We start from the raw sequence: 57671 nt of genomic DNA on the forward strand, positions 1-57671 counted from the left end.
ATTATTAGAAAAACATAAAATGGAAAACAGAGATAATTCACGCACACCCATGCAATGGGATGATAGTTCATTCGCTGGATTTTCTAAGCATGAACCATGGTTTCCAGTTAACCCAAACTATAGAAAGATAAATGTAGCAGCACAACAACAAAATCCAAATTCAATTTTAAATTTTTATAAATCCATGATACAAGTCAAAAAAACGCATGATATCTTAACGTATGGTTCTTTTACACTTGTCGATGAAGAAAATGAGCGCGTCTTTGCTTACTTAAGAGAATTCAATGATGAACGCATGTTAATAGTAGGTAATTTAACAGACCAAACAGCAACTCTCAACTTACCGGAAACATTCATTTTTTCATCAAACTGCGTATTGCTTCATAATTATAACGATAGAATTATTCATGTAAATGAACTAAGGCCGTTTGAAGCCTTTATAGTGACTTTGTAATCAAATTTTTACATAAACATCCCTCTAACATATATAGTTCTAAGCACATTACCATTTGTTAGAGGGATGTTTTATTCATCATAATAATCATATTGTTCCTGATCGACAGGCATCCATAATTGAACTTTAGTAAAACTGTGGTCAAAAGATAAATTAAAGGGATAAACTTCTACATATAAACTGTCACGTTCATAAGGAAGCGTCATTTGTAAGCTTGTTTCAATGTAATACCAAGCTTCATTAATGACATAATCTATATCACCTTGTAAATTAAACTTAGCGTATTGTCTTTCAGGAAGAATTCGATTTTCCAAATGATCTGGGTATCTTTCGCTTGGAACGCCTACAAATACTTCCATGCCCTGATCCAAAGGACAATTCACAACAAATAATTCATGAGGACTCACATCATTATAGTGTTGTAACTCCTCTATCTTACCTTCAACTAATAAATCTTCTAGTATATCAGGTACTTTAAATGGGTTTTCTAACTCGTTCGCATCGATAAATTGCGCGTAACCAACAAGCGAAAGGTTTGGTGTATCTTCCAAACGATAGGGGTATGGTGGTTTTTCTGTAGTTGTTAGTTTGATATAGAGTCTAGGTAACATGTGAAGATCTTCGCGTTTTGTATTCACTTGAATAGGCGAAACGCCATGAAAATCACTAAAATCATTAGCAAATTCGTTCGCATCACTATAATGATATTTTTTAGCTATATCAATCAAACGACTTGAGCCACTAATAATCTCCTTAGCAGCTACGGTCATACGACGTGCTCTTGCATATTCACTTGGAGATTGTCCTACAATCATCTTAAAAGATTGATCGAGGTGATAAGGTGAAAGACCAACGTAATCACTGAGTTTTTGCAAATGAAAAGGCTCTAGCAAATGATCCTCAATATAAACAATTGCCTGTTGTATTTGCTTGATAACGTCCAAAACTTTCACTCCTAATTTTACAATTACTGTTATAACTATCTTTTAACTTTATATCTTTAATCTAAGAATTACTTAAGTAATTATATTTTACATTATTATTGTGTTGCTTACATCTAATAAAGTTAAATGGGGTAAAATGTAAATACAAATCCCTTTATATGTAGCGTAGATACTGAATAGATTAAATCATAACACAAAATTAGCATAAGAAAAAAGCAACAACACAAATGTATTTTTACACATGCGTTATTGCTTTGATGACATTCACTAAAATAGTAGTTTAATGAATGTCATCCCACCAATGGAAGCCATCTCTACTCAAGAGTAAATCACTTTCAAGTGGTCCATTTGAACCGGATTGATAGTTCGGGAATTCAGGTTCATTTTGATTCCATTCTTCTTGTATTGCGTCTACAAATTTCCATGTAGATTTCAATTCTTCCCAATGTGTAAAGTTTGTTGCATCACCATTTAAGCAATCAAATAATAAGTTTTCGTATGCATCAACAGTATTCATCTTATCTTGAGCACTCATAGCATAAGATAATTGAACGGGTTCTGTTTCGATGCCTTGAACATTTTTCTTCGCATTTAAATGTAATGAAACACCTTCATTTGGCTGGATATTGATTACAAGTAAGTTAGAGTCTAATTTTTTCTCAGTTTCATAGTATAAATTCATAGGAACTTCTTTAAATTCAACTACAACTTGTATTGTCTTACTCTTCATTCGTTTACCAGTTCTGATATAGAAAGGTACGCCGGCCCATCTGAAGTTATCAATTGTTAATTTACCTGCAACAAAAGTAGGTGTCGTTGAATCTTCTGAAACACGATCCTCATCTCTATAACGTTTAACTGTTTCACCTTTAATCGTGCCTTCATCATATTGACCACGAACAAAGTTTTGTCTAACTTCTTCAGCTTCTAACTTACGTAATGATTTTAATGCTTTTACTTTTTCAGCTCTAATATCTGCACTATTTAAACTAATAGGTGCTTCCATTGCCAAAAGCGCAACCATTTGTAGCATATGATTTTGTACCATATCTTTTAAAGCACCACTAGATTCATAATAGCCACCTCTATCTTCAACACCTAAGACCTCTGAAGATGTTACTTGGATATTAGAAATGTATTTATTATTCCATAGTGGTTCAAACATTGCATTAGCAAAGCGAAGTACTTCTATATTTTGCACCATATCTTTACCTAAATAATGATCAATACGGTAAATTTCTTCTTCTTTAAATGAACGGCGTAATTGTTCATTTAGTTGTTCTGCTGATTCAAGGTCACTACCAAATGGTTTTTCAATAACTAAACGTTTAAATCCATCTGTATTTGTTAATCCAGAAGATTTCAAGTAATCAGAAATTTCACCAAAGAATTTCGGTGCCATCGCTAAGTAAAACATTCTGTTACCTTGTAATTGGAATTCTGTGTCTAATTTATTACTTACTTCTAATAATGACTGATAGCTCGCTTCATCACTCACATCATGTTTATGATAAAAAACATGCTCCATAAACTTATCAAGATGTTTCGTATCTTTCACATGTTCTTGAATTGATGACTTCACTTGACTACGGAAGTCATCATTTGTTAAGTCTCTTCTACCAATTCCAATAATTGCAATTTGTTCATTTAAATTTTCTTGCTGATATAAGTGGAATAATGATGGAAATAATTTTCTATGACTTAGATCACCAGTCGCTCCAAATATTGTTATTAAGCATGGAATATCTTTATTTCTAGTATTCAAGATCAAAACCTCAATTCTTTTTATAAATCTCTGTTTATTATAGAACAATATTCGTTAATGTTCATACCTTTTTGCTTAAAAGTATTCAAATTTAATATATTTTTTTATATTTAATATGATAAAATGTGAACAAGAAGAGGAGGCATATGCATGGAAATCACATTTTTTGGTACGAGTGCAGGTCTACCAACTAAAGAAAGAAACACACAAGCGATTGCATTAAATTTAGAGCCTTATTCAAATAGTATTTGGTTATTTGATGTAGGGGAAGGAACACAGCATCAGATACTACATCACTCTATAAAATTAGGCAAAGTAGATCATATATTTATAACGCATATGCATGGTGATCACATTTTTGGTTTGCCTGGCTTATTAACTAGTCGGTCATTTCAGGGTGGGGAAGGTAAGCCTTTGACAGTTGTGGGACCAAAAGGTATAAAATCCTTTATTGAAACAACATTAAAGTTATCTGAATCTAAATTAAATTATCCAATCACATATATAGAAATAGAAGATCACCTTTCATATCAGCACAATGGATTTAACGTTGAAGCACATATGTTAAATCATGGTATCCCATCTTTTGGTTATAGAATAGAAGCACCTTATACATCAGGTAAAATTGATGTTGAGGCACTGAAGAAAATTGGCCTCGAACCAGGTCCAAAATACCAAGATGTGAAGAATAACGAAACTTTTGAGTATAATGGTCTCATTTATAATTCAAATCAATTTAAAGGTGATGCGATAAAAGGGCCTGTAATTGCAATATTTGGAGACACTATGCCATGTAGAAATGAATTTTTAATCGCTCGTGATGCGACGGTTATGGTTCATGAAAGTACATATATTGACGGTGACAAAATGTTAGCGAATAATTACCATCATAGTCATATAGATGATGTATTTAATTTAATAGAAGAAGCTCATGTAGGGTATACGCTTATTACACATATTAGTAATCGCTATACAGCAACTGAAGTTGAAGCGATTAGTCAATCTTTAAAGGCAAAAGCTTCGACACCACCGTTTATCTTTGTTAAAGATTTTGATGCTTGGTCATTTTAAATAACTGACTTAATATAACAAATAAAAGCTGGTGAACACCATAAACGTGTTCACCAGCTTTTATTTGTTATAAATTTATTTAAAGTGCTTAATCTTCATCTTGACTTGCTAATTCAACACTTCTATTTACTGCAGAACGCAAACAATCTTCAAATATACTTTCTAAATCATATTGCGAAAGTGCATTCAAACCAGCTTGTGTTGTGCCACCTTTAGAAGTAATGTTTTTGCGTAATTGTTCCATACTTAAATCTGAACGTTCAATCATTTTACTCGTTCCAATAATTAAGTTACGGATAGATTCTTCAACTTGTGATTTTTCAAGTCCTAAACGTGTGCCTGCTGTTACGTATTGTTCAAATACGTGATAAAGAAATGCAGGGCCACTTCCAGTAATTGCAGTTACTTGATGTAAATGATCTTCAGAAACTTCAATTGCTGAACCAAAGGCGTTAATTAAATCGTCTACTTCATCTTTGGATTTCGGTCCGAAATTACTTGAAAAACTAATTCCAGTTACAGAATGGCCTACGTGTGCATTTGTATTAGGCATAATACGCGCAATCGGATTATCTGAACCCAGTTGCTCACGAATGTAACTCATTGGTAATCCAGCCATAATAGAGATGAATTTATTTTTCTCGCTTACATAAGGTTGAATACGCTCAGCTAATGCATCAAAATCATAAGGCTTAGTGCCTAAAAATATATAATCAGCATCTTTAAGTAAGGCTTCATCATCATAACTATAATTGACACCCAATTCATCAGCATACGCTTTAAGTGCAACTTCATTAGACCTGTTTGTTAAATAAATATCGTTAGATTCAATAATTTTTGAATTTACGATACCTGTAAATATTGCATGTGCCATATTACCAGCACCATAAAATACTAGTTTCATGTGAACTTTTCACTTCCTCTAAGTTTTTATGTTCCTATCGTAACATAGTTTTGAAATATGGCTAATGTTTTCATTGAAGACATGACAGATTACCGATATTTCACTTATAATATGTATAAATCGATAAAGGGTAGGGATAATAATGATAGGTAAGCATTATGTATTAACTGGAGGTACGAGCGGACTAGGACGCTCGATATTATGTAACTTATTAAATAAAAAAGCTTATGTAACAGTATTAGCACGTAATCCACACAAATTAGATGACCTGAAGGTACAATACGGCACTGATCATTTGAACATCATTCAATGTGATTTACAATCTAAATCACAAATATTAAATCTCAAAAATTATTTTAAAAATCAAAATATCGATGGTTTGATTTATAGTTCTGGTTTAGGTTATTTTAAATCAATAGCTCAACATTCACTCGATGAAATGACTGAAACATATACATTGAATATCATCAATTTCAATATACTTTTAGCTACCATCCAACCTTATTTTAGCGCGTATCCAACGATTGTTGGCATAGGGAGTCAGTCTGCATTTTTAACGCAAGCCTATGCTGCGCATTATGGTGCAAGTAAAGCCGCTTTTAATCAAGTACTCAATGCTCTGAGACTTGAGCATCCCAATTACCATATACTTACTGTAAATACTGGTCCGATAGCAACACCTTTTCATGAAAAAGCAGACCCTTCGTTAATGTATGCGCAAAAATATAAAGCTATTATGTTGGAACCTAATAAATTAGCGCAACAAATCGTAAATGGAATGATATATGGTAAATATGAAATTAATGAACCTAAGTGGATGCATAGAATGTTAAAACTATATCAATTAGCTCCTAGATTACTAGAAAAATACTTTACTTCATTTTTTAAAAACAAAGGCTAGTCACATAGGTAATATGATAAATTAAAAAGCGTTAACGCAATCTATATGGAAATATTATTATCCAGACAGAATTGTGTTAACGCTTTTTAATTAAGTTTATTTAAGGTGTTGCGTATATTCTAAGTTTTTAACGCGTCCACGAGCAGCTTTTAATATCTCGAAGCTTATTTCTTTAGAAGCCTCATAATTGTTGATGTTTTCATCTAGTTGTTCAATACTACTAGCCCCAACAATAATTGAACCGATTGGATCTTTAGAAGTAAGATATTTAAAAGTAAGTCCAGTTAAATTGCTTTCTACCTCTTTAACAGAAGCAATCGTTTCGCCTAATTCTTGATTACTATATTCAAAAACACCATCTCTGAATTTACTATCTAATGCATGATTGCTATTGGCAGTTAACAACCCTTTAAACACTGGTCCTCGCGCTAATACTTTAACATTTTTAGCGTGGATAGCATTCAATAATGCTTCTGGTCTATTATCAATTAAATTTAATTGAGACATCAATGTTTCAATTTCACTATGCTCTAAATAATAATCTATGACATTTGGACGAATAGAAGAGATGCCGTAAGCACGTATCACGCCTTCTTTTTTTAATTCATCAAAGGCACTTATTGTTTCATCTAGTGGATCATCAATTGTGCCACCATGTAATTGATATAAATCTAAATGATTTAGACCTAATCTTTGTAAGGAAGATTTAACGGCAGTTTTGATGTACTTTTTAGAAGGATCCCAAAACGTTGAACCATCATCTGCTAAATGGTTACCAACTTTTGTACCAATGACAATATCATCTCTATTTTGATATTTTTTAAGTGCTTGACCAACAATTTCTTCATTTATTCCTTTATCATATATATCCGCTGTATCAAAATAAGTGATACCGTGTTCGATGGCACGTTCAATGATAGGTTCTGCTTGTGCATAATTTGTACCTAAACTCATACAACCTAAACCTATTTCAGAAATTTCAATACCACTTTTTAATATATTTTTTTGCATGTCTTTTCCCCTTTCGATACACTATTCTATAGGTTAGGAACATAATAAAATTACATAAATTCATTTGAAATAGATTAAATTTCTCATAAAAACTAAGTATTAAAAGCTATTATCAATACGATAACGTATCATAAAGTAATTCCAAGTAAATATTAACCGATAATTAATTTTACTATTCCCATGTTAACCAACATGTTAATCTTAACAATAACTCAAATTAATTAAAAGGAACGTGATTGCAATGAACTTATACGAAAAAACAATACATAAAAATTCTATTTACAACGGTGCCATTATTGACTTAGAAGTTCATGATGTAGTGTTACCCGATGGTCAGACATCTAAACGAGAATTGGTGTATCATAATGGTGCTGTGGCTGTATGTGCGATAACACCGAGCAACGAAGTTATCCTTGTAAAACAATTTCGCAAGCCTGCAGAAAAGGTAATGCTAGAAATTCCAGCTGGCAAATTAGAGCTAAATGAAATTAGAGAAGAGGCAGCCAAACGAGAATTAGAAGAAGAGACTGGGTATATTGCAGAAAATTTAGAGTTAATTACTGAAATGTACGGTTCACCTGGATTTTCAAATGAAAAAATATCTATTTATTTAGCAAAAGATTTAAAAAAAGGCGAAATGAATTTAGATGATGATGAATTCATAGAACTTGAATTTTATCACTTAAAAGATATAAATAAGTTATTACAAAGCCAGGAATTAGAAGATGCTAAGACGATTATTGCCTTACAACATCTATTACTTAATTATAATCATTACAATTAAGGTGCCGAACATACTTGCGTATTTTATCAATTACTGGTATTTTATATATAAATCATTATGTAAATTAAAATGATTATAATTATTAGTAGGGGAGTGAGGCTTCCGTGGAAGAACGATTAAATCGCGTGAAGCAACAATTACAACAATCATCTTATAAATTAACGCCACAGCGTGAGGCGACTTTGAGAGTTCTAATTGAAAATGAAAAAGACCATTTAAGCGCTGAAGACGTCTATTTAAAAGTTAAAGATAAGGCGCCGGAAATCGGACTAGCTACTGTTTATCGTACACTAGAATTGTTAGCAGAATTGAAAGTAGTAGATAAAATTAATTTCGGAGATGGTGTAGCTCGCTTTGATTTACGTAAAGAAGGTGCAAAGCATTTCCATCATCATCTTGTATGTATGGAATGTGGCAAAGTAGATGAAATAGAAGAAGATTTATTGCCTAAGGTCGAAGATAAAGTTGAACATGATTTTAACTTTAGAATATTAGATCATCGTCTTACGTTTCATGGCGTATGTTCAGATTGCCAAGCCAAAGGTAAATAATCACAGAAATTCATACGCTTTTATAAATAGAGGTGGTTAAATGGATACGATTATTGATGAATTTTTAAAATTCATTCAGCTAGAAAAAGGATTAAGTGCTAATACTATCGGGGCTTATAGAAGAGATCTACGCAAATACGAAACATTTTTAGCAGACCAAAAAATAAGTCACATAGATTTTGTTGATAGACAAATGATTCAGCAATGTCTAGGTCATTTGCACGACGAAGGCGCTTCTGCAAAATCTTTAGCACGTTTTATCTCTACAGTTCGAAATTTTCATCAATTTGCTTTACGTGAAAAATACGCTGCTAAAGATCCAACAGTATTAATAGAAACGCCGAAGTATGATAGGAAATTACCTGATGTATTAGAAATAAATGAAGTTATTGATTTATTAGAAACACCTAATCTTTCAAAAAACAATGGTTATAGAGACCGCACAATGCTAGAATTATTATATGCAACAGGTATGCGTGTATCAGAACTGATACAAATTGAGCTAGAGGATGTAAATCTTATCATGGGCTTTGTTAAGGTATTTGGTAAAGGTAATAAAGAACGTATTGTCCCACTTGGTGATGCGGTCATTGAATACTTAACTCTGTACATGGAAAATATACGCCCCCAATTATTGAAACACACTGTAACCAATGTATTATTTTTAAATATGCATGGTAAACCATTATCCAGACAAGCAATCTGGAAAATGATTAAACAGTATGGTATCAAGGCTAATATTAACAAAACTTTAACACCACATACATTAAGGCATTCATTTGCCACGCACTTACTTGAGAATGGTGCTGATTTACGTGCTGTACAAGAAATGCTTGGACATTCTGACATTTCAACTACACAATTATACACGCACGTTTCTAAATCACAAATTCGCAAAATGTATAATGAATTTCATCCACGTGCATAAACACAGACAAGTTTATTCGGCGAATAGCTTGTCTGTGTTTTTGTGTTTTTAAGATGTTCGAGGTAATTGTATGGTTAATAATTACAATGTTAATTGTTGGTAGATATTTATCTTTTTGCGCGTCGATTATTTAATGCTTGTTGGCGGGCCTGATGTACTTCAGTTCGATCCCTTTCTAGATGATGATTGACAATATAACTATCTTCAACTTTGATAGGGACTAATGTAAAGTCAGGATAGCGTTCTAATACAGATTGTTTCATAGTCTTAGTTAAAGGTAATTGAATTGGCAGAAATGGATTTCCCTTTTCAACAGCTGTTATTAGTGTTTGAATTACTTTCTCATAAGCGTCTATTTGGATGCCTAGGTGATGAGTGATGGTACTATGGTTAATCACACGTAACGCTTTATTAAAAGATCTGACTGCACCGACATTATTTTCACGACGATAGTGATAACAACCTGTAGCCAGTAAAATTAAACTGACGACAGCATCATCTTTACTATAATAAGGGTTCTCTTTCCATGCCTCTTCTAAAATATCATGGCATAGAAAGTAGTGTTGCTTGGTATGAAATTGATAATAAAATTCTTGTAATGCATTTTCCATAATAAAAACCGCTCCAAATTTAAATGTTTACTGTAAACATGCTATAATATTTTAGTGAAATACGCACTTAACTTGCAATATGAGGTAGATAAATATGTACGAAGTAAAACTAGATGCTTTTAATGGTCCTTTAGACTTATTATTGCATCTCATACAAAAAATTGAAATTGATATTTATGATATCCCGATGAAATCTTTAACTGAACAATATATGCAATATATTCACGCCATGAATCAATTAGAGATTAATGTTGCCAGTGAATATTTAGTTATGGCCTCAGAATTACTTATGATTAAAAGTAAAATGCTATTACCGCAATCAGATGAAGTGGATGAATTAGATGATGATCCACGTGATGATTTAGTTGGAAGGTTAATCGAATATCAAAACTACAAAGCATACACAGAAATATTGAATGATAAAAAATCCGAACGCGCCAACTATTATTCAAAGCACCCAACGGATTTAACACATTTAGAATCTAATGAAACTTGGAATCCCGACAATACTATTGATTTAACTGAATTAATCATCGCATATCAAAAAGTGAAAAACCGCGTTGACTTTAATACCCCAAAAACTGTGGACATACGTAAAGAAACTTTTACAATACAACAAGCAACCTCACAAGTTAATGACCGTTTACAACAACATGATTCGTTCAATTTTTTTAGTTTGTTCAATTTTACTGAACCTATAGAAATGGTGGTTACGCATTTCTTAGCGATTTTAGAAATGTCTAAATCAGGGGTTGTTAACATTGAACAACTGAAAAGTTTTGATGATATCAATATATTAAGAGGAGTAAACTATGGCATTGAACTATAACGGTATACTAGAAGCATTACTCTATACAGCCGGTGATGAAGGCTTAGAAGAAAAACAATTACTTGAAATACTAGAAATAGATCGATCTACGTTGTCACAAATTGTTGCTGAATATGAAGCGGATGGTTTAGTGATTCAACACTTTGGTCAAACTTATGTGTTAACAACTAAGAAAGAGGCTTCGGACTATATAGAACGTTTAATTGAACAAAAGTCAAAAATGAAATTATCACAAGCAGCAATGGAATCTTTGTCCATTATTGCATATAACCAACCTTTATCGAGAAGTGATATAGAAATGATTAGAGGTATAAATTCTGATGGTGCTGTTAAAACATTAATTGCAAGAGGATTAATCGAAGCGAGAGATGAAGCCGATTCAAGAAGCCAACAACTTTATACTACTGAATTATTTTTAAATGTATTCGGTATTGAACATTTAGATGATTTGCCAACTACTGATGAAGAAGATGAAGAAATAGAAGCATTTTTCAGTAATTTAGTGAATCAAAAAGGAGAAAATAATGAATAAAGATTTAGAGAGATTACAAAAACGAATTGCAAATAGTGGGTATACTTCACGTCGTAAAGCCGAAGCCTTAATTTCAGAAGGTAAGGTAAAAGTAAATGGGTCTGTAGTTACAGAATTAGGTACAAAAGTAAAACCCTCAGATAACATTGATGTTGAAGGCATAAGATTAGAGCAAGAAGATAAGATATATATCTTGTTCTACAAACCTTCCCAAGTTATTACTAGCGTATCAGACGATAAAGGTAGAAAAGTAGTCACTGATTATTTCAAACAAATTAAAACAAGAATTTATCCAGTTGGACGTTTAGACTATGATACATCTGGTTTACTTTTATTAACAAATGATGGTGAATTTACAAACCTTATGACACACCCGCGTTATAAAATTAAGAAAAAATATATTGTTAAGCTAAAAGGGTATTTGATGCGTGAGGAAGTTAAAGCATTAGAACATGGTATCGATTTAGAAGATGGTAAAACACAACCAGCATTAGTTAAAGTGAAAAATCAAGATAAAGATAGAAATACTACACTTGTAGAAATTACTATTACAGAAGGACGTAATCGCCAAGTACGTCGTATGTTTGAACATTTTGGTCATGAAGTAACTAAATTACAGCGCATCGAATTTGGTCCATTAGATTTAAAAGGGCTTAATGCTGGTGAAGGAAGAGTTTTAACACCTCATGAAGTAAAAGTGATACGTCAATTAGCTGAACACGGTAAATAATTGTGAATATTTTCTAACAATTTTTATAGAATGAGAAAAAATTCACAAACTTTTCGTGTATAATCACTTTTCTTGTTTAACATATGCTATAATGTGATTGAATTTGAAAGTTAGCAGTGTGGGAGGTACATATGTATGTCAAATGAAATATTAATCGTAGACGATGAAGATAGAATTAGAAGATTGCTCAAATTATATCTTGAAAGAGAATCTTTTGAAATACACGAAGCAAGAGACGGTAAAGAAGCCTTTAAAATGGCGATGGAACATGATTATTCATGTATATTACTAGATCTGATGCTTCCTGAAATGGATGGTATCGTAGTCGCATCTCGTTTAAGAGAGCATAAAGAAACACCAATAATCATGCTTACTGCTAAAGGTGAAGAAACTAACCGTGTAGAAGGATTTGAATCTGGTGCTGATGATTATATTGTGAAACCTTTTTCTCCTCGTGAGGTCGTATTACGTGTTAAAGCACTCTTGCGACGTACACAAGTTGCTCATACAGAACAGAGTGAACCACATACACGTGATTTAATAGAATTTGATCACCTTGTTATTGATAACGATGCACATAGGGTATTAGCAGATGGAAATCAAGTCAATTTGACACCAAAAGAATATGAACTTTTAATTTTTCTAGCCAAAACGCCAAACAAAGTTTTTGATCGCGAACAACTATTAAAGAAAGTCTGGCATTATGAATTCTATGGTGACTTGCGTACCGTAGATACTCATGTTAAACGTTTAAGAGAGAAGCTTAATCGTGTGTCTGAAGAAGCGGCTTACATGATTCAAACCGTGTGGGGTGTCGGTTACAAATTTGAGGTAAAATCTAACGATGAGCCGACTCAATAATGTAGTTATAAAACTGTGGTTAACTATTATTTTTATAGTAACGACAGTTTTAATTTTACTTAGCGCAACGCTAGTTACGTTTATACAGTCTTATTTTACGCAAGAAACCGAAGACTCTTTACTTAAAGATGCTAAACGGATTAGCCAATTAGTTGCAACATCAGATAACAAAGCCACAGCAGTTGAACATAGTCGGAAACTTATCGAAGGACCAGTCGGTTTGATTATTATGAATGACAAACATATGCCCAATAATAATCAAGATGTGACTAAGAGAAAAATGTTCAAAGAAATCAAATCGAACAAGGATTACAATCGCGTATTTGATGAAGGCAAGCAAATTTCAGAACACGTGCCAGTTAGTGTCAATGGGCAGCAACGTACTTATGTGCTCATTGGTTATCCTTCAAAAAATTTAAATGCAAATAACGAGAAAGGCAACAACTATAGCGGAGTGTTTATATATCAAGATTTAAAAACGCTCGAAGATACAAATAATCTCATTACAATTATTATTTTAGTCATTGCAATTATATCTTTAGCAATAACAACTGTATTTGCCTTTTTCTTATCTTCTAGGATTACTAAGCCTTTACGTAATTTAAGAACACAAGCTTTGAAAGTTTCAAAAGGCGATTATTCACAAATCGTTCCAGTAAATTCTCGGGATGAAATCGGTGAATTATCTCGCGCTTTTAATACAATGAGCTCAGAAATACAACAACATATAGATGCACTATCTTCTTCCAAAAATATTCGAGATAGTTTGATTAATTCAATGGTTGAAGGGGTATTAGGCTTTAATGATAAAAAAGAGATTATCCTTTCTAATGACATGGCTCAAAATATTATTCAAATACTTGATGATTATTCTTTAGATAAATTAGATAGACAAAAAGAGTTAACGTTTAAAGATCAAAAAACACAATTTGAAGAATATGAAATAAATACACGTTACTTTGTAATCATAACGAGTTACATTGAACAAATTCAACCAGATGGCACCAGTGGTATTGTTGCAGTAATACGTGATATGACAAATGAACATAACATGGATCAGATGAAAAAAGATTTCATTGCGAATGTGTCACATGAACTTCGCACGCCTATTTCTTTACTACAAGGATATACAGAATCAATTGTAGATGGCATTGTAACAGAACCCGATGAAATACATGAATCATTGTCTATTGTCTTAGATGAAACGAAACGTCTTAATAGATTGGTAAATGAATTGCTCAATGTTGCTCGTATGGATGCTGAGGGCCTAACAGTCGATAAAAAAGTACAGCCAATTGATAGACTATTGAATAAAATGCAACTCAAATATCAAAAACTAGCCTTAGATTTGGAATTAAGTATTGATTTAAATCCAAATACAGACGGTGAACTTTGGTTTTATGATTCGGATAGAATAGAGCAAGTGTTAACTAATCTAATCGATAACGCTACAAGATATACAGACCCTGGAGATTCGATTACTATTAGTTGTGGTGAAACGGACACCGAAAACATCTTATACATCACTGATACAGGTAGTGGCATTGCACCTGAACATTTACAACAAGTTTTTGATCGCTTTTACAAAGTAGATGCTTCACGTAAAAGAGGTAAACAAGGAACTGGGTTAGGTCTATTCATTTGTCGCATGATTATAGATGGTCACGATGGTAGCATCGATGTTAAAAGTGAACTTAGTAAGGGCACTCAATTTATCATTAAATTGCCTAAAGTCAATACAGATAAATAACAGTTTATACGCTAAACAGCACTAAAGGTATTGGTAAACTCACCCAGACCTTTGGTGCTGTTTTTATTGTGATATCATAATGGACGCTATGCTTTAATTCGTTAGCACTTAGTTGAACGTCATATGTCTCTTTTGTTTTCTATGTTTGATTATATATATTTAGAGCAATTCTATTGTTTTTACCTGAGTATTAAGCTATGATATATTTATAAAATTTATAATATTCGTCTTCGGGGTAGGGTGTAATTCCCAACCGGCAGTAATGAAAGCCTGCGACCCACTTATGTTTCACAAAATGAGTGGCTGATCTAGTGAGAATCTAGAGCCGACAGTATAGTCTGGATGGGAGAAGATGGAGGGTTGTTTGTTATGCGGTTAAATCCTCCTATTCTGTGTAAGATGAATGGAAGGAGATAATTGAATATGCAACAACAAAACAAACGACTTATTACAATAAGCATGTTGAGTGCTGTAGCTTTTATATTGATGTTTATAAAATTCCCAATACCTTTTTTACCACCTTATTTAACATTAGATTTTAGTGATGTGCCAGCGCTATTGGCTACTTTTACTTTAGGACCGGTAGCAGGTATTATAGTGGAATTTATTAAAAACTTATTGAACTTTTTATTTAATGTAGGTGACCCAGTAGGTCCAATAGCTAACTTCTTAGCTGCAACCAGCTTCTTGATTACTGCTTATTTCGTAACTAAACAAAAACATAATTTGAAATCTTTAATAACAGGTTTAACTGTGGCTACGTTAGTAATGACCATCGTATTAAGTATTTTAAACTATTTTGTATTATTACCGTTATATGGCATGATAATGAATTTATCCCATGTCGTTGAAAATATTAAAATAGTAATTGTTTCAGGTGTAATACCATTTAATATCATTAAAGGCGCTATTATTTCGTTCATATTTATTATTTTATATAGACGATTAAAAAATGTATTACCAAAATAAATTAGCATACATCAGCGCTATCAATAACAAAAATAGAAGCAGCACTTTAGCATTTATGTTAAAGTGCTGCTTCTATTTATTTATAAATAAAAATTAGCATGCCCAATGGAATTTGGGCACACTAACTCATATCGTTGCTTTATATCAAATTTAAACTTTATGCTACCATAGAGTTTGTCTTAAAGGTCTTTTAGATATCTTGTAAAATCCCAATAAAATATACGAGAATAATAACTTAAAGGTTATTATTCAAATTTTAGTGCATCTCCATCGAATGATTCTTCTTCAATCTTAATTGAATCAGTTGGACAACCTTCTAATGCATCTTCCATATCTTCGTATAATTCTTCGGGCACTTCTGCTGTACCTTTATTGTCGTCTAGTATTACGTATGCAATACCTTCGTCATCATAGTCATATATATCAGGGGCAGCGGCACCACAAGCACCACATGCAATGCATGTATCCATATCGACAATTGTATATTTAGCCAATTTCTTCGCCTCCTTTGACAAAAATGCTACAATAATAACACAATTATCATTGTAATCACTGTTTTTAGTTTTTTCAAATGTTTTCGTTTAATAGAATGAGGGATGATACATGTATAATATAATTCAATTTACACAAACTCACGCACATAGTTATAAAACAGAAAAAAGTATATTTAATATTATCATAGGAAAAAAATCACATCAAACCTTTTTTGATGCGTGTAGCCAACAATTACTATCATTATATCACAGCATGCCTAACTTAAAATATCCGTCATTCGAGCGATATTTTACTCAAGATAGTGCAGAAAGTAATCCAAACGATAGTATTACAACACATCCTCGACATACCTATGATAGTTTGATGAATACGTTTAAAGCATTACAACTTTTAACACAAACTATTTCCAATACTAAACATAATATATATCAATTTATACCTATTACTCAACATAGTACTGTACACCAGAAAGTTAAAAATGTATATAACGAAATAATTAATAATAACTTACATGAAAATTTTATTAAAGAGCTTCATGCATTATTTGAAGCAATCGTTACTACTAATGGCACAACCTATTTACATTATTATTTACAGGGTTATGAAGAAAGCATGTATACCAGACAGCAAGTCAGTTTAATCGAAGACATTTCACAAGAGCGCTTATTTGAACTCGAAATGATTGATTTGGTTACATTATTATATACTATTGAAAATAAAGAAAAGCACCCAATTTTACATAAACTTATCGTTTTACCAACCATATTAAATAAAACTGAACAAACGTATAAAGGATTACAACAAGGGTTAGATTTTGAGCAACTTGCTGTGCAACAACAAGTAAAAATAAATACAATTGAAGATCATATATTAGAATTATTTATCAAAGGCTATATTAAGGATTATACAAATTACCTTGAAACGACAAACTATATAGAATTTTTGAAATACTATGAAACACACCGTAATCAAAGATTACGCGAATATAAAGCGCTGTTTCCAAATCTTAGCTACTTTAACATTAAATTAGTGATTGTTGGCATAGAAAGGGGAGAATTAAATGTTACAACATGAGCTGAAAAAATGGTTTGGGTTTGAATCGTTTAAACCTGGCCAACAAGAAATTATAGAAAGTGTAATTGCTGATAAAGATACGCTCGGTATTTTGCCTACAGGAAGTGGTAAAAGTCTTTGTTATCAATTACCTACATATATAAAACAACAACCCACACTCATTATTTCTCCACTCATATCTCTAATGGATGACCAAGTGATGCAACTTAAGTCACATGGAGAACATAAAGTCAGTTGTATTCATTCTGGTATGGATGAAGATGAAAGAAGGTTAAATATCAACGCTTTATCAAACAGCCGCTTTATCTATTTAAGTCCAGAATTTATTTTACAGCCACAAAATTTCAAACTTATTAAAACATTGAATATTGGGATGGTTGTCTTAGATGAAGCGCACTGTTTATCAGAATGGGGATATGATTTCAGACCCCATTATGCACTTATTGGTAAAATTATTAATCAATTTCCTAAAGCGGCAGTGCTCGCTTTAACTGCGACAGCGCCACCACATTTAACATTTGATTTAAATCAAATGTTAAATAAAACATTCCATGTTATTAAAACGAGTATGAATAGAGATAACATTTCATTAACGCATAAAAATTTTCCTGATGACGATGAGAAATTAAAGTGGTTGTTACCAGCATTAGAAACAACAGGACCTACAATTATTTATGTATCATCTAAAAAGACATGTCTAAACTTAGCAAAGGAAATTTATAATTATGGTTTTTTGACTGGAATTTATCATGGTGATTTATCTTATCAAGAGCGACACACGGTGCAACATCAATTTATTAATAACGAAATCCCTATCATAGTTGCCACAAGTGCCTTTGGTATGGGGATCAATAAAAAAGATATACGAACAATTATTCACTATCATTTATCCACAAGCCCCTCTAATTATATGCAAGAAATTGGTAGGGCTGGCAGAGATGGTACGCATAGCCAAGCAATTAGTCTGTTTCAGCCGGATGACAGTTTTTTACTCGAAACTTTATTATTTACGGATATGATTTCCTCTGATGATATCAATGCTTTTGAAATAGGTACTTTTCTACCTCCAGATAAGCAAGATATTCTAGAAATATTAAATAGCTACTATTCTTTTTCTCAGCTAAGAACAATTTTTGAAGCGACATATCAACGTAAACGTAAAGGGTATATAAGAATGCTAGGTTATAAAAATTTAGATCAATGTAGAAGGTCATATATGATGGAGTTTTTTGGTGAGTCTATTGAAGAGAAGCCGAATCAATGCTGCGATAATGATTCTGAATTACATTCAATTCATCATTTAAACCGTAAAAAAGTAAAAAGAAAAATAAATTATACTGAAAAGTTACAAAATTTGTTTGAATAATCGACTATTACTTTACTTCACTTTTTCAAACAAGCTATAATACGAACTATAGGCTTGTATGAAAGTAAATATATTAAATAAATATATACATATTTACTACCTTTTAGGGTAAAACAGTATATACTTAAAATAAAAACAAGGAAGGATGATGAATTTGTCTAACAACAATTTTAAAGATGATTTTGAGAAAAATCGTCAATCCATTGATCCAAAAGAACATCCAGACAATAACAACGATTCAGTTAACAACTCAGTTGACAATGTAAAAGAGGAAGTGTCTGATAAATCAGATGAACAATTTCCTCCTAGAAATGCACAACGTAGACAACGCAGACGTGATACTGCAACGCATCAAAATTCACAAGAACAGCCTGAACAAGACGAACAACATGAGGATGTTCAAGACGAATCAAATCAACATCAAGATGCACATTCATCATCAAACTCACAAAGTGAATATGAAGACAATGATCATTCACGTGATAACAACTTAAATCAAACGTCTAAAAATGAACGTCAAACAAATGATGTGAATGAAGACCATTCTGAAGTTGATACTCATGTACAAAATGATAATGAATCCAGCAAAAAAGGTGCCGCTGTAGCCGGTGGTGCTGCCGCGACTGGCGCTGGTGCATATGCAGCTAGTAAGCACGATGGCAAGCAAGAATCACAAGTTGATGACAATGAGCATAATAAAGGTCAACGAGAATCTAATGACACACAAGACAATCAAGAAGATAATGATTCACGCGTACATGAAGATGAAAATCTAGATACAAATCAAAAGGGCTCTAAGACAAAAGGTGCTGCTGTAGCTGGTGGTGCTGCCGCTGGAGCGGGTACATCTGAAGCTGGCAAACATAAAGATCAAGCGCCGCAAGATAGTAAAGAAAATAGTGAGAATCAATCAAATAATGAACGTCAACAAGACAATCAAGAAGGTAATGATTCGCGCGAATCTGAAGATAAGAATTCGGATGATAGCCGAAAAGGTTCTAAAACAAAAGGTGCCGCTGTAGCTGGTGGTGCTGCCGCTGCAGGCGCTGGTGCATATGCAGCTAGTAAACATAAAGACAAAGATGCAAATAAAGAAGAAAAATCAGAGCAAAATAATAAAGATAAAAGTTCTACTAATAAAAAAGGTGCTACTGCTGGTGCCGCTGCCGCAGGTGCAGGCGCTGCTGGAGCAGGTCATTCAAATGGTAATGGCGGTAACGGCGGAAATAATAGTAACCACAACAATAACGATGATGATAAAAATAAAAAGAAAAAAGGTGGCTTATTAGGTAAGCTATTACCTATATTAGCTGCAATTTTAATATTAGCTGCAATCGGAATTTTCGGTGGCATGGCTTTAACTGGCAACAATGATGATAATAGTAAAAACGATGATCAAAAAACAGCAGATAATAAAGATAAAAAATCAGATTCAGATAAAGACAAAGATAAAGCAAAAGATTCAGATTCTAACAAAGATAATGACAAAGCGAATAATGATGATAAAGACAAAGCCGCATCTTCTTCTGATGACAATACTAGTTCAGATTCTGATAGTGCTTCATCAGAAGGTAATAGTAGCGCTGATAATTCTTCATCTGACCAAGGTAATGCTGATTCGCAAAGTTCAGAAAATAGTGGTTCAACTGAGCAATCAGACTCACAAAGCACGACAACTGGGGGATCAACTGATCAATCAGATTCACAAAGTACACAAAATAATCAAAGTGGACAAAACCAAACAGATCAAAGTCAAAGTAGTCAATCAGACGCTCAAAACAATAGTTCTTCAAGCCAAGCACAAGATAGCCAACAAAGTAGCGATCAATCAAACAGCACTTCTGGTCAAAGAACACATGTTGTAAACGGTCAAAACTTATACAGAATTGCAATTCAATACTATGGTGAAGGTACACCAGAAAATGTTGAAAAAATTAGAGCAGCGAATAACATTCAAGGTAACGACATTCATAATGGACAACGCTTAGTTATTCCACAATAAAATTTCTATAAAAACTGCCAACTTTTAATGATTAAAGTTGGCAGTTTTTATATTATTGTAAACATGATTTATAACTATGGATAAGAGCGCTATATATATAATTAAATGTGCATTGCTCAGAAGTATAGAGTTATAAAATTTCAACTTCTTTCATTTGGTTTTTCTAAAACTACTGGTATAATGTATTGGTGGTTAAAGGAGGACAATCAATTATGCAAACAGTTGAAAGTATAATCATTGGTGGCGGTCCTTGTGGATTAAGTGCTGCTATTGAACAAAAGAAAAAAGGTATAGACACATTAGTGATTGAAAAAGGAAATGTTGTAGACGCAATATACAATTATCCTACACATCAAACATTCTTTTCATCCAGTGATAAGCTTAGTATTGGGGATATTCCATTTATAGTAGAAGATAGCAAACCACACCGAAATCAGGCTCTAGTATATTACAGAGCTGTGGTTAAGTATCATCAATTGCGTATCAATGCTTTTGAAGAAGTCCTCACAGTGAAAAAAATTAATAACCGATTTACAATTACAACAACAGAAGATGTCTATCAATGTAGATTCCTTACTGTTGCCACTGGTTATTATGGTCATCATAATTCACTTGAAGTTGAAGGTGCTGAATTACCTAAAGTTAAACATTACTTCAAAGAAGCGCACCCGTATTTTGATCAAAACGTCGTTGTTATTGGTGGTAAGAACTCGGCAGTTGATGCAGCTTTAGAATTAGAAAAAGCAGGTGCCAATGTCACTGTGATTTATCGTGGTTCAGACTATCCTAAAGCGATAAAACCGTGGATATTACCAAATTTTGAGTCACTAGTACGTCATGAAAAAATAGAGATGGCATTCAATTCAAATGTGACAAAAATCACTGAAGATAGTGTGGTTTATGAACAAGATAATCAAAGCATTGAGATTCCGAATGATTACGTTTTTGCAATGATTGGCTATCATCCTGATTATGAATTCTTGGAATCTATAGGTATTGATATTAATACAAATGCATTTGGCACTGCACCCGTTTACAATAAAGAAACTTATGAAACAAATGTTGAAAATTGTTATATAGCAGGTGTCATAGCAGCTGGTAATGATGCAAACACTATTTTTATTGAAAATGGTAAATACCATGGTGGTATAATTACACAAAGTATTTTATCCAAAAAGCAAACACCTTTAGAATCATAAAAATATTTAGAATAAGGTACTTCGTATCATTCAGAATATTTTAAAGCAAAAGCGCCAACCTTTTATTTGTTAAAAGGTTGGCGCTTTTGTTATATGCTTTATAATTGAGATTCAAAATATTGCTTTAATTGTTCCATACTCAATGCATTACTTAAACCGACTAAAAGTTTTAATCTTGCTTTAGGACCGTTTAATCCATTCGAAAAAATTACGCCTTTGTTTGCTAATGTAACGCCACCACCTTCATAAGCATAAATCGGACCGACGATACCATTAAATGATCTAGATACAAGAATGATAGGGATGTCTTTTTCTAAGCACTTATCTAAACCATCGATACATGTTGGTGGCAAATTACCTTGACCTAAAGCTTCGATGATAATACCATCAACTTTCTGCTCACTGTGAAATGTGAGAACATCACTATTCATCCCCATATAAGCTTTAACTAAAGGTATATTTAAATTATGATTTATATCATTTAGAATCAAATGTTCGTATGGTTTATGATGAAATTGTACGCTGTTTTTAGTAACTACACCTAGAGGGCCATGATTAGGGCTTTGGAAAGTGTTAGTATTTGAGGTGTGTGTTTTAGTTACATTTCTAGCAGTATGAATTTCATCATTAAATACAACCATTACGCCCATATCTAATGACTCCTCACTCGTTGCAACTCTAATTGCTGAAATAAAGTTGTATAATCCATCAGAACCAATCTCGTTAGAGGAACGCATCGCACCTGTTATTGCTATAGGTTTAGAAATATTTATAGTCAAATCTAGCAAATATGCTGTTTCTTCTAAAGTATCCGTACCGTGTGTGATTACAAAACCATCATATTCACTGTTTATTGATGCATCCTCAATAATGTCTTTCAATTTTTCAACATACTGAATATTCATATGTGGCGATGGGACATTAAATGGTGTTATTTCGGTTACATCAGCATATTGCTTAATGACATCTTGATGATTGGATATTGGATTATCTTCATTTGTCACAACTTTATTTGATTCATCTTGTGACATGCTTATGGTACCACCTGTATGTATGACCAGAAGTTTTTTCATGCGGGCATTCCTCCTATTAATATAATACATATTTATGATAAAATATTATTCATCAAACAACAAGGAAGGTTTACTGAAATGAAACTAATTAATATTGCATTAGATGGACCTGCAGCTGCAGGAAAAAGTACAATAGCAAAGCTCGTTGCTGCTAAATTATCTATGATTTACGTAGATACAGGTGCAATGTACCGCGCTTTAACGTATAAATATTTACAGCAAAATAAAACTGAAGACTTTGATCAACTTATAAACACTTCTGAATTAGCGTTAACTTATGAAGAAGGTAAAGGCCAAAGGGTTATATTAGATCATAAGGATGTCACAGATTACTTGAGAGAAAATGATGTCACAAACAACGTTTCTTACGTAGCTTCTAAAGAACCAGTAAGAACTTTTGCGGTCAAGAAACAACAAGAACTTGCTGCGAAAAAAGGTATAGTAATGGATGGTAGAGATATAGGTACGGTCGTTTTACCAGATGCAGATTTAAAAGTTTATATGATTGCTTCTGTGGAAGAGCGTGCAATACGTAGACAAAAAGATAATGAACTCAGAGGTATCGAATCCACAGTAGAACAACTTGAACAAGAAATAGCTGAGCGAGATCATTATGATATGAATCGTGAAATTTCACCATTGAAAAAAGCGGATGATGCAATTACGCTTGATACAACTGGAAAAGACATAGACACAGTTACAAATGAAATTTTAAAAATGGTTGATGCAATCTGAGGATTTAAAGCGTATTTCTTCCAGTAATATCTCACTTCTATAATAAATTGTGTATTTTTGTTATATTATATTTTTAATGGGTATATAAATAAGGTACATTATTTCAAAGAATTTAGAACTACATTTATAAATAAATGTAAATATTGGGTAAAAATCATTAACTTTTAGTAATTGAAAAAACCGTATATTACAACTTTTTAACAAGTAGAATTGTCAATCTTTAAATAGAGGGGAATTTCTTGACAATTCTGTCAAATTATAAGATGTTATAATTATGTAGTGTAATAAGGAGGCAGACAAGATGACTGAAGAATTTAACGAATCAATGATTAATGATATTAAAGAAGGGGACAAAGTTACTGGCGAGGTTCTTGAAATTGAAGAAAAGCAAGTAATTGTGCACGTTAATGGTAGTAAATTTAACGGAATCATCCCTATAAGTCAACTTTCTACGCATCATATCGACAATCCAAGTGATGCAGTTAAAGTTGGGGACGAAATTGGTGCATATGTTACTAAAGTAGAGTATGACGAAGAAAATGAGACAGGTGCATATATACTTTCTAAACGTCAACTTGAAACAGAAAAATCATATGAATTTTTACAAGAACAATTAGATAATAATGAAACAATTGAAGCTAAAGTTACAGAAGTCGTAAAAGGCGGATTAGTTGTAGATGTAGGCCAAAGAGGCTTTGTACCAGCTTCATTAATTTCAACTGACTTCATTGAGGATTTTTCTGATTTTGAAGGACAAATTTTAAAATTAAAAGTTGAAGAATTAGATCCTGCAAATAATCGTGTCATACTTAGTCGTAAAGCAGTAGAAGCTTTAGAAAACGCAGAGAAAAAAGAGGCATTATTAGATTCACTTAATGAAAATGATGTCATCGAAGGAACTGTAGCTCGCTTAACTAACTTTGGTGCATTTGTCGACATTGGTGGTGTAGATGGTCTTGTTCACGTTTCTGAATTATCACATGAACATGTCAAATCACCAGAAGATGTAGTTGCGATTGGAGATAAAGTTAAAGTCAAAGTTAAGTCAATAGATAAAGATTCTGAGCGAATCTCATTATCTATTAAAGACACGTTACCAAGTCCTTTCGAATCTATTAAAGGTGAATTCAACGAGGGCGATGTTATTGAAGGGAAAGTTGTAAGATTAGCTGACTTCGGTGCATTTGTTGAAATTAAACCTGGCGTTCAAGGTTTAGTGCATATTTCTGAAATAAGTCATAAACACATTGGCACACCTAGTGAAGCATTAGAGCCTGGTCAAGTTGTTAGTGTGAAAGTGCTTAGTGTTGATATTGAAAGTGAACGTATCTCATTATCTATTAAAGCTACATTACCTTCAGAAGATGTCATCGAAAGTGACAAAGAAACAACAAAATCTTATTTGGATAGTAGTTCTGATGAAGAAGATAATCCAACTTTAGGTGACGTATTCGGAGATAAATTAAAAGATTTTAAATTTTAATACAAGTGTTTTATAAACTTTAAATCTTGTCCTAACCTTTATTTAGGATAAGATTTATTTTTATGCAAAAACTTAAAATAAAAATGACGCTAATATTACACCATTCAAGTATTTAATATTTCTTTTGATTTACATACCCCTTATGATAGAATTATAGAGATTAAATAAGAGAGGAAGTTAGTTATGACTAAACCTATAGTAGCAATTGTAGGCAGGCCCAATGTGGGTAAGTCAACAATTTTTAACAGAGTCGTAGGTGAACGTGTATCTATAGTAGAAGATACACCAGGTGTGACTCGTGATAGAATTTATTCATCAGGTGAATGGTTAACACATGATTTCAATGTTATTGATACAGGTGGTATTGAAATTGGAGATGCACCATTCCAAACACAAATTAAAGCTCAAGCAGAAATCGCAATTGATGAAGCTGATGTAATTATATTTATGGTGAATGTAAGAGAAGGATTGACACAAAGTGATGAAGTTGTAGCACAAATGCTATATAAATCAAAGAAACCAGTTGTTTTAGCAGTAAACAAAGTAGATAATCCAGAAATGAGAAGTGAAATTTATGATTTTTATTCACTTGGTTTTGGAGACCCTTATCCAATTTCTGGGTCACATGGATTAGGTTTAGGTGATTTACTAGATGAAGTAGTTAAACACTTTAAAGAAGAAGAAGAAGACCCTTATGATGACGATACAATCCGTTTGTCCATTATTGGACGTCCTAATGTTGGTAAATCTAGCTTAGTAAATGCAATACTCGGTGAAGACCGTGTAATCGTATCAAACGTAGCTGGCACAACACGCGATGCTGTGGATACTGAATATAGTTATGATGGGCAAGATTACGTATTAATTGATACTGCGGGAATGCGTAAAAAAGGTAAAGTGTATGAAAATACAGAAAAATATTCTGTTTTACGTGCCTTAAAGGCGATTGAACGTTCAAATGTGATCTTAGTTGTTATTGATGCTGATCAAGGCATCATTGAACAAGATAAACGCGTAGCTGGATATGCTCATGAAGAAGGTAAAGCAATAGTTATAGTAGTTAACAAATGGGATACAGTTGATAAAGACACAAATACTATGAAGAAATTTAAAGATGAAGTTCGTAAAGAATTTCAGTTTTTAGATTACGCTGAAGTTGCCTTTGTTTCTGCAAAAGAAAAACAAAGATTGAGAACTTTATTCCCATATATTCAACAAGCTAGTGAAAATCATAAAAAACGTGTGCAAAGTTCAACGTTAAACGAAGTAGTAACTGATGCTATCTCAATGAATCCAACACCAACTGATAAAGGTCGAAGACTTAACGTTTTCTATTCTACACAGGTAGCGATAGAGCCACCAACATTTATAGTGTTTGTAAACGATGTAGAATTAATGCATTTTTCTTATAAACGTTATCTTGAGAATCAAATCAGAGCAGCATTTGGATTTGAAGGCACACCAGTGCATATTATACCGAGAAAAAGAAATTAGTTAACGGAGGGGATTTAATGACTAAAGTTACAGTCTTTGGCACAGGAAGTTTTGGTACAGCACTAGCTAATGTATTAGCAGAAAATGGGCATCAAGTACTTATGTGGGGGAAAAATGAACACACTGTTTCAGAAATTAATGAACAACATATGAATAGTAAATACTTGAAACAAGCGAAACTTGATGTATCAATTGAAGCTACTTTAGATATAAATAAAGCTACGCATTTTTCAGAAATATATTTAATGGCATTGCCAACAAAAGCAATGAGAGAAGTGGCCACTGAAATCGATGCACTTTTATCATCTAAAAAAACATTTATACACGTAGCAAAAGGGATTGAAAATGATACGTTCAAACGTGTTTCAGAGATGTTAGAAGATTCTATATCGCCAGCTCATAACGCGGGTATTGGCGTGTTATCAGGACCTAGTCACGCGGAAGAAGTAGTGATTAAACAACCAACAACGGTTGCTGCTTCTTCTAAAAATGCTGAGGTAAGTCTATTAACGCAAGATTTATTCATGAATGATTATTTACGTGTTTACACTAATGATGATCTTGTAGGGGTAGAATTAGGTGGAGCACTTAAAAATATTATAGCTGTCGCTAGTGGAGTTATCACAGGTATGGGCTTTGGTGATAATGCTAAAGCTGCCTTAATGACAAGAGGATTAGCAGAAATTAGTCGTTTAGGCGAAAAATTAGGTGCAGATCCGATTACCTTCTTAGGCCTAGGAGGCATTGGTGATTTAATTGTTACATGTACTTCCACACATTCAAGAAATTTCACTTTAGGATATAAGTTAGGTGAAGGTAAATCTTTAGATGAAGCACTAAATGAAATGAATATGGTAGTAGAAGGTGTGTATACAACGAAATCTGTTTATCACTTAGCAAAAGAACAGGGTGTAGAAATGCCTATCGCTGAAGCGCTTTACAGCGTTTTATTCGAAAATAGACCCGTTACTGAAAGTGTCAAAGATTTAATGGGACGCGGAAAAAAAGCAGAATAAAAAGGTATTATTACACAATTTAAAAAATATATAACAATTTGGCATCTAAATCCCATTATTTCAACGTTTTTTACACATAAATCGTTGCAGTAGCAGTAATCGTTGTGTTAAAGTCATAGCATAATGATTATAATATCATTATAAACCCTAGGGGAGGTGAATTCATAATGAACAAGACAGATTTAATCAATGCTGTTGCTGAACAAGCTGACTTAACTAAAAAAGAAGCTGGTTTAGCTGTTGATGCAGTATTCGAATCAATTCAATCATCACTTTCTAAAGGTGAAAAAGTACAATTAATTGGATTCGGTAACTTCGAAGTACGCGAACGCGCTGCACGTAAAGGCCGTAATCCACAAACTGGTAAAGAAATTGATATCCCTGCAAGCAAAGTTCCAGCATTCAAAGCTGGTAAAGCTTTAAAAGACGCAGTAAAATAATTCTTTACTTAAAGTAAAGCCCTTTTATAAGGGGCTTTTTCTTTTTATATTCCTTTTTTAACTACAGAACTTTAATATATTTACATATCCCTTATATTAATATGATATGATTCGGTATAACGATGTACATAACTAACATATTACATATTCAATAATCATAAATTTTTCGAACGAAGCATACATACAACAAATCAAATATAAACTTTTCCCTTTGGAACACATAACATAAATATTTATAACTTTAATCTTCGTTGATTTTAATTTTCTCTATATAATGTTAATATGTATATGGATAATAACGTGAGGTGTGAACATGGAAACGACATTAAGCATATTAGAAAAACAAATAGCACAGCGACTTAGCGGTGTGAATCATTATGAATCAATATATATCAATAGAATTTTAAGTCAGATACTTGATTCATATGATATTCCTGAAGAAGCTAAACTAGCTTGCCTCACAATAGATACTGCAATGCGCCATTTAGACGAAGTCTCTGTGACATTATCGTCTAAAAAGTCCATTTTAATTGGTGACTTGTTGAGTGCGCATTCTTATACATTATTAGCAAAATTAAATGACTTAACATTTCAAAAAAAAATTAGTTCAGCCATAGTTGAAATAAACGAAATTAAATCATCTATTCAAAATGGCAACATAAGCCAAAGTCGAATGGGCGATAGTATTTTAAAATTGGAAAATAGATTTCCAATTGTGACTATTCAACGCTACATACCTGATGCTAATATACAAGAAATAAATCATAAATTAATAGCTAATTTAAAAGAAAATCCCCCTTCTTACTTAAGTGAATATACTGAAACAGAAATACAATCATTTTTAGATGGTATAGCATCTGAAATAATATAAAAAAGAGGTAATTGAAATGGCAGATAATAAAGCAAAGAAAGAACAAGTACATAATGTTTTCCAGAATATATCAGGTAAATATGATCGCCTTAATAATATTATTAGCTTTGAACAACACAAAACATGGAGAAAGCGTGTTATGAAAGAAATGAACGTCAAGCCAGGTAGTAAAGCGTTAGACGTATGCTGTGGCACTGCTGATTGGTCGATCTCACTTAGTAAAGCTGTTGGTCCCAATGGCGAAGTTACTGGCGTTGACTTCAGTGAGAACATGCTAGAAGTGGGTAAAGAAAAGACTAAAGATATGGACAATATAAAACTTGTTCATGGTGACGCAATGAATCTACCCTTTGAAGATAATGAATTCGATTATGTAACTATTGGCTTTGGTTTGAGAAACGTGCCTGATTACCTAGCTACACTCAAAGAATTAAATAGAGTACTTAAGCCAGGAGGCATGGTCGTTTGTTTAGAAACAAGTCAGCCTACAACACCTGTTTTCAAACAATTATACAAACTATACTTTAAATTTGTAATGCCGATTTTTGGCAAGATTTTCGCCAAATCAAAAGATGAATATGAGTGGTTACAACAATCAACGTTTGATTTTCCTGGTAAGGAAAAATTAAAACGACTCTTTACACAAGCAGGTTTCAGTAATATCAAAGTCCGTAGCTTTACAGGTGGCGTTGCAGCAATGCACCTTGGCTATAAATAAAAATGAATCAACCAAAGGTGATTAGCGTGTCAAAGTTAAATATGAATAGCGAAATAAAAAAAATCGAAAAACGATTAGAGCAGGCTATAAAAAGCGAAGATAAAGTGCTTGAAGAAGCTGCCTTTCATTTATTTTCTTCAGGAGGAAAACGCGTTAGACCTGCTGTTGCAATTTTAAGTAGTCAATTTGGTAAAGAAATGAACGAAGATGTATACCGTGTTGCAGTAGCTTTAGAACTCATACACATGGCAACTTTGGTGCATGATGATGTCATTGATAAAAGTGATAAGCGTCGCGGTAGACTTACTATTGCTAAAAAATGGAATCAAAGCACAGCTATACTAACTGGTAATTTCTTACTCGCTTTAGGACTTGAACATATATCAGGCATTGAAGATAATCGTGTTCATACAATTATATCTAATTCAATTATAGATGTGTGCATGGGGGAGTTGTTTCAGTTCCAGGATCAATTCAACGGGCATCAGTCTATCACTAATTACCTACGTAGAATTAATCGGAAAACAGCATTACTGATTCAATTATCTACTGAAGTAGGTGCCATCGCTTCTGGTGCTGATATTAAAACTGTCCATAATCTAAAAATGATTGGTCATTACATTGGTATGAGTTTTCAAATTGTAGATGACATATTAGATTTTACAAGTACAGAAAAGCAATTAGGTAAACCTGTGGGCAGTGATTTGATGAATGGTCATATTACATTACCTGTTTTATTAGAAATGAAAAAAAATAGTGCGTTTAAACAGCAGATACAACAATTAAATCCTAATAGTAGCCCAGAAACGTTTAAATACTGTATTGACACAGTTAGATCATCTGATGTCATTCAACAATGCCTAAGTATTAGTAATAAGTATTTAGATAAAGCTTTAAACCTAATTGATGAGTTAGAAAATGATAGCGCAAAAGTACTATTCAAAAAACTGATTAAAAAAGTTGGCAAAAGAAATGTGTAAGTTGTGTGAAAAGCATTGAAAGCGCTTTAATTACCTGTTAGTATATTAATGTATCTGATAGTTGTTTTATATTGATACATATTTATTGAGTATAACGACATCGTTTAATATTGATACATAAAACAGGGGGATAAACACACAATGGAAAGAACATTTCTAATGATCAAACCGGACGCGGTTCAACGTAATATGGTAGGAGAAATTATTTCTCGTATAGAACAAAAGGGACTAAAATTAGTAGGCGGAAAATTTATGACTGTACCTCAATCGTTAGCCGAGGAGCATTACTCAGAACATAAAGAAAAGCCATTCTACAATAATCTGATTGAATTCATTACATCTGCACCCGTTTTTGCAATGGTGGTTGAAGCTGAAGATGCTGTGAATATTTCACGTCACATCATTGGTAAGACAAACCCATCTGAAGCCACACCTGGAACAATTAGAGGAGACTTAGGCTTAACAGTTGGTAGAAATATCATACATGGTTCTGATTCAGTGGAATCTGCAAATAAAGAAATTAAACTTTGGTTTAAACCTGAAGAGTTAAGTGATTATACAGAATCACGTGAAGCATGGTTATACGAATAAATTAATCATACATAGATTGCATAACAAGCAACTATTTTAATAATAAGTATAAACAAACTGGTTGGATATTAATAATCCATATCAGTTTGTTTTTTTATATGTTAAAATTTCGAAATACTTAAGCATTTATCCGAAGTGTAAAAAACAATGTTACTAGCCGATTGCGTAAATATCACTTATGTGTTTAAATAGTTAATTAAAAAAGTTCTCAACCATATTAAAATCTCTTGTTTATATTATAAATGAAACTACAAATGTTACACTTATAGATAGATAAAATGATAGAATTTTCATAAGATTTATGATTTGTTTATTTTTCTATTAATTTGCTTAAATGAATATGATAAGATATAGAACATATAACAATTTAAAGTACTAAAGAACGGAGTGGGTAAAGTATGAGATATTTAACTTCTGGGGAATCACATGGACCACAGTTAACAGTTATTATTGAAGGTGTACCAGCAAATTTAGAGATTAAAGTAGAAGAAATTAATGAAGAAATGTTTAAACGTCAAGGCGGTTACGGCAGAGGTCGACGTATGCAAATTGAAAAAGATAGTGTAGAGATTGTTTCAGGCGTACGTAATGGTTATACATTAGGAAGTCCAATCACACTTGTTGTCACTAATGATGACTTTACACATTGGAAGAATATTATGGGCGCAAATCCTATTAGTGAAGAAGATCAAGAAAACATGAAACGTGTAATCACTAAACCACGTCCTGGCCATGCTGACTTAATTGGGGGCATGAAATATAATCACAGAGATTTAAGAAATGTGTTAGAGCGTTCATCTGCTAGAGAAACTGCAGCACGTGTTGCAGTAGGGGCAGTATCAAAAATTCTATTAAAACAACTTGATATTAATTTATATAGTAGAGTCGTTGAAATTGGTGGTATTAAAGATGACGTAGAGTACGACATTGAAACTATTAAATCGAACATCGATAAAAATGATGTTCGTGTAATAAATGATGAAGTCGCACAACAAATGCGTGACAAGATAGACGCTGCTAAAAAAGCCGGAGATACTATTGGTGGCGTGGTACAAACTGTAATTGAAGGCGTGCCAGTAGGTATTGGAAGCTATGTCCACTATGATCGTAAACTAGATGGCAGAATCGCCCAAGGCGTTGTGAGCATTAATGCATTTAAAGGTGTAAGTTTCGGTGAAGGATTTAGATCTGCAGAAAAACCTGGTAGTGAAATACAAGATGAAATACTTTATGATGAATCACATGGTTATTACAGAGGATCGAATCACTTAGGTGGATTTGAAGGTGGTATGTCCAATGGTATGCCTATTGTTGTAAATGGTGTAATGAAACCTATCCCAACACTATACAAACCATTAAATTCAGTTGACATTAATACTAAAGAATCATTTAAAGCTTCAATAGAACGCTCTGATAGTTGTGCAGTACCAGCAGCTAGTGTAGTTGTAGAGAATGTAGTGGCATTTGAAATTGCAAAAGCTATTTTAGAAGAGTTCCATTCAAATCATATCGATCAATTAAAAAAACAAATTGATGAACAACGCTTATTAAACATAGAATACTAATTTGTATTTAAAATCAATAAAGTGATTAGGTGAAATGATGAAATTAGAAACTACTTATAAATCAAACAACTATCCAATTGTTGTAGAACATCAAGCGCTAGATCAACTACACAATTATATTGAAGGTTATCAAGATATAGTCTTAGTTGTCGACGCTACCGTAGATATTAATTGGAAAAGCACATTAGAATTTATAACTACAGAATATGGTGCACATAAGCTCGTCATTCCTTCAGGGGAAACAACCAAGTCATTTAGTTTTTATGAAGAAATGATGGAAACATTATTAAGTAAACAATTGACTCGTGATACGTGCCTAATTGCTGTTGGTGGTGGAGCGACTGGAGACTTTACAGGCTTTCTTGCTGCAACACTTTTACGTGGTGTTGATTTTATACAAGTCCCTACAACAATTCTTGCGCATGACTCTAGTGTTGGTGGTAAAGTTGGTATTAATTCTAAACATGGTAAAAATTTAATTGGCGCTTTTTATAGACCTAAAGCTGTCATTTATGATTTGAACTTTTTAGACACTTTACCATACTCTGAAGTTTTAAGCGGTTATGCTGAAGTATATAAACATGCCTTATTAAGTAGTGCAGAAGCAGTGCGAAATATAGAAACACAATTTCCAAATGCCACTGCTTTAGCATCACTAAATGAAATAGAATATTATATATTTAAAGGTATCGAAACTAAACTTAATATTATTATCAAGGATGAAAAAGAGACTAATGTACGTAAATTCTTAAATCTAGGGCATACATTCGGCCATGCTGTAGAATATACGTTTAAAATTCCACATGGCCACGCAGTAATGATTGGTATGATTTACCAATTCATTGTAGCTAATCAGCAACTCAATCAAGATTTTGACATTGCGCACTACATCGATTATTTAAGTGCTTTAAATTATCCTTTAGACATTATAAATACTTTCGACTTCGAAACGCTTTATCATTTAATGCTCAAAGATAAGAAAAATGATCAACAAGGTGTACAAATGGTGTTATTAGATGGCATTGGTCATCCTGTAGTAAAACATGTAGATAAAGAGGCACTTCTACAAGCATACACAACATTACTAACATATTTTAAAAAGTAGGTGGCTTAAATGGTAAATAGTAAAACGATTGATATAAATGGTCCATTAATAGGTGAGTTAGAAGTTCCAGGTGATAAGTCTATGACACATCGAGCAATCATACTTGGTTCTTTAGCTACTGGTACTTCCACGATATACAAACCGCTTCTTGGAGAAGATTGTTTACGCACTGTAGAAATATTCAAACTGTTAGGTGTAGACATCTCAGTTAATGAAGATAAAATTGTTATAACTTCACCTGGTTATAAACAATTTAATACACCTCATCAAGTGTTGTATACCGGTAATTCAGGTACTACAACACGATTAGTGGCTGGCTTATTATGTGGTCTTGGGATAGAGACCGTCTTATCTGGTGATGAATCCATTGGTAAAAGACCCATGGACAGAATTATGAAGCCATTGAGGCTCATGCAAGCGAATATTAATGGCATTAACGATAATTTCACACCATTAATCATTAAACCAGCTAAGATAAAAGGCATCTCATATGAAATGGAAGTTGCCAGTGCACAGGTTAAAAGTGCAATTTTATTTGCAAGCTTGTTTGCTGGAGAAACTACAACAATTAAAGAAAAAGATACAACAAGAAATCATACCGAAACAATGTTCAAACACTTTAATATTCCTATAAAAACAGAGGCATCTACAATTTCAATGCCAGCTAACGGTATTGAACATATACAACCTGCTGATTTTCATGTTCCAGGAGACATCTCTTCTGCTGCTTATTTCATAGTAGCTGGCTTGATTACACCAGGCAGTGATATTACAATTCACAATGTTGGCGTTAATACGACTCGTTCAGGTATTATTGATATCGTGACACAAATGGAAGGGAATATTACGTTATTTAATCAAACTGATGGTCCGGAACCTACAGCGTCTATTCGTGTACAATACTCACCGAATATGAAGGCTACTCATATCGATGGTGACTTAGTACCGAGAGCAATTGATGAAATTCCAATCATTGCACTTTTATGTACTCAAGCCAATGCTACGAGTATTATTAAAGATGCTGAAGAATTGAAAGTTAAAGAAACAAATCGTATCGACACAACTGCGAATATGTTAAATTTATTAGGTTTTACATTACAGCCTACCAATGACGGTATGGTTATACATCCATCTGCCTTAGAACAAACTGCAACAGTGGATAGCTTTACTGATCACCGTATTGGAATGATGCTAGCCATAACGTCCTTATTAACCGATGAGACTTTAACAATTAATCAATTTGATGCAGTTAACGTTTCCTTCCCAGGTTTCTTACCTAAGCTAAAACAATTAGAAAATGAGGGATAAAAAGTATGGAAGATATCTACAAACTTATAGATGATATCAACTTGCAAAAATTAGATAACTTAGATTCACGTGTAAATGAAGCGTTGAGTTCACCAAACGATGATGCGCTTTTTGTACTTGGTGAAACGTTATATAATTATGGTTTAATGCCTCAAGGACTTGAAGTGTTCCGTACGTTATACCATAAATATCCTGATGAAAGTGAATTATTAATTTATTTCATCGAAGGTTTAATGTCTGAAAATCAAACTGATGAGGCTTTAGAATATTTAAACGAAGTAGAATTATCGACAGAACGTTTAATGTTAGAAGCGGATTTATATCAACAATTAAATATGTTAGAAGTTGCAATTGATAAATTAAGTGAAGCAATAGAAATCGAACCTAACGATCCGATCATTCATTTTGCTTTAGCAGAAATACTTTATTATGATGGACAATATTTACGAGCTACTTCTGAATATGAAACAGTGCTTGAAACAGGTGAATATGAAGTAAATGGTATTAATCTCTTTTCACGCTTAGCGGATTGTAGTTTGCAGAGTGGTAACTACAGTGATGCAATTAAAATGTTTGATGAGATTAATGAAGACGAGATGGATTCAGAAGATTACTTGAAAAAAGCTATCGCTTATGAAAAAAATGAATTAACTTTAGAAGCCATTAAGCTTATCCAATCATTATTATCCAAAGATCCAGATTTCTTACAAGGTTACTTCTATTTACAGCAACTCTATGAAAATGAACATAATCATGCTGATGCTATAGAGATTGGTAAAGAAGGTTTAAGATTAAGTCAATTCTATAAAGAATTAATGGTATCTACCGGTAGTATAGAAATCGAGCATGGTGATGCTAATGAAGGCGTACAATTATTAATTCAAGCGTTAGAAGTTGATAATGCATACCAAGAACCATTACTCATTTTAAGTGATTTATATAGACAAGAAGAAGATTATGAAGCATTAATAGGATTGTTACAATATGTCGATGAAGAAGACTTAGACCCAGTCTTCATGTGGCATTTAGCTTATGCATTAGGTCATGAAGAACGTGATAAAGAAGCACAACACTTCTATGAATTAGCTTTTCCAACGCTACAAACACAATCTGCCTTTTTAAGTGACTACTATTTCTACCTTATTGAAATCGGTCAGATTGATCAAGGGAAAGTGATTTTAAACAACTTGCTTGAGATTGAACCAAGTAATGAAACATGGCATGATGAATCTGAAAGGTTACAATCTTTCTAAATAAGGAAGGCGAATAGATTGACTGATACATTGCAATTACAACAAACTAAAGTAACATTTATTGAATATATACTTTTTCATTATGACTTCAAGTCGCGGATTAGTGTGTGGATATTAAATTATATTAAAAGCTCATTAGATGCTTTACAACAAATACACTTTGTTGACGAAGTCATTTCAAGCCACAACACATTAGAAATTGCTGTAATTGATACCGATAAACAAGGGATCAAGCTCACACTTAAAGATAAGCAACTTATAAATACTGATGAGATTTTCAATTTTGTTGTAAGTCAATCTGTACCTTTCGATATTAAGATATATTTTAATGAAAATCAGCATAGAGAGTCTAGGCTTGATGAGTTATTATTAGCACAATTATTAAACTCTCCTTATTATGCAATGTATATGCAAGATATTTATAGTATACCGTTAACAAAGCAAAGTGAATCTTCTATTATTAAGCACTTACAAGAGAATATTGATTTAAGTTTACAATTACATGATAAAGAATTATTTTATCAATTATCTCAAATCCTTAATACTTTTAAATTAAGAGATGTAAATATAACGACAAAGGATTGACACTATGAACCTAACATCGCTATGGCATATGATTATTTATCACAAAATCATTATTTATTTTCTGCTTATTTGTAATATATTAGGGACTATTTATGGCTATATTTGGTATGGTACACAATTAAAAGTCACAAGTTGGCAATTTATACCATTTGTTCCAGATAGCCCAACAGCATCACTATTCTTATGTATTGCAATAGTAGGCTTCATTATTGGCAAAAACTTCTCAATAATAGAAGCACTTGCCTTTGTATCACTCATAAAGTATGGTATTTGGGCAGTTATTATGAATATCGTGATGTTTATTCAATATGATTCAGTAACAATGATTGGATGTATGCTTATTTTATCTCATGGTATAATGGCATTGGAAGGATTCTTGTTTTATCCACGATTTAAAATAACAGGGCCTGCCTTTATAGTTGCTATGATTTGGGTTTTCCACAACGACATGATTGACTATGTATTTATGCAATATCCATTTTACGATTTTATTGGTAGTCATTTGGAAAGTGTAGCTTATCTTGCATTTGTATTAAGTGTCATTCCATTAGTATTATATTTATATTTAACTCGATTTAAAAAGTCTAAAATATTTGACCATCATTAACGTTCACAGTAAAATGTTAATAAAGGAGTGAGGATTTTTGTCTTTTATCTATATGATAGTATACTTTGTTATTCTAATGGTACTCCCTCTATGGGCACAGCACAAAGTGAAATCTAATTATGAAAAATATTCACAAGTAAGATCAACAAGTGGTAAGACAGGGCAAGAAGTTGCCCTAGAAATATTACATGCAAACGGTATTTATGATGTCGATGTCATCGAAGGGAAAGGTTTTCTAACTGATCATTATGATCCTAGAAAAAAAGTACTTGTACTATCACCGGCTAACTTTAGTAGACCATCAGTTGCTGGTACTGCGATTGCAGCTCACGAAGTGGGACATGCAATACAACATGCACAAGGATATTTCTTCTTAAGATTTAGAACGTCATTAGTACCACTCGCTAACATAGGTAGCTCTATTGGTTACTTAGCAGTGTTTGCTGGTATTATTTTAACAAGTTTACAAAGCACATTAGGTTCTACAGCACTTTGGATAGGTATTGCGTTTATGTCCTTTGCCGTATTGTTCTCGATTGTTACACTACCCGTAGAATTTAACGCAAGTAGTAGAGCAATGAAACAAATTCAAAGTTTAGACATTGTGAACGAAAATGAATATCGCCATGCTAAAAAAGTACTTACAGCTGCAGCAATGACTTATGTTGCTTCAACAGCAGTCGCTTTAGCAGAACTTGCACGCTTTATTCTTATTGCTAGATCAAGTGAATAATGTCTTAACATCCTATTGTTTATAACAATAGGATGTTTTTTTATGTATTGAAATGTTAGATTTTATTTCTTACAAATCATCATGCACTTTGCGATAATCTATATACATTCATTTTCTATTTTTAGAATAATCCTACAACTAAAATCAATCATTAATATACTAACAAACGCCTATAGTGTTTAACTGTTGCAGGAATAATGCATGAAGCCTAAAATTAAGCTATACTATATAAGATATTGTTAGAATGTGAGGCGTATAAATATGAAATCAATGAATGATATGCAAAAAGAAGTTGATGACTATATTGGTCAATTTAAAACAGGTTATTTCTCTCCATTAGCCAACCTTGCAAGACTCACTGAAGAAGTAGGGGAACTATCTAGAGAAATCAATCATTATTATGGTGAAAAAAAGAAAAAAACATCAGAAGCTGAAAATACAATTAAAGCTGAATTGGGTGATAATTTATTCGTTTTATTATGTATTGCCAATTCCTTAGATATAGACATGACTGATAGTTTTAATGAAACTATGAATAAATTTAATACACGTGATAAAAATCGTTTTGAACGAAAATAATTAAAAGATAGAGAAAGGGTGTTCCACCTTATGAAAATCGGAATTACTTGTTACCCTTCCATGGGTGGTTCTGGAATTATTGCTACTGAGTTAGGAATCAAACTCGCTGAACGGGGCCATGATATCCATTTTATAACATCTAATATTCCTTTTAGGATACGTAAACCATTACCTAATATTACTTTCCATCAAGTTGAAGTAAATCAATATGCTGTCTTTCAATACCCACCATATGATATTACATTAAGTACAAAAATCGCTGAAGTTATTAACGAATACGATATAGACATATTACATATGCACTATGCAGTACCTCATGCGGTTTGTGGAATTTTAGCAAAACATATGTCCGGTAATGAGAACATTAAGATTATGACCACTTTACACGGTACAGACATCACTGTATTAGGTTATGACCATTCATTAAAAAATGCGATTAAATTTGGTATCGAAGAAAGTGATATAGTGACTAGTGTCAGTAAATCTTTAGCACAACAAACCAATGATATTATAGAAACAGACAAAGAGATCATTCCTATTTATAATTTTGTCAGAGAGAATGAATTTCCAACAAAATCAGACCAACCAACGACTCAAAGTGAGGAATTAAAAGCGTGTTATGGTATCAAACCGGAAGAAAAAGTATTAATCCATGTATCTAACTTTAGAACAGTGAAACGTATTGATACCATACTCGATACATTTGCAAAGGTTCACAAAACATTGCCTTCTAAATTATTGTTATTAGGTGATGGGCCTGAACTCATGGATATGAAAGAAAAAGCGCGTGAACTCTCAGTTGAAGATTCCATATTATTCCTAGGTAAACAAGATTGGGTGAGCGAATTTTATCAAATTTCAGATTTAGTATTATTATTAAGTGAAAAAGAAAGTTTTGGGCTGACCTTGCTTGAGGCTATGAAGTCTGGCGTGGTACCTATTGGTTCAACAGCCGGTGGGATTAAAGAGGTCATTAAACATGAAGAAACTGGTTTTATTGTGGACATCGGTGATAGTGATGCTGCATATGAATATGCCATAAAATTATTAACTGATAATGATTTATATAAAACGATGCAATCGCGTATGTTAGAGGACGTGGCAGCACGTTTTTCATCAGACTTAATCGCTGACCAATATGAGTATTATTACAAAAAAATGTTAGAGGGTAACAATGACTAAATCATTATTCGAAATAGCCAAACCAATTTTAAAACAACTGCAAGCACATCAATTTGAAGCTTTTTTTGTAGGCGGTTCAGTGAGAGACTATATTATGGATAAAGAAATACATGATATTGATATTACAACCAGTGCAACCCCAGATGAAATTGAATCAATCTTTGATAAAACCATTCCCATCGGTAGGGACCATGGCACGATTAATGTCGTCTACAACAATGATCAATACGAGGTAACTACTTTTAGAGCTGAAGGTGAATATGACGATCACCGTAGACCAAATGAAGTGTTTTTTGTAAGAGATTTATACGAAGACGTTAAACGAAGAGACTTTACAATGAATGCAATCGCAATGGATATTGATTATCAGATACATGATTATTTTGAAGGCCAAAAAGATATACAAAATCGCATCATTAGAACAGTGGGTAAAGCAGATGAACGTTTTAATGAAGATGCATTACGTATAATTAGAGGATTACGTTTTCAATCTCAATTTGGATTCTCTTTGGAAAAAGAGACCTATGAAGGTATGTATGCACACATCGCCGATATCGCGCATCTATCCATTGAACGTATTATCGTAGAACTTAAAAAATTAACATTAGGTCGTTATGTTGCCCAAAGCTTTTCTAATTTGAAGGATTTTGAAGCATTTAAGTACATTCCTTTCTTTAAAGAATATGATATCTCGCGATTTATGCTAGAAATGCCTCTGCCTTTCGAAATGTTTGTTGCTTTATTAAAAGTACAACAACCAGCCATTGATGGAAAACTAGCGGCATTGAAAATAAGTAATAATGACAAAAGGCGTATTCACAGGCTAGAACAATTAGTACGTTATATGCCACAAGTTCATGATAAAGATGCATTGAAATTATTTGTTTACGATTATGGGAAAGAAGATATACTACAAGTGTTAACCTATTTAGATGTAATCAATCATAATGACATTGTTACTATTTCTCCATTAATAATAAATACAATAACTATTAATGAAGTAGTTCAGCAATTACCTATCATTTCTAGAAAAGAGTTAAATATTAATGGGAAAGATTTGATACAAACGATGGATGTACCTAGTGGCGCATGGGTAAAAATAGCATTACGCCAAATTGAATGTGCCGTCATAGCTGGTGACGTCAAAAACATTAAAGAAGATTTAATAGAGTGGGTGAAAAGGCATGTCAAAATATAGTAAAGATGTTATCCAAATGTTATATCAATATCAACCTGAATATATTTCAGGTCAATTCATCGCTGAACAATTGTCTATTTCACGTACAGCTGTAAAAAAAGTTATTGATCAATTGAAAATAGAAGGATGCAAAGTTGAATCGATTAATCACAAAGGGCATCGGTTAATTCAACTACCAGAAAAATGGTATAGTGGCATTGTGCTACCGATGATTAAAGAACAAAACGTCTTCGAACACGTTGAGGTATTAGAAACCACTGAATCCACACAATTACTTGCTAAACAAAAATTAGTTGGGAATAATGATACATTTTTAATATTAAGCGATGAACAAACAAAAGGTAAAGGCCGTTTTAACAGACCTTGGTCTTCATCTAAAGGCAAAGGCTTATGGATGTCTATTGTACTAAGACCTAACGTTGCCTTCGATATGATAACTAAGTTTAATTTATTTATGGCTTTAGGAATAAGAGATGCTATACAACAGTTTAGTAATGAACAGGTGGAAGTTAAATGGCCAAATGATATCTATATTAAAGGCCAGAAAGTATGTGGCTTTTTAACAGAAATGGTAGCAAACAGTGATGGCATTGAAGCGGTAATTTGCGGTATTGGTATCAATATGAATCACTTGCCTGAAGATTTCTCTGAAGATTTATCCCAAAAGGCTACAAGTGTTCGCATACATGCAAGTGAAAAAGTAAATCGTTATTATTTTTTACAGGCTTTGGTTAATCACATAGAGCAGCGTTATACACAATTTCTCAATACACCTTTTTCATCTATACGTGAAGAATATATTGCTGCCTCAAATATTTGGAATAAACAATTAAGATTCACTGAAAATGGCAAACAATTCTTTGGTGAAGCGCTAGACATTGATAACAGTGGCTTTTTGATTGTTATAGATGAAAATAAAGAACAACATTGTTTAATCAGCGCAGATATTGAATTGTAAAACCACGGAAAGGAGGAATAGACATGACGCAACCTTGTTATGCTGTTGTGGATTTAGAAACAACGGGTAATCAACTAGAATATGATGAAATTATTCAAATCGGTATTACATTTGTTCGTGAAAATAAAATCATTGGTACATACCATTCAATGATTAAAACAGATTTAGAAATTCCTCCTTTTATACAGGCGTTAACTTCAATAGAAGAAGAAATGCTAAATCAAGCACCATATTTTCATGAAATTGCCGATGACATATATAAACAAATAGAAGGTTGTATATTTGTCGCACATAATGTCGCATTTGATTTAAATTTCATCAAAATGTCTTTTAAAAATTGTAATATTAAATATCGCCCTAAAAAAGTTATGGATACTTTAGAGTTATTTAAAGTAGCCTTTCCTACAGATAAAAGTTACCAATTAAGTGAGTTAGCTGAAGCGCATGGGATTATATTGAATAATGCTCATCGTGCGGATGAAGATGCTGCAACTACAGCTCAATTAATGATACTCGCTTTTAATAAATTTGAAGCATTACCATTAGACACTTTAAAGCAATTATATTATTTAAGTAAAAATTTAAAGTATGACTTACATGATATATTGTTTGAAATGGTCCGTAATCATGACGATAAAATACTAGATGATGCTTATGATCAATTTGAACAAATCATTTATAAAAAGCAAATAGATTTCAAAGCACCAACGGTAAATTTTAATGGTACTTTGAAAGAATTATATACCTTAGTGACTAAAGAATTAAATCTGACGTATCGTCCTCAACAATTGTATTTATCAGAGATTATTCTCGAACAATTAATGCACAGTGAAAAGGCGATGATTGAAGCACCGTTAGGAAGCGGAAAATCAATTGCTTATCTACTTGCATCACTTATGTACAATATTGAAACAGGTAAGCATGTAATGATTTCTACAAACACTAAATTGTTACAAAACCAATTATTGGAAAAAGATATACCTGCACTTAAAAAAGCATTGAACTTTAAAATTAATGCTACTTTAATAAAAAGTAAACGCGATTATATTTCCTTAGGTCTTATTAGTCAAATTTTAAAAGATGAATCAAATAATTACGAAGTCACTATTTTGAAAATGCAATTATTAATTTGGATTACTGAAACTGAGACAGGAGACATACAAGAGTTAGATCTTAAAGGCGGACAACAAATGTACTTTGATCAAAAACTTGAAACTTATGTACCAGTACGCAATGATATCCATTATTTCAATTTTATTAAACGTAACGCTCAAAATATTCAAATTGGTATTACAAATCATGCACACTTAATCCATGCAGCACATGACAATTCAATTTATCAATTGTTTGATGATTGCATCATTGATGAAGCACATCGTTTACCTGACTATGCTTTAAACCAAGTTACAAATGAACTAAGCTACTCAGACATTAAATATCAGCTTGGGCTCATAGGTAAGACTGAAAATGATAAATTACTAAAGGCTATCGATCATTTAGAACAGCAAAGAATTTTAGAAAAGCTAGACATCCCACCTATAGATGTTTTTGGGTTAAAAACAACAGTAAATGAAATACATGATTTAAATGAACAGTTGTTTAAAACGATGTTTGATTTAATACAAACTGCCGATATTCACGATGATGAAGTACATAAACTGCATTTTGTATATCATTTTGACGCAACTCCAATTTTAAATGACTTACATGCAATTACACATAAACTAAATATGGCTTTAGAGTTTTTCAATGGAATGAGTCATAAAACAATTAAGTCTGTACGTAAACAAATGCTATACATTAATGATCGATTCAAAGCAATGGAACAAAGTTTAAAAAATAATCATACAAGTTATTTATCAATTAAAAATTTAAGCCAGAAGTCAACAATTAGACTAAATGTGAAAGATTATAACGTTAAAGAAATACTAACTAAGCAAGTGTTAGATAAATTTAAATCACTCACTTTTATTTCAGGCACATTAACTTTCAACCATTCTTTTGATCATTTTAAACAATGGTTTAATAAAGATGTAGCATTTAACACATATGAGATTGATACTACAGTGATGTCGCCTAATCAGACCACTGTATTCGTCCCTAATGATGTCTCATCATACAATTATAAAAATATTGAAGATTATGTGAGTTCAATTGTTAATTATGTTATAGAATACGTAAATATTGTGGAATCCAAATGTTTAATATTATTTACAAGTTATAAAATGATGCACATGGTGCAAGAATTATTAAATGAACTACCGGAATTTGAGGATTATGTAATTCTCACTCAACAACAAAATCAAAATTATAAGATTGTGCAGCAATTTAATAGCTTTGATAAGTCGATTTTACTGGGCACAGGTACATTCTTTGAAGGATTTGATTTCCAATCCAATGGAATCAAGTGCGTAATGATAGCTAAATTACCATTCATGAATCAGAACAATACAAAGTATTGGCTGATGGAATCTGAGTTCACTTCCACATTCAAAGAATATGTACTACCGGATGCAGTAACAAGATTCAGACAAGGCCTCGGTAGATTAATACGTAATGAGCACGATAAAGGTATTATTGTATCATTTGATGATCGATTAATACGTAGTAATTACAAACAATTTTTCGAACAGTCATTAGAGAGTTATCGCCAAAAGAAAGGCGACGTCAAACAATTTTCTAGTATACTTAAAAAATTAAAAAAAGATGAAGCGAACAATCGTAAAAGTTAACACATGCAACTAGAACTTATACATGCATTTTGTTAAAATATATAAGGATTAAAAAAGAAGATAACAATATAATAGGAGACTTTTTATGAAGACAACGATTAAAGAAGCGAAGCAATACCTTAACCAAGAAGTCACAATTGGTGCGTGGTTAACAAATAAACGTTCAAGTGGTAAAATAGCATTTTTACAATTGCGAGATGGCACTGGCTTTATGCAAGGTGTTGTAGCGAAAGCAGAAGTAGAGGAAGAAATATTCCAACTTGCAAAAGAAATCACGCAAGAATCTTCAATCTATATCACAGGTACTATTACAGAAGATAATCGCTCTGATATAGGTTACGAAATGCAAGTGAAATCGATTGAAGTGATATCGGATGCACATGATTATCCAATTACACCTAAAAATCATGGTACTGAGTTTTTAATGGATCATCGTCATTTATGGTTACGTTCTAAAAAACAACATGCTGTAATGAAGATCAGAAATGAAATTATCCGTGCTACATATGAATTCTTTAATGATAATGGCTTCACTAAGATTGATCCGCCAATATTAACAGCAAGCGCACCTGAAGGTACAAGTGAATTGTTCTATACGAAGTACTTTGATCAAGATGCCTTCTTATCACAAAGTGGACAACTCTATATGGAAGCAGCAGCAATGGCTCACGGCAGAGTATTTTCATTCGGTCCTACTTTCCGAGCTGAAAAATCTAAAACACGCCGTCATTTAATAGAATTTTGGATGATTGAACCAGAAATGGCTTTTTGTGATCACATTCAAAGTTTAGAGGTACAAGAACAATATGTTACACACGTTGTAAAATCTGTACTAGACAATTGTAAACTTGAACTTAACGCTTTAGAACGTGATACATCTAAACTTGAAAAAGTTATAACTCCATTCCCACGTATCACTTATGATGATGCAGTTGAATTCTTAAAAGAACAGGGATTTGATGATATTGAATGGGGCGAAGATTTCGGTTCACCACATGAGACTGCTATTGCAAATCATTATGATTTACCAGTTTTCATTACTAACTATCCAACTAAAATCAAGCCTTTCTATATGCAACCAAATCCTGAAAACGAAGATACAGTTCTTTGTGCCGATTTAATCGCACCAGAAGGATATGGTGAAATTATAGGTGGTTCTGAACGTATTAATGATTTAGCATTATTAGAACAACGTATAAATGAATTTGAATTAGACCCTGAAAGTTACAGTTACTATTTAGATTTACGTCGCTATGGAAGTGTCCCACATAGTGGTTTTGGCTTAGGTTTAGAGCGAACAGTTGCTTGGCTATCTGGCGTAGAGCATGTACGCGAAACAGCACCATTCCCACGTTTACTTAATCGTTTATACCCATAGTATTTTTAATGAATTTTACTAAAACGTCCAGTCCACACATTATGATGGCTGGGCTTTTTTATAAAATAGCATCACAATAGGAGGTGTTAATTTGAATAGAGAACAATTAAAGACAAGACCTGTTGTGATTAGAAAAGAGTTGCTTGACCATTATAATGAACTCGGACTTAATGAAACGGAATTAGTCATTTTAATAAAGCTAATACATGCTTCAGAAATGTCCGATAAGCAACCATCGATTGAATCACTTCAACAAGGAACTTCCCTAAATTCAAGAGAGATTACATCTATCATTCAGGGGTTAATACAACATGATTTGCTAGAATTAAATGTTAATAAAGATGAAGAAGGTAAGTTCACTGAATATATGAATCTCGATAAATTTTATGATAGATTAAGTGAAATTATGCAACAAATACATGTTAAACAAGATGAACATGAAACAGAACTTGAATTTAACACATTGTTCCAGAAAATTGAGCAAGCTTTTGGAAGGCCGTTATCACCTTATGAGATTGAGACTTTAAATCAATGGTTAGATGTAGATAAACATGATTTGGCTGTCATACAAGCAGCTTTAGACGAAGCAGCAAGTCAAAACAAGATGAGCCTTAAATATATTGATCGTATTTTACTGAACTGGAAAAAAAATAATGTCAAAACCATTGAAGATTCCAAAAAAATAAGCAGCCAATTTAAACAACCTAAAATGAAACATACGATAAGTAAGGTTCCTAAATTTGATTGGCTCAATGGGGAGAATCCAAATGATAAGTAATAAAAAAGCACTTGAAATGATAGATGTAATTGCTGACATGTTTCCAAATGCAGAATGTGAACTCGTTCATGATAATGCATTTGAACTAACAATAGCAGTATTACTATCAGCACAAACGACTGATATTTCTGTTAATAAATTGACTAAAAATCTATTTCAAAAGTATAAAACTCCAGAAGATTATCTAAAAGTAGATATTTCTGATTTAGAAAATGATTTACGCACGATTGGCTTATATAGAAACAAAGCTAAAAATATAAAAAAGCTATGCCAATCATTGATTGACCAATTTGATGGAAAGATACCTGAAACGCATAAAGAATTAGAAAGTCTGGCTGGTGTAGGGCGCAAAACAGCTAATGTTGTCATGAGTGTAGCCTTTGGAGAACCTTCATTAGCTGTCGATACTCATGTAGAACGTGTATCAAAACGTTTAGGCATATGCCGTTGGAAAGATAATGTGCGACAGGTAGAAGACAAAATATGTACTGTAGTTCCTCGTGAACGTTGGAATAAGACACATCATCAACTCATATTCTTTGGACGTTACCATTGTTTGGCCAGAAGTCCAAAATGTGATGTTTGTCCATTATTCGAAGATTGTAGAGAAGGACAAAAACGGTATAAAGCTAGTTTGAAAGAAGCGTGAAAATAATGATAGTTAAAGAAGATTTCATCCATTTGGAGCATACATTGGATCAGTATGCTAAAGAGAAAAAATTAAAATCAATAGAAGCCAAATCATTATTGGATCAATATTTTGATTTGATCATTGACTACTTTAAACAAATTAATGATCAAAATACCCTTGATTTCAGTAATTTGTCTAATTATGCTGTTGTTCCTATGAATTTTAAAGAACGTTATGATTATATGATTGCTCGTAAATATCACTTTATGGGATACAGCCAAATGAAAACATTAAAAAGTGAACTTATTAAAATGAATGCCTCTTATCAAATACGAAGAAAAAACAATCACAGCTAGTTCAAGCTTGATTATATATTTAAATTAAAAACTAGCACTCATCAATAATGATGAGTGCTAGTTTTTTGATTTATAGTAATTCGCTATTAAATATGTATATTAAAAAACCCGCTTCCCAATGATTAGGGAAAACGGGTTTGAAATTTATGAAGATTTTTTAGTATCAAGTATCGCATTTAAGTTAAATAACTTAGTTAATGCATTCGTGTTACTTGAACTATTGTTACCTTGTTGTTGAGTCGTAGCTCCATTTGTAGTTGTGCTATTACTATTATTGCTACTATTACTTGAAGCACTAGTTGAGCTAGATGAGTTATCATCGTTGTCATCATCGCTACTTGAGCTAGATGAACTACTGCCTTGACCTTCAGGTTTGTTATCAGTTGTATTATCATCTGGATTACTCTTCACTGATAAGTTGTCTTTATCATCGCCACTCACTGAATCTGGTTTGCTGAAATCTTTTCCATCTTTAGGAGAAATATCAGACATAACATCTTCTAATAGGTATTGTGGGTATTCTTGTTCGTCGTGTCCAACAAAGGAGTTTACGCCACCTTGTTTCACTTGGTTAAAGCCCATCCATACAGACATACTGTATTTAGGAGTGAAACCATTAATCCAAACATCTTTAGCGGCATCATCTGGCAAGTTATATTGTTGGTAAGTTTGTTCACCATAAGTACCAGTACCAGTTTTAGCAGCTAAATTAATACCTGAAACGCCATGTCCATAAGCTGAACCATATGCTTCAAACGTACCTTTAAGTACTTCAGCTAACATGTACGAAGTATAATCTTTCATTGCTTTTTTACTTGTATGATCATATTCAATTGTTTCGCCATCTTGTTTTACAACTTTTTTAATAGAATGTGCATTATTGTACTCACCGCCATTTGCAATCGCTGCAAATGCTGATGCTAATTGTGTAGGGGAGAATTCAGATGCAGAACCACCCAATACTTCAGAAGGTCCAATATCACTTTCATAATCTAATCCTACTTTTGAAGCAAATTTTTTCGGTGCGTCATTGCCTGCATTTTCTTTTGTTGATTGCCAAGCTTTAAGCGCAGGAATATTGAAACTTTCACGTAATGCATCATAAAGTTTTACTGTACCATGACTCTTAGTGTCATAGTTTTTAAATTCTACACCATCTACTTGATATGATTCTTCATCTTTAATAGCGTGGTTTGTAGCCCATTGCATATTCTCAATTGCTGGTCCGTATGCTAAGAATGGTTTTAAGGATGAACCAGTAGGGTGTGCATCTGTTGCTAAGTTTCTATCTTGGATATCTTTATAGTTTCTACCACCAGATATTGCAACAAGTCCACCAGTTTCACTATCTACAATTGAAGAACCAACTTGTTGATCGTCATTTTTATAGTAGCTACCGTTATTCACACGATCTTGCAACGTTTGTTGAACATCTTTTTCCATGTTCGTGTAAATTTTAACACCACTATTCAGTACAGAACCTAAATCATCATTTTTGAATGCTTTGTTGTTCATCAGTTCTGATTTAACAAAGTTAATATATGAATCATACTCTTGGTTAGACTCATCTTTAGTTACTTCACGTTGTTTTGCTGTACGTTGAACTAAATTATCCTCAATTGAAGTGCTTTGTGCTTCTTCTTTTTGTTTCTTAGTAATTCTATTATGATACTCCATTAGATAAAGCACTGTATTTTTACGAGATTCCGCTTCTTTAGGATGATCGTAAATATTATACGTATTCGGTACTTGTGGTAAACCTGCAAGATATGCTGACTCAGCTAAATTCAAATCTTTCAAGTCTTTATTGAAGTAGTATTTAGCAGCAGCTTTCACACCATATACGCCATCAGAATAATAAATCTTATTCAAGTACATTTGGAATATTTCATCCTTACTATACTCTTGTTCTAAACGGTATGATAAGTATGCCTCTTGGGCTTTACGAGCGATTGATTTTTGGTCTGTTAAGAATGAACGTTTAACTACTTGTTGTGTTAAAGTCGATGCACCTTGTGAACCAAATCCACCTGTAACGTTTTTAGCAACAGCTCCAAATAAACGTTTATAATCTAAAGCGCCATGATCATAAAAACGATTATCTTCAGTAGCTAATACAGCTTGTTTCATAGTCTTAGGCACTTCGTCTAAGTCTACATGTTCACGACGCTGCCCATTATCAATGGTCTTAATCAACTCACCATTTTTATCATAAATCTTAGCTGGGATAGGGTCTTGTAACTTAGAATCTGTAAAAGCTGGTGCTTTCCAAGCATAATAAGCAAATAACAAGATTCCTATTAAAGCTAGAACGATAAAGGCTATAATGAGAAAACCAATAATCTTAATAACCGTTCTTTTTATATTCCTATTCTTTTTTTGCTCAGACTCACCACTCTTATTAGATTGGGAAGTCCTTTTCTTCTCCGTCATACGCGGTCCTCACTTTCATCTAATATCAACTTATCAACTGCTATGATGTAATTTAATCTTGGTTGATACTGATAAGGAATATAGTAACCATTTTTTCTTATTTCTTCAACCGTTATAGACTTTTTAATCTCTTTTTTATGCCTATCCCAAAAATATTTGAATTTGGAATAGGGAAGGAGATAAACTTCATTCAGCGATTTAAAACCTATTAATAAAAAAACAATTCCACTTTGTTGATAACATGCTTCCATATGTAACACTTGGTGTTCATGCATATTATTTAATGGAAAAGAAGTTTTATTTTTAGTTTCTTTCGCTTCAAAGTCTAAATAATGCCCATTATATATACCATTATAATCGGTTGTAGACGGTGTTCTGAAATAAGCCTCATTAATCACAGCTTTACTTCTCATAGGATAACGAACATTTACAATTTGAACTGGTGTTGGTTTTTTATGTATTACTGCCACACCATGATTCAAATAATAACTATTCGACAGTTCGATATCACTTTCTAATGACATGCCTCTGCCACCATAGTCTATTTTACTAGGTTTATCCTCATAAGTTCGTCCGACTTGAGACTTATTTCCTTTAAATGGCTTTCCATTTGGATAATTCATTGTTTCTTCACCACTTTAGTTTGGTATTCAAAACCTTTTCCATTATAACTGACTTTGTGGAATTTTTCCAAACTATGCTATAGGAAATGTGCATTCTATGTAATTAACATTACACCATGTATATTTTAACGTGCTTTTACGAATTAAACAATATTGTAATACGCATAACCATCTTAACTACTATATATGAAAGGAAATTAGTTACGAAATGACGTTCACCCTTTTTTATGGTAAATTTGATGTGTAGGAGGAAACTTCATGCAACAATACATTACCCAATTATTAAAAGACGTACAAGTTATGCAAGAAAAATTTGAAGCTGTCAAACAAAGCGAAATAGATTATGATTTTTATTCTATTGTCATTCCTTTTGCTGAACATATCGATAACACGCTCAATGCGTTAGCCAAATATGAATCGCAAATTTTACAACTCCAGTACATGAATAAAAAGAAATTTGATCTATTAATTTCTAACATTGAATCATTATCTGTAGAATGTCACTTTAAACGTACTAGTCGAAAATTATTTACAGAAAAAATTAAAGCAGTACAATATGATTTAACTTATATTCAAAGAAATGAATGAAGCCTATGATAAAAACAATTTATGTTACGGGATATAAATCATTTGAACTCAATATCTTCAAAGATGATGCCCCAGAAGTTTCCTATTTAAAAAAATTTATTGCACATAAATTAAATCAATTGATTGAAGAAGGATTGGAATGGGTATTAATACAAGGACAGATGGGTATAGAGTTATGGACAGCTGAGGTAGTACTTGAGTTAAAGGCAACACACCCAGAGTTAAAGCTTGGTATTATTACTCCTTTTTATGGCCATAGCGATAGATGGAATGAACAAAATCAGGCAAAGTATAAAAACATTACTCAACAAGCAGATTTTGTAGATAGTGTTTTTCACTCACCATACGAAGGTCCTCATCAATTTAAGCAAACCGATCAATTTATGTTAGATCACACGGATAAAACACTTTTGATTTATGATGAGGAACAAGAAGCTAGCCCGAAATTCTTTAAACAAATGTTAGTTGATTTTATAGAAAAAACAAACTATACTTGTGACATTGTGACGTTCGATGAATTAACAGAATTTATCAACGACTTGCAGTGTTCTCAAAAACAAAGTTTTGAATGAGGTGGAAAAAATGTCAGATGTTTCATTAAAATTATCAGCAAAAGATATTTATGAAAAAGATTTTGAAAAAACTATGACGCGTGGTTATAGAAGAGAAGAAGTCGATGCTTTTTTAGACGACATCATAGCAGATTATCAAAAAATGGCAGACTTAGATAATGAAGTCGTAAAGCTTTCAGAAGAAAACAATAAGTTAAAAAAAGAACTTGAAGAGTTAAGATTACGTGTAGCTACATCGAGACCACAAGAAAATAAAAACTTCTCTTCAAATAGTAATGCTGCCAGCAAGAGCACTAATAATAGCAATAACAACGTAGATATTCTAAAAAGAATTTCTAACTTAGAAAAAGCAGTATTCGGCAAATAACATACCATATCTTATTTTAAGAGTATGACATTTGTAGATATAGTTTCATCTACATAAAGTCAAGTTTTGAAAGAATTCAAAACTTGACTTATTTTTATTTGTTTCAAGACTTAAAAGATGCTATACTTTTAAAGATGGTGTTTCGGGTAATCGCTATAGAGATATAGAGGAAAGTCCATGCTCACACAGTCTGAGATGATTGTAGTGTTCGTGCTTGACGAAACAATAAGTCAAGGCATTAAGTTGACGGCAATGAAATAACCTAAGTTATTATAATATGGTTAGAATAGTTTGAAAGTGCCACAGTGACGTAGCTTTTATAGAAATATAAAAGGTGGAACGCGGTAAACCCCTCGAGTGAGCAATCCAAATTAGGTAGGAGCACTTTTTTAGCGGAATTCAACGTATAATTAAGACCGATATTTAAATGTAAATATCGGTAGACAGATGGTTACCACCAGCGTACGAGTGTAGCTAGTACACATCAGCAGTACAACGGTACAAAACATGGCTTACAGAAGCATCATCACTAGACCCAAGCTCTCCCAAAAAGGAGAGCTTTTTTAATTGTCTTAGTATACATATGTAATAATAAACTATAATAAATAAGTTATTGCATTGTCATATCTATTTAAAAAAACTTTTGATAAAATAAATACATATCATTATTTACGAAGGAGCAAATCAATGTATCAATTATTAGCCGTATGCCCAATGGGATTAGAAGCAGTTGTTGCCAAAGAAATTCAAGAACTAGGTTATGACACAACTGTAGAAAATGGCAGAATATTTTTTGAAGGCGATGAAACTGCAATCGTCAAATGTAATCTGTGGTTACGTACAGCAGATAGAATTAAAATTGTAGTTGGTCAATTTAAAGCCACTACATTTGATGAATTATTTGAAAAAACAAAATCTCTACCGTGGGAAGCTATTATAGAACAGGATGGTAACTTTCCGGTACAAGGACGTAGTGTGAAATCCACTTTGTTCAGTGTGCCAGACTGCCAAGCTATTGTTAAAAAGGCTATTGTAGAGCGTTTGAAACGTGCGTATCAAGAACGTGGTTGGTTAAACGAAACAGGAGCCAAATATCCAGTAGAAGTTTCAATATTAAAGGATAATGCTTTATTAACAATAGACACGTCAGGTTCCGGATTAAATAAACGTGGTTATAGACTTGCTCAAGGTGAAGCGCCAATCAAAGAAACGCTTGCTGCAAGTTTAATACGTTTAGCCAATTGGACAGGCGATACACCATTAATCGATCCTTTCTGTGGTTCTGGTACTATTGCTATTGAAGCGAGCTTAATCGCACAAAACATCGCGCCTGGATTCAATCGTGATTTCGTTTCTGAGTCATGGGACATTATGCCTGATCGACTTTATGATGAAATGAGAGATGAAGCTGATCAACAAGCAAATTACGATCGAAAGTTAGAAATTTATGCTTCAGATATTGATCCAGAAATGATTGAAATTGCACGCCGTAACGCAGAAGAGGTTGGTTTAGCTGATATTATTCAATTTAGCGTCAAAGATGTAAATACGCTAACTATTGAAACAGATGAGCCTATTGCTTTAATAGGTAATCCTCCATACGGTGAGCGTATTGGAGATCGTGATGAGGTAGAACAAATGTATCGTTACCTAGGCGAACTCATGAATCACAATCCACATTTATCTACTTATGTATTAACAAGCAGTACTGAGTTTGAGCATTTAGTAAATAAAAAGGCAACAAAACGCAGAAAATTATTTAATGGCTATATTGAATGTACGTATTATCAATATTGGGGTAAAAGAAAACCTCAGAATTAAAACACGAGACTAGTCGTGAGTGAAAGGTGGTGTTTCACTTGAACACTGAGTTTAAAAAAGGTATCATTTTTGCTTTTGGTGCTTACATTTTGTGGGGCATTCTCCCTGCATATTGGAAATTAGTTAATGATATTGGGCCTTTCGAAGTATTGGCATTCAGAATTGTACTTTCTATGATATTCATGTTGTTTGTAGTAGTGATTACCAAAAACACAGAACCCTTTAAACGTGATATACAGAAACTATTTTCAAACCCCATCCAGCTTATTGCAATTATTGCAGCAGGTTATGTCATCACAATCAATTGGGGCACCTTTATTTGGGCAGTATCCAATGGACATGTGTTACAGTCCAGTTTAGGGTATTATATCAATCCATTAGTAAGTATATTACTCGCTGTTATATTCTTAAAAGAGCGTTTCACTAAATTTGAATGGATTGCTATTGCATTTGCAGTGATTGGTGTTTTATACATGACATTAAAAATGGGGATTTTCCCTGGCGTTTCATTATTGCTGGCTGGCTCATTTGGTATCTATGGTTTAATTAAAAAGCTTATACCTATAGATGCTATTAGCAGTATAACTATAGAATGTATCGTGACTGCTCCAGCTGGACTTATCTATTTATGGTACATATGGCAACATGGCGGATTAACTTTCGGCATGAATATTTCATCATTTTGGCTATTGTTCTCTGGCGCTGTAACAGCTATCCCGTTAATCTTATTCTCAGCTGGTGCACGTAGAATACCGTTATCTTTAACTGGCTTTATACAATACGTCGGACCAACGATTATGTTCATATTAGGTATATTCCTATTTAAAGAACATTTTGATGTAGATCAATTAATTACATTTATCTTTATTTGGTTAGGAATTATTATATATAGTATTTCTCAATATTTGAAAATTAAAAAAAGCAAAAACCCTGTTATACAATAACAATGTATAAAATAGGTATCTCCCCTGAATATAGAATGTAGTGAACTCATGTTAATTACGTCTATACATTCAGGGGATTTTTTCGTTATAGCAAATGATCAATAAGGCAGAGAATCCAAAAATTCAAATGAGCGATAAACATAAAAGTGTTTTAAATATAATAAGTGGATGTCCCACGTTATAGTAAGTATTAAATTTGAGTTTAATATTGGTGCAAAAAGGTTAACTGTAGTAGTGTGGACTTAAACAGGATAATGTTATATTAAATACTAACGTGCTATTCGAACTAGACACTAAAAAGTGTGAACGGCACAATTTAATGATAATACGATATCAAAACAAACAATTATAGGAGTGATTTGATGACAAGAGTACTTATTTTAGGTGCTAATGGTGAAATTTCTAAAGCAGCAATCAACTCATTTTTAGAAAATACATCATATACCTTACGATTATTCCTGAGAGATGCGAACAGATTACCTGACTATGCGTCAGATCGTATTAGAGTTCGTGAAGGGGATGCAACGAATTACGAAGATGTATATAATGCTATGGACGATGTAGACATTGTGTTAGCAAGTTTATCAGGTGATTTAGATAAAGAAGCGGTAACTATTGTAAAAGCAATGCAAGAGAAGCGTGTTAAAAGACTTATATTTGTTACATCTTTGGGTATATACAATGAAGTACCTGGTAAATTTGGTGAATGGGTAGAACAGCATACGCGTGAATATGCTCCGGTTTATAAAAAAGCAGCGGATATCATTGAAAATTCTGGATTGGACTATACTATTTTTAGACCAGCATGGTTAACAGATACAAATGAAATTGATTATGAAATCACGCAAAAAGATGAAGCATTTAAGGGGACAGAAGTATCAAGAAAGAGTGTAGCAGCTGTAGCTGTTAACATTGCTAAAAACCCAGCACTCCATCTAAAAGAAAATATTGGTATTAACAAACCTAATACTGATTTTGATAAGCCTAGATGGAGGTAAGTTTAATATCTGAAGTGACTAAATCATAAATTATGCATAACACATAATTTACATGTAATCCTTACAACGTCATTCCTTAATATAGGGAATGACGTTTTTATTAAAAAAGCAACGCATAGCTCAACCAATGAACTGCTTATGCAAAAGTACTATTAATTATATATTAACAGGTGAATTGAACAAACTTACTTTTGACATTGAACGATTTGTTATACAATAAGGATAATTATATAGAAGTAACAAAGGGGATAGTATGATGTCTAATACTGAGCAACTCGATATTTTATACAAATTAAAAAAAGAAGTCGAAAAATCAAAGAATACAAGATTGGTCCATATTATTAATCAAGTTATTAAAAAAGTATACTTAGAACAGTATACTGCTACATTTGTAGGCCACTTTTCTGCTGGAAAGTCTACACTCATTAACTTACTACTAGAAGAAAATATATTACCAAGTTCACCTGTACCAACTACTAGTAACACAGCCATAGTTTCCGTTACAGATGAAAAAGGAATTATCGCTAACTTAAGCAACAAACAATATACATTACTCAATAACTATGATGAAGTTAAACAAATGAATAGAGAAAATATTGATGTAGAATCTGTAGAGATTAAATGTCCTTCAGATAAATTCAATAAAGGATTCACATTACAAGATACACCGGGGGTAGATTCAAATGTAGCAACGCACCAATCCAGCACAGAAGAATTTATGTATACAAGTAATGTTCTCTTTTACACGGTGGATTATAACCATGTGCAATCAGCATTAAATTTTCAGTTTATGAAACAATTGAATCATGCTGGGGTGCCTGTTGTATTTGTGATTAACCAAATAGATAAACATAACGAAGCAGAAATTAGTTTCGATACTTTTAAATCACGTGTTGAAAAGTCCATTGCAGAATGGGAAATCAATTTAGATCGCATATACTATGTGTCTAAATTTGAACATGAGTATAATGAAATTGACTCGCTTTCTCATTACCTCGTTGACAAGGATAACAACAGAGAGTCCATCGAAGATTATGTAGATAGAATTGTGACATTTATCACTGATGAGCAGTTATCCTATATACAATATGAAATACAAGATTTATTAGATAAACTCGATATATTTGAAGCGGATTTTGATCAAGCATATTTAAATTTTCAACAGCACCAACAAGTAAGTGAAGAAGCAAAGCTGTTAAACAATCCTGAACGTCTTTATGAATTTTTAAAGCAAAAGCGCAAAAC

General features: G+C 32.7%; 57 protein-coding genes, 1 other RNA gene and 1 riboswitch (2 of these 59 only partly in view). Of the genes, 49 read left to right on the top strand and 9 right to left on the bottom strand.

From position 1 onward, the window contains the following. A protein-coding gene (locus tag PYW31_RS06795) for a glycoside hydrolase family 13 protein (protein WP_046836508.1) crosses the window boundary here: on the top strand, positions 1 to 454 show its final stretch. 1202 nt of this gene lie to the left of the window's left edge; only the last 454 of its 1656 coding nucleotides appear in the window; the start codon falls outside the window, past its left edge; the stop codon is at positions 452 to 454. A 71-nt stretch (positions 455 to 525) separates the two neighbouring features. On the opposite strand, the gene PYW31_RS06800 is transcribed toward PYW31_RS06795, so the two are convergent. After that, on the bottom strand, positions 526 to 1398 hold the full coding sequence (locus tag PYW31_RS06800) for an AraC family transcriptional regulator (protein ID WP_046836507.1): 873 nt from the start codon (positions 1396 to 1398) through the stop codon (positions 526 to 528). Between the two features lie 280 nt (positions 1399 to 1678). Continuing rightward, positions 1679 to 3163 (bottom strand): glucose-6-phosphate dehydrogenase, encoded by a 1485-nt coding sequence (zwf, locus tag PYW31_RS06805; protein WP_046836506.1) that lies wholly within the window; start codon positions 3161 to 3163, stop codon positions 1679 to 1681. Positions 3164 to 3313: 150 nt separating this feature from the next. Here zwf and rnz point away from each other — a divergent pair, with 150 nt between their 5' ends. Beyond that, positions 3314 to 4234, top strand: a complete 921-nt coding sequence (gene rnz / locus PYW31_RS06810) for a ribonuclease Z (protein ID WP_046836505.1) — start codon at positions 3314 to 3316, stop codon at positions 4232 to 4234. A gap of 88 nt (positions 4235 to 4322) precedes the next feature. Here rnz and proC read toward each other — a convergent pair whose 3' ends face one another. Then, entirely contained in the window at positions 4323 to 5138 is an 816-nt protein-coding gene (gene proC, locus PYW31_RS06815) for a pyrroline-5-carboxylate reductase (RefSeq protein ID WP_046836504.1), read from the bottom strand. Between the two features lie 142 nt (positions 5139 to 5280). On the opposite strand from proC, the gene PYW31_RS06820 reads away from it, so the two are divergent. Continuing rightward, entirely contained in the window at positions 5281 to 6039 is a 759-nt protein-coding gene (locus tag PYW31_RS06820) for an SDR family NAD(P)-dependent oxidoreductase (protein WP_046836503.1), read from the top strand. A 96-nt stretch (positions 6040 to 6135) separates the two neighbouring features. Here PYW31_RS06820 and PYW31_RS06825 read toward each other — a convergent pair whose 3' ends face one another. Continuing rightward, the gene (locus tag PYW31_RS06825) at positions 6136 to 7050 is read right to left on the bottom strand and encodes an aldo/keto reductase (protein WP_046836502.1); all 915 of its coding nucleotides are present in this window, start codon (positions 7048 to 7050) and stop codon (positions 6136 to 6138) included. 241 nt (positions 7051 to 7291) lie between these two features. Here PYW31_RS06825 and PYW31_RS06830 point away from each other — a divergent pair, with 241 nt between their 5' ends. From PYW31_RS06830 to xerD, 3 genes are all read left to right on the top strand, one after another. Then, the gene (locus tag PYW31_RS06830) at positions 7292 to 7834 is read left to right on the top strand and encodes an NUDIX hydrolase (protein WP_046836501.1); all 543 of its coding nucleotides are present in this window, start codon (positions 7292 to 7294) and stop codon (positions 7832 to 7834) included. A gap of 104 nt (positions 7835 to 7938) precedes the next feature. Then, the gene (fur, locus tag PYW31_RS06835; RefSeq protein ID WP_046836500.1) at positions 7939 to 8385 is read left to right on the top strand and encodes a ferric iron uptake transcriptional regulator; all 447 of its coding nucleotides are present in this window, start codon (positions 7939 to 7941) and stop codon (positions 8383 to 8385) included. 40 nt (positions 8386 to 8425) lie between these two features. Then, positions 8426 to 9313, top strand: coding sequence for a site-specific tyrosine recombinase XerD (gene xerD / locus PYW31_RS06840; protein ID WP_046836499.1), 888 nt, complete (start codon positions 8426 to 8428; stop codon positions 9311 to 9313). Between the two features lie 107 nt (positions 9314 to 9420). On the opposite strand, the gene PYW31_RS06845 is transcribed toward xerD, so the two are convergent. Further along, on the bottom strand, positions 9421 to 9924 hold the full coding sequence (locus PYW31_RS06845; protein ID WP_046836498.1) for a DUF309 domain-containing protein: 504 nt from the start codon (positions 9922 to 9924) through the stop codon (positions 9421 to 9423). Positions 9925 to 10018: 94 nt separating this feature from the next. Between PYW31_RS06845 and PYW31_RS06850 the strand changes: the two genes are divergently transcribed. From PYW31_RS06850 to PYW31_RS06875, 6 genes are all read left to right on the top strand, one after another. Then, a complete protein-coding gene (locus PYW31_RS06850) occupies positions 10019 to 10753 on the top strand; it encodes a segregation and condensation protein A (protein ID WP_046836497.1) in 735 nt (244 codons plus the stop codon). Continuing rightward, positions 10737 to 11285: an SMC-Scp complex subunit ScpB gene (gene scpB / locus PYW31_RS06855; protein WP_046836496.1), complete on the top strand. Its 549-nt coding sequence runs from the start codon at positions 10737 to 10739 to the stop codon at positions 11283 to 11285. The genes PYW31_RS06850 and scpB overlap by 17 nt, the downstream gene beginning before the upstream one ends. Further along, a complete protein-coding gene (locus PYW31_RS06860) occupies positions 11278 to 12015 on the top strand; it encodes a pseudouridine synthase (protein WP_046836495.1) in 738 nt (245 codons plus the stop codon). The genes scpB and PYW31_RS06860 overlap by 8 nt, the downstream gene beginning before the upstream one ends. Positions 12016 to 12150: 135 nt before the next feature. After that, on the top strand, positions 12151 to 12876 hold the full coding sequence (locus tag PYW31_RS06865) for a response regulator (protein WP_046836494.1): 726 nt from the start codon (positions 12151 to 12153) through the stop codon (positions 12874 to 12876). Continuing rightward, the gene (locus tag PYW31_RS06870) at positions 12860 to 14626 is read left to right on the top strand and encodes an ATP-binding protein (protein WP_046836493.1); all 1767 of its coding nucleotides are present in this window, start codon (positions 12860 to 12862) and stop codon (positions 14624 to 14626) included. Before PYW31_RS06865 ends, PYW31_RS06870 begins: the two co-directional genes overlap by 17 nt. Positions 14627 to 14848: 222 nt before the next feature. Next, a riboswitch (FMN riboswitch) is annotated at positions 14849 to 14984 on the top strand. A 65-nt stretch (positions 14985 to 15049) separates the two neighbouring features. Beyond that, positions 15050 to 15595 (top strand): ECF transporter S component, encoded by a 546-nt coding sequence (locus tag PYW31_RS06875; protein WP_046836492.1) that lies wholly within the window; start codon positions 15050 to 15052, stop codon positions 15593 to 15595. A gap of 245 nt (positions 15596 to 15840) precedes the next feature. Here the strand turns inward: PYW31_RS06875 and PYW31_RS06880 are convergent, their stop codons facing one another. Further along, positions 15841 to 16089: a ferredoxin gene (locus PYW31_RS06880; protein WP_046836491.1), complete on the bottom strand. Its 249-nt coding sequence runs from the start codon at positions 16087 to 16089 to the stop codon at positions 15841 to 15843. Positions 16090 to 16198: 109 nt separating this feature from the next. On the opposite strand from PYW31_RS06880, the gene PYW31_RS06885 reads away from it, so the two are divergent. The 4 genes from PYW31_RS06885 (at position 16199) to ypdA (ending at position 21731) form a co-directional block, all read left to right on the top strand. Next, on the top strand, positions 16199 to 17164 hold the full coding sequence (locus tag PYW31_RS06885; RefSeq protein ID WP_046836490.1) for a helix-turn-helix domain-containing protein: 966 nt from the start codon (positions 16199 to 16201) through the stop codon (positions 17162 to 17164). Beyond that, positions 17151 to 18530: a RecQ family ATP-dependent DNA helicase gene (locus tag PYW31_RS06890; RefSeq protein ID WP_046836489.1), complete on the top strand. Its 1380-nt coding sequence runs from the start codon at positions 17151 to 17153 to the stop codon at positions 18528 to 18530. The genes PYW31_RS06885 and PYW31_RS06890 overlap by 14 nt, the downstream gene beginning before the upstream one ends. 148 nt (positions 18531 to 18678) lie before the next feature. Then, positions 18679 to 20532: a LysM peptidoglycan-binding domain-containing protein gene (locus PYW31_RS06895; RefSeq protein ID WP_046836488.1), complete on the top strand. Its 1854-nt coding sequence runs from the start codon at positions 18679 to 18681 to the stop codon at positions 20530 to 20532. Positions 20533 to 20744: 212 nt separating this feature from the next. Continuing rightward, positions 20745 to 21731 carry a bacillithiol disulfide reductase YpdA gene (ypdA, locus tag PYW31_RS06900; RefSeq protein WP_046836487.1) on the top strand — a complete coding sequence of 329 codons (987 nt, stop codon included), beginning with the start codon at positions 20745 to 20747 and terminating at the stop codon, positions 21729 to 21731. A 98-nt stretch (positions 21732 to 21829) separates the two neighbouring features. Here ypdA and PYW31_RS06905 read toward each other — a convergent pair whose 3' ends face one another. Beyond that, positions 21830 to 22804, bottom strand: coding sequence for an asparaginase (locus PYW31_RS06905; protein ID WP_046836486.1), 975 nt, complete (start codon positions 22802 to 22804; stop codon positions 21830 to 21832). Between the two features lie 78 nt (positions 22805 to 22882). Here PYW31_RS06905 and cmk point away from each other — a divergent pair, with 78 nt between their 5' ends. The 25 genes from cmk (at position 22883) to PYW31_RS07030 (ending at position 48080) form a co-directional block, all read left to right on the top strand. Beyond that, positions 22883 to 23539 (top strand): (d)CMP kinase, encoded by a 657-nt coding sequence (gene cmk, locus PYW31_RS06910; protein ID WP_046836827.1) that lies wholly within the window; start codon positions 22883 to 22885, stop codon positions 23537 to 23539. Positions 23540 to 23840: 301 nt separating this feature from the next. Further along, a complete protein-coding gene (rpsA, locus tag PYW31_RS06915) occupies positions 23841 to 25022 on the top strand; it encodes a 30S ribosomal protein S1 (protein WP_046836485.1) in 1182 nt (393 codons plus the stop codon). A 183-nt stretch (positions 25023 to 25205) separates the two neighbouring features. Continuing rightward, positions 25206 to 26516, top strand: coding sequence for a ribosome biogenesis GTPase Der (gene der, locus PYW31_RS06920; RefSeq protein WP_046836484.1), 1311 nt, complete (start codon positions 25206 to 25208; stop codon positions 26514 to 26516). A gap of 17 nt (positions 26517 to 26533) precedes the next feature. Next, positions 26534 to 27532: an NAD(P)H-dependent glycerol-3-phosphate dehydrogenase gene (locus tag PYW31_RS06925; protein WP_046836483.1), complete on the top strand. Its 999-nt coding sequence runs from the start codon at positions 26534 to 26536 to the stop codon at positions 27530 to 27532. Between the two features lie 167 nt (positions 27533 to 27699). After that, positions 27700 to 27972, top strand: coding sequence for an HU family DNA-binding protein (locus tag PYW31_RS06930; protein WP_002483248.1), 273 nt, complete (start codon positions 27700 to 27702; stop codon positions 27970 to 27972). 313 nt (positions 27973 to 28285) lie between these two features. Next, entirely contained in the window at positions 28286 to 28843 is a 558-nt protein-coding gene (locus tag PYW31_RS06935; RefSeq protein WP_046836482.1) for a hypothetical protein, read from the top strand. 16 nt (positions 28844 to 28859) lie between these two features. Then, positions 28860 to 29561 carry a demethylmenaquinone methyltransferase gene (locus PYW31_RS06940; protein WP_046836481.1) on the top strand — a complete coding sequence of 234 codons (702 nt, stop codon included), beginning with the start codon at positions 28860 to 28862 and terminating at the stop codon, positions 29559 to 29561. 26 nt (positions 29562 to 29587) lie between these two features. Then, positions 29588 to 30541 carry a polyprenyl synthetase family protein gene (locus PYW31_RS06945; RefSeq protein ID WP_169746233.1) on the top strand — a complete coding sequence of 318 codons (954 nt, stop codon included), beginning with the start codon at positions 29588 to 29590 and terminating at the stop codon, positions 30539 to 30541. Between the two features lie 141 nt (positions 30542 to 30682). Further along, positions 30683 to 31132, top strand: coding sequence for a nucleoside-diphosphate kinase (ndk, locus tag PYW31_RS06950; protein ID WP_046836479.1), 450 nt, complete (start codon positions 30683 to 30685; stop codon positions 31130 to 31132). Positions 31133 to 31530: 398 nt separating this feature from the next. Further along, positions 31531 to 32697, top strand: coding sequence for a chorismate synthase (aroC, locus tag PYW31_RS06955; protein WP_063410262.1), 1167 nt, complete (start codon positions 31531 to 31533; stop codon positions 32695 to 32697). A gap of 37 nt (positions 32698 to 32734) precedes the next feature. Next, positions 32735 to 33802, top strand: coding sequence for a 3-dehydroquinate synthase (aroB, locus tag PYW31_RS06960; RefSeq protein ID WP_046837382.1), 1068 nt, complete (start codon positions 32735 to 32737; stop codon positions 33800 to 33802). Positions 33803 to 33811: 9 nt separating this feature from the next. Continuing rightward, positions 33812 to 35110 carry a 3-phosphoshikimate 1-carboxyvinyltransferase gene (gene aroA, locus PYW31_RS06965; protein ID WP_046837383.1) on the top strand — a complete coding sequence of 433 codons (1299 nt, stop codon included), beginning with the start codon at positions 33812 to 33814 and terminating at the stop codon, positions 35108 to 35110. Between the two features lie 5 nt (positions 35111 to 35115). Continuing rightward, positions 35116 to 36363 (top strand): tetratricopeptide repeat protein, encoded by a 1248-nt coding sequence (locus PYW31_RS06970; protein ID WP_046837384.1) that lies wholly within the window; start codon positions 35116 to 35118, stop codon positions 36361 to 36363. A gap of 18 nt (positions 36364 to 36381) precedes the next feature. After that, on the top strand, positions 36382 to 36948 hold the full coding sequence (locus PYW31_RS06975; protein WP_046837385.1) for a YpiB family protein: 567 nt from the start codon (positions 36382 to 36384) through the stop codon (positions 36946 to 36948). Positions 36949 to 36952: 4 nt separating this feature from the next. Beyond that, positions 36953 to 37555: a DUF1405 domain-containing protein gene (locus PYW31_RS06980; protein ID WP_046837386.1), complete on the top strand. Its 603-nt coding sequence runs from the start codon at positions 36953 to 36955 to the stop codon at positions 37553 to 37555. Between the two features lie 37 nt (positions 37556 to 37592). Beyond that, entirely contained in the window at positions 37593 to 38288 is a 696-nt protein-coding gene (locus PYW31_RS06985; RefSeq protein ID WP_046837387.1) for a zinc metallopeptidase, read from the top strand. Positions 38289 to 38549: 261 nt separating this feature from the next. Beyond that, entirely contained in the window at positions 38550 to 38867 is a 318-nt protein-coding gene (locus PYW31_RS06990) for a nucleotide pyrophosphohydrolase (protein WP_046837388.1), read from the top strand. A 30-nt stretch (positions 38868 to 38897) separates the two neighbouring features. Then, positions 38898 to 40049: an N-acetyl-alpha-D-glucosaminyl L-malate synthase BshA gene (gene bshA / locus PYW31_RS06995; protein WP_046837389.1), complete on the top strand. Its 1152-nt coding sequence runs from the start codon at positions 38898 to 38900 to the stop codon at positions 40047 to 40049. Then, complete coding sequence (locus tag PYW31_RS07000; RefSeq protein ID WP_046837390.1) at positions 40042 to 41247, top strand: CCA tRNA nucleotidyltransferase; 1206 nt, start codon at positions 40042 to 40044, stop codon at positions 41245 to 41247. Before bshA ends, PYW31_RS07000 begins: the two co-directional genes overlap by 8 nt. Next, entirely contained in the window at positions 41234 to 42205 is a 972-nt protein-coding gene (locus PYW31_RS07005; RefSeq protein WP_046837391.1) for a biotin--[acetyl-CoA-carboxylase] ligase, read from the top strand. The genes PYW31_RS07000 and PYW31_RS07005 overlap by 14 nt, the downstream gene beginning before the upstream one ends. A 23-nt stretch (positions 42206 to 42228) precedes the next feature. Next, positions 42229 to 44937, top strand: a complete 2709-nt coding sequence (locus PYW31_RS07010; RefSeq protein WP_046837392.1) for a helicase C-terminal domain-containing protein — start codon at positions 42229 to 42231, stop codon at positions 44935 to 44937. Positions 44938 to 45022: 85 nt separating this feature from the next. Beyond that, positions 45023 to 46315 carry an asparagine--tRNA ligase gene (gene asnS, locus PYW31_RS07015; RefSeq protein WP_046837393.1) on the top strand — a complete coding sequence of 431 codons (1293 nt, stop codon included), beginning with the start codon at positions 45023 to 45025 and terminating at the stop codon, positions 46313 to 46315. Between the two features lie 91 nt (positions 46316 to 46406). Next, positions 46407 to 47093, top strand: a complete 687-nt coding sequence (locus PYW31_RS07020) for a DnaD domain-containing protein (RefSeq protein WP_046837394.1) — start codon at positions 46407 to 46409, stop codon at positions 47091 to 47093. Continuing rightward, positions 47083 to 47742 (top strand): endonuclease III, encoded by a 660-nt coding sequence (gene nth, locus PYW31_RS07025; RefSeq protein WP_046837395.1) that lies wholly within the window; start codon positions 47083 to 47085, stop codon positions 47740 to 47742. Before PYW31_RS07020 ends, nth begins: the two co-directional genes overlap by 11 nt. A 5-nt stretch (positions 47743 to 47747) precedes the next feature. Further along, entirely contained in the window at positions 47748 to 48080 is a 333-nt protein-coding gene (locus PYW31_RS07030; RefSeq protein ID WP_046837396.1) for a YpoC family protein, read from the top strand. A gap of 144 nt (positions 48081 to 48224) precedes the next feature. Here PYW31_RS07030 and PYW31_RS07035 read toward each other — a convergent pair whose 3' ends face one another. After that, positions 48225 to 50513: a transglycosylase domain-containing protein gene (locus PYW31_RS07035; protein ID WP_046837397.1), complete on the bottom strand. Its 2289-nt coding sequence runs from the start codon at positions 50511 to 50513 to the stop codon at positions 48225 to 48227. Next, the gene (gene recU / locus PYW31_RS07040) at positions 50510 to 51136 is read right to left on the bottom strand and encodes a Holliday junction resolvase RecU (RefSeq protein WP_046837398.1); all 627 of its coding nucleotides are present in this window, start codon (positions 51134 to 51136) and stop codon (positions 50510 to 50512) included. The genes PYW31_RS07035 and recU overlap by 4 nt, the downstream gene beginning before the upstream one ends. Before the next feature lie 258 nt (positions 51137 to 51394). Here recU and PYW31_RS07045 point away from each other — a divergent pair, with 258 nt between their 5' ends. The 8 genes from PYW31_RS07045 to PYW31_RS07080 all read left to right on the top strand — a co-directional run. Next, on the top strand, positions 51395 to 51724 hold the full coding sequence (locus PYW31_RS07045) for a DUF1798 family protein (protein WP_046837399.1): 330 nt from the start codon (positions 51395 to 51397) through the stop codon (positions 51722 to 51724). A 5-nt stretch (positions 51725 to 51729) separates the two neighbouring features. Then, the gene (locus PYW31_RS07050) at positions 51730 to 52296 is read left to right on the top strand and encodes an SLOG family protein (protein WP_046837474.1); all 567 of its coding nucleotides are present in this window, start codon (positions 51730 to 51732) and stop codon (positions 52294 to 52296) included. Positions 52297 to 52306: 10 nt separating this feature from the next. Next, positions 52307 to 52663 carry a cell division regulator GpsB gene (gpsB, locus tag PYW31_RS07055; protein WP_046837400.1) on the top strand — a complete coding sequence of 119 codons (357 nt, stop codon included), beginning with the start codon at positions 52307 to 52309 and terminating at the stop codon, positions 52661 to 52663. 138 nt (positions 52664 to 52801) lie between these two features. Next, an RNA gene (rnpB, locus tag PYW31_RS07060) (RNase P RNA component class B) lies at positions 52802 to 53183 on the top strand. Between the two features lie 167 nt (positions 53184 to 53350). After that, positions 53351 to 54484 (top strand): THUMP domain-containing class I SAM-dependent RNA methyltransferase, encoded by a 1134-nt coding sequence (locus PYW31_RS07065; RefSeq protein WP_046837401.1) that lies wholly within the window; start codon positions 53351 to 53353, stop codon positions 54482 to 54484. A 38-nt stretch (positions 54485 to 54522) separates the two neighbouring features. Beyond that, positions 54523 to 55428, top strand: coding sequence for an EamA family transporter RarD (gene rarD, locus PYW31_RS07070; RefSeq protein ID WP_046837402.1), 906 nt, complete (start codon positions 54523 to 54525; stop codon positions 55426 to 55428). Between the two features lie 362 nt (positions 55429 to 55790). Beyond that, positions 55791 to 56426: an SDR family oxidoreductase gene (locus PYW31_RS07075; RefSeq protein WP_046837403.1), complete on the top strand. Its 636-nt coding sequence runs from the start codon at positions 55791 to 55793 to the stop codon at positions 56424 to 56426. 256 nt (positions 56427 to 56682) lie between these two features. Then, on the top strand, positions 56683 to 57671 hold the beginning of the coding sequence (locus tag PYW31_RS07080; RefSeq protein ID WP_046837404.1) for a dynamin family protein. Its footprint extends 2452 nt past the window's final position; only the first 989 of its 3441 coding nucleotides appear in the window; it begins with the start codon at positions 56683 to 56685; its stop codon lies beyond the right edge, outside the window.

This window comes from Staphylococcus succinus (genome assembly GCF_029024945.1).
Taxonomy (GTDB): domain Bacteria; phylum Bacillota; class Bacilli; order Staphylococcales; family Staphylococcaceae; genus Staphylococcus; species Staphylococcus succinus.

Bases quoted from the DNA above. Each gene is read 5' to 3' on its own strand.
- rnz (WP_046836505.1), top strand. From the start codon at position 3,314: ATGGAAATCACATTTTTTGGTACGAGTGCAGGTCTACCAACTAAAGAA.
- proC (WP_046836504.1), bottom strand. From the start codon at position 5,138: ATGAAACTAGTATTTTATGGTGCTGGTAATATGGCACATGCAATATTT.
- PYW31_RS06820 (WP_046836503.1), top strand. From the start codon at position 5,281: ATGATAGGTAAGCATTATGTATTAACTGGAGGTACGAGCGGACTAGGA.
- PYW31_RS06825 (WP_046836502.1), bottom strand. From the start codon at position 7,050: ATGCAAAAAAATATATTAAAAAGTGGTATTGAAATTTCTGAAATAGGT.
- PYW31_RS06830 (WP_046836501.1), top strand. From the start codon at position 7,292: ATGAACTTATACGAAAAAACAATACATAAAAATTCTATTTACAACGGT.
- xerD (WP_046836499.1), top strand. From the start codon at position 8,426: ATGGATACGATTATTGATGAATTTTTAAAATTCATTCAGCTAGAAAAA.
- PYW31_RS06845 (WP_046836498.1), bottom strand. From the start codon at position 9,924: ATGGAAAATGCATTACAAGAATTTTATTATCAATTTCATACCAAGCAA.
- PYW31_RS06850 (WP_046836497.1), top strand. From the start codon at position 10,019: ATGTACGAAGTAAAACTAGATGCTTTTAATGGTCCTTTAGACTTATTA.
- scpB (WP_046836496.1), top strand. From the start codon at position 10,737: ATGGCATTGAACTATAACGGTATACTAGAAGCATTACTCTATACAGCC.
- PYW31_RS06860 (WP_046836495.1), top strand. From the start codon at position 11,278: ATGAATAAAGATTTAGAGAGATTACAAAAACGAATTGCAAATAGTGGG.
- PYW31_RS06865 (WP_046836494.1), top strand. From the start codon at position 12,151: ATGTCAAATGAAATATTAATCGTAGACGATGAAGATAGAATTAGAAGA.
- PYW31_RS06870 (WP_046836493.1), top strand. From the start codon at position 12,860: ATGAGCCGACTCAATAATGTAGTTATAAAACTGTGGTTAACTATTATT.
- PYW31_RS06875 (WP_046836492.1), top strand. From the start codon at position 15,050: ATGCAACAACAAAACAAACGACTTATTACAATAAGCATGTTGAGTGCT.
- PYW31_RS06885 (WP_046836490.1), top strand. From the start codon at position 16,199: ATGTATAATATAATTCAATTTACACAAACTCACGCACATAGTTATAAA.
- PYW31_RS06890 (WP_046836489.1), top strand. From the start codon at position 17,151: ATGTTACAACATGAGCTGAAAAAATGGTTTGGGTTTGAATCGTTTAAA.
- PYW31_RS06895 (WP_046836488.1), top strand. From the start codon at position 18,679: ATGAATTTGTCTAACAACAATTTTAAAGATGATTTTGAGAAAAATCGT.
- ypdA (WP_046836487.1), top strand. From the start codon at position 20,745: ATGCAAACAGTTGAAAGTATAATCATTGGTGGCGGTCCTTGTGGATTA.
- PYW31_RS06905 (WP_046836486.1), bottom strand. From the start codon at position 22,804: ATGAAAAAACTTCTGGTCATACATACAGGTGGTACCATAAGCATGTCA.
- cmk (WP_046836827.1), top strand. From the start codon at position 22,883: ATGAAACTAATTAATATTGCATTAGATGGACCTGCAGCTGCAGGAAAA.
- rpsA (WP_046836485.1), top strand. From the start codon at position 23,841: ATGACTGAAGAATTTAACGAATCAATGATTAATGATATTAAAGAAGGG.
- der (WP_046836484.1), top strand. From the start codon at position 25,206: ATGACTAAACCTATAGTAGCAATTGTAGGCAGGCCCAATGTGGGTAAG.
- PYW31_RS06925 (WP_046836483.1), top strand. From the start codon at position 26,534: ATGACTAAAGTTACAGTCTTTGGCACAGGAAGTTTTGGTACAGCACTA.
- PYW31_RS06930 (WP_002483248.1), top strand. From the start codon at position 27,700: ATGAACAAGACAGATTTAATCAATGCTGTTGCTGAACAAGCTGACTTA.
- PYW31_RS06935 (WP_046836482.1), top strand. From the start codon at position 28,286: ATGGAAACGACATTAAGCATATTAGAAAAACAAATAGCACAGCGACTT.
- PYW31_RS06940 (WP_046836481.1), top strand. From the start codon at position 28,860: ATGGCAGATAATAAAGCAAAGAAAGAACAAGTACATAATGTTTTCCAG.
- ndk (WP_046836479.1), top strand. From the start codon at position 30,683: ATGGAAAGAACATTTCTAATGATCAAACCGGACGCGGTTCAACGTAAT.
- aroC (WP_063410262.1), top strand. From the start codon at position 31,531: ATGAGATATTTAACTTCTGGGGAATCACATGGACCACAGTTAACAGTT.
- aroB (WP_046837382.1), top strand. From the start codon at position 32,735: ATGAAATTAGAAACTACTTATAAATCAAACAACTATCCAATTGTTGTA.
- aroA (WP_046837383.1), top strand. From the start codon at position 33,812: ATGGTAAATAGTAAAACGATTGATATAAATGGTCCATTAATAGGTGAG.
- PYW31_RS06970 (WP_046837384.1), top strand. From the start codon at position 35,116: ATGGAAGATATCTACAAACTTATAGATGATATCAACTTGCAAAAATTA.
- PYW31_RS06980 (WP_046837386.1), top strand. From the start codon at position 36,953: ATGAACCTAACATCGCTATGGCATATGATTATTTATCACAAAATCATT.
- PYW31_RS06990 (WP_046837388.1), top strand. From the start codon at position 38,550: ATGAAATCAATGAATGATATGCAAAAAGAAGTTGATGACTATATTGGT.
- bshA (WP_046837389.1), top strand. From the start codon at position 38,898: ATGAAAATCGGAATTACTTGTTACCCTTCCATGGGTGGTTCTGGAATT.
- PYW31_RS07000 (WP_046837390.1), top strand. From the start codon at position 40,042: ATGACTAAATCATTATTCGAAATAGCCAAACCAATTTTAAAACAACTG.
- PYW31_RS07005 (WP_046837391.1), top strand. From the start codon at position 41,234: ATGTCAAAATATAGTAAAGATGTTATCCAAATGTTATATCAATATCAA.
- PYW31_RS07010 (WP_046837392.1), top strand. From the start codon at position 42,229: ATGACGCAACCTTGTTATGCTGTTGTGGATTTAGAAACAACGGGTAAT.
- asnS (WP_046837393.1), top strand. From the start codon at position 45,023: ATGAAGACAACGATTAAAGAAGCGAAGCAATACCTTAACCAAGAAGTC.
- nth (WP_046837395.1), top strand. From the start codon at position 47,083: ATGATAAGTAATAAAAAAGCACTTGAAATGATAGATGTAATTGCTGAC.
- PYW31_RS07030 (WP_046837396.1), top strand. From the start codon at position 47,748: ATGATAGTTAAAGAAGATTTCATCCATTTGGAGCATACATTGGATCAG.
- PYW31_RS07035 (WP_046837397.1), bottom strand. From the start codon at position 50,513: ATGACGGAGAAGAAAAGGACTTCCCAATCTAATAAGAGTGGTGAGTCT.
- recU (WP_046837398.1), bottom strand. From the start codon at position 51,136: ATGAATTATCCAAATGGAAAGCCATTTAAAGGAAATAAGTCTCAAGTC.
- PYW31_RS07045 (WP_046837399.1), top strand. From the start codon at position 51,395: ATGCAACAATACATTACCCAATTATTAAAAGACGTACAAGTTATGCAA.
- PYW31_RS07050 (WP_046837474.1), top strand. From the start codon at position 51,730: ATGATAAAAACAATTTATGTTACGGGATATAAATCATTTGAACTCAAT.
- gpsB (WP_046837400.1), top strand. From the start codon at position 52,307: ATGTCAGATGTTTCATTAAAATTATCAGCAAAAGATATTTATGAAAAA.
- PYW31_RS07065 (WP_046837401.1), top strand. From the start codon at position 53,351: ATGTATCAATTATTAGCCGTATGCCCAATGGGATTAGAAGCAGTTGTT.
- PYW31_RS07075 (WP_046837403.1), top strand. From the start codon at position 55,791: ATGACAAGAGTACTTATTTTAGGTGCTAATGGTGAAATTTCTAAAGCA.